Here is a 41,209-nt window from a genome sequence, read left to right as displayed (position 1 = left end):
GACTTCGAGAGTGAATGCAAGACTCGATGTCGAATGACATCTTGGGATGCTTCGTGATCAAAAGGGGACTTTTTGAACAACTTCTATATGTAAGGAGGAAATGCTATGTCCGAACAACCATCCGCTGCACTATCGACCGACGGAATGGCGGAACAACAGGTTGATCCGCGCCGTTGGTATGCGCTTGCGGTTATTCTGCTCCCGACATTACTTATTTCATTGAACACCTATATGATTCAGGTCGCGCTTCCGACTATGCAGAACAGCCTGCACGCCAGCTTCTCCGAAGCGCAGCTTATGGTCACCGGCTTTTCACTCGGTCTGGCCGTGGCGCTGATTGTGAGCGGGAAGCTTGGGGATATATACGGAAGAAAACGGATGCTGCTTATCGGGGTGAGCGGGTTTACGGTCATGGCTGCGTTGGGCGGCTTGACTTCGGATCCGACACTTCTGATTGCCATTCGCATCGCGCAAGGTCTGGCCGCGGCGCTTATCCAACCTCAGGTGCTGTCCACGATGCAGGTCAGCTTTCTGCCGCGGGAGAAGGCGCTCGCTTTCGGCTTTTACGGCGCAATGATCGGGTTTGGATTCGCCTTTGGTCTCATCCTCGGAGGAATTCTCGTCAATTGGAATCCGTTCGATCTCGGTTGGCGGACCGTATTCTTTTTCAATGTGCCGTTCGGCATTCTTGTTCTGCTGTTATTGCCGATTATACCCGAGTCGCGCGGAGGACGGGCGCAAAGTATCGATTGGGCCGGGACTGTCGTACTAATGAGCGGATTGTTTCTGCTTGTTTATCCGCTATCGGAGGGGCAAAAACAAGGATGGCCGATTTGGACCTGGAGCTGTCTGCTATTAGCTCTTCCGGTTCTGTTTGCTTTTATCGCGGTAGAAATTCGGAAACGGAAGCGGGATGCTTCTCCGCTAGTCGACCTGACTATTTTCAAACATCGTTCTTTTGGCGTAGGCATGGCAACAGTTGTGCTGATTTATCTCAGCATGTTCTCCTTCTTCTTCATTTTGAGTTATTATTTGCAATTCGGTTTGCATTATAATGTTCAATACACGAGTCTGATTTTTCTGCCTCTAGGGATAGGTTTTTTCCTGACTTCCTTGGTATCGTCTCGAATCGTCAGGAGATGGGGGATGGCTGTGCTGAAAATAGGCGCTCTGGTAATGGGTGGCTGCAGCCTATTACTCATTGGGTCGCTATATGTTGATGCGATGGATCTGCTGCATATCCGAAATATATTGATATTATTGATATATGGTCTCGGTCTTGGTATGGTCACTACGCCGCTTGTCAACGTCGTTCTCAGCGCAGTGCCTATAAAGGATGCCGGGACGGGTTCGGGCTTGTTCACTACATTTATGTATTTGGCAAATTCGTTAGGGGTGGCCTTGATCGGTATTTTGTTCTCGGCCTCGCTGGGGCAATCTCTTATCGAAGCGGAGCTGCCGGATTATGTAAGGGCGTTTTCCACCTCTTTAATGGCAAGCGGAGGACTGGCTTTGGCAGCATTCGTGTGTCTCTGTTTCTTGACCGACCGCAATAGGCGAATGGTTGAAGAATGATCATGAGAAGGTGGAATTCATGTGGATGCTTGGTTTTATTTAGATAACTCCTTTCCTTTTGAATTTCATTGCGGATTCTCCTGCGGCGAGTGGGGCATGAAGGCGGTCCCGAACCAGTATAAAGCTATGGTTCAACAATGTCTGGAGGAATACAGCGGGACCGCAAGCAGCGTAGAGTTGAATCAGCTTAAATTAATCGACCTTTGCCGACTATATGCAATTAATAGGTAGGCGTTCACCCAAATTGAACGGGCAGAGCAGTAAATCCCCTCATAATGTAAGTGGGCTGCCATTCAAGGCGATCGGGTGCGACAGCAAGCTTCATGTTCGGCAATCGTCCGAGCAGCGTGCCAATGGCAATCCGTCCTTCCATGCGGGCGAGGGGCGCTCCCAAGCAATGATGGATTCCCGTTCCGAACGCAATATGGTGGTTGTTGCCGCGCCTGATATCCAATCGCTCCGGATGCTCGAAACATTCGGGATCGCGATTGGCTGACGCAAGCGCGATCAGCACGACATCGCCTTTGGCGAGTGTCTTGCCGCCCCATTCATAGTCTTCTCCAGCCCAGCGGTTGGTCGCAAATTCGACAGGGCCCATGAAGCGGAGCAATTCTTCGATTGCCGAGTCAATCAGGGCAGGCGTGTCTCGAAGCGCTTCCAGCTGGTCCCGGTGCTGCATCAACGCGTACATGCCGTTGCCAATCAGATTTACGGTCGTTTCATGCCCGGCTACGATCAACAGAAAGATCATCGATACGAGTTCTTGTTCGGACAGTGTGCTGCCTTCGGATTCCGCTTGCGTGAGCAAAGATAACAAATCTTCCTGCGGATCCAAGCGGCATTTCTTGATCAATGCCTTGATATAAGAGGTGAATTGATCGATTTCTGATGTGATTTGTTGATATCTCTCCGGATAATTGAAGGCTGAGACCATGGCGTGAGACCATGTGCGGAACTGATCGCGCTCTTCATTGGGCAGCCCCAACATGTCGCATATGACGATGATAGGGAGAGGATACGCATAATCTCGAATGAGTTCCATGGACCCTTGAGCTTCTACCTTGTCAATGAGCCAATGTGAGATTTCCTGAATACGCGCGCGCATTTTTTCAATCATGCGGGGAGTAAATGCCTTTTGCACCAAGGAACGCAGGCGAGTGTGATCCGGTGGGTCAGAGTTGAGCATGTGACGTAATAGCAGATCCATTCTGCTCGCAGGGACGCCTACTTCTTCGGGCCTTACGAACTGAAACAGATTTTTTTTGAAACGTTCGTTTTTCAGGGCGGCTGCGGCATCTTCGTACCGCGACACGATCCAGGCCGTGTTGCCGTTGGGCATGACCGTTTTGTGAATCGGATCATGGATCCGAAGCTGTTCATACAACGAGTATGCCTTATCTTTAAAATCAGATGAAAAAGGGTTGACGGAGAGAAACGTGGAATTTTTCATCATCTGTGCGCCTCCTATTACTCATAGTAAAAGACGATGTAATTATATACCTGATATGTAATGATTATTATAGCATGAGAAAACATAGAACTTAGCGCTTCGCCTCCTGAGGTGGAAATGCTTCACAACTTCTCGGCATGAGGCGCTCAGTATGATGGACAATGAGGTATTGCTGGAACAGAAGCTGACCCTCTACTTCCAAGCGTTGTTTGCTAGCCTGCATAAACAGCAAGATTTGATCGTCATGTGTTTCGGTGAAGCTCAACGCAACCCAGCCGTTCGCACGCGGATTGAGGAGACGATCCGGGAGAATATTTCCTTAGGATCTGACTTATACTCGCTGCAAAAGCGGATGATAGAGGAGTGATGCTTCAACCGGGTGGACTGCCGGGGTTCCGACAGCAGGACGACAGCTGGCTGGATAAGGCCAAGTTTGTCACTTTCGGACATAAGGTCAAATCGATCACCGTCAAGCCTTATGTTCGGACTGATAGTACGCAGGATAAAGGCAAGCCGGAAGGAGTTCAGGCTGTTATCAAGGAGACTCCGACTCCGGACAAGCCGTTCGTACTCGAACAGAAGGGGATTGGCCGTATCACGATTACGGATATGGAGTTGCAGCAGGACAAGATCATTGTTCATCTCCAGGAAAAAGATAGGGAGCCAAGAGACTTTTATATAACAGATGATCAAGGAACATACTACGAGACGGATACGATAAAGAGCGATAAATTTGAAAGAGAACAGCTATATTAGCGAGTTCGTCAATTATGAGGAGAAATCCCCTATCGGGCGGAAGCTGACTGTGAACATGGATAAGCATCATAGACAGTATATCAAGGAGCTGGAGATGAAGATCCAGGTTCAATAAGCGGATAGAAAAAGTAAAGGAATAGCAAAGAGAAAAAGAGTTATCCCCTCGTCACCGTTGATGGCGGCAGGGATAGCTTTTTTCATATATGTTGAATTCTCCAAGTTCTAGTGGTGCTATAATTAACCTCATTGTTTTTACCTAGTAAATGCGAATGAACGAAAAAAAACGTCAGATTTTGGAGGTTGCATACGTTATATATAGCAAGAAGAGCCGCTTCCTAATAGAGATATTGCGGGCATCTATTAGAATCGGCTCTTTTCGCTCCTTCTTTTACAAAGGTAAACGGCAGCCATGTAACATGGCAACTCCCCATCTTCTTTGTAAAGCAAAGGGAAGCTTACAAAAAAGGAGGTATCAATAGGAGAGAGATTAGGAAGCAAGTAAGCTGCAAATCTGCAATGATATGAATATTCGTTAAGGTGGTGTAAACATAGTGAAGCGAGTTTCTGTGAAGAAAAATGCGTTAATTGCGTCGGTTGCCGCTTTGCCTATCGCTGCAATGGTATTATCTTCTGTCGTCTCGGCCGCTTATTTCAGCGGCGGGAGAGCCGCGGGGTCGTTCTCTGCCTACTATCATTCGTCCGTCTCTTCTTATGGATATGACAATCATTACGAGACGGCGCGCACCAACTGGAATGGAATTTCTTCGAAGGTAAAGGTGTCCAAAACGACAACAACCAGCGGCGACCCCGATCGATATTATGTAGGAACTACGGGCACTAGCACGCTGCTTGGTCAGATCGTCCCTTATAAACTTTCCGGAGGCACTTATGTAGAGGCGTCGCCAAACGACAAATGGGCGTATTCCACGGCTACCATCTATGATAATACGATGAAAAGTTACAAGATGACCCACAGCCAGATCGTGTCCAATGCAACCCATGAAATTGGCCATACGGTAAGCCTCGCCCATAGTCCAAGTTCATCGGGCCCTTCGGTCATGAAACAAGGCATTCAAGACATCGGCCCTCAAACCTATGATAAAAACGAATTAAAAGCAAAGTGGGGCAATTAATACGCTATTCTAATAGTATGAAGGGAGATTGGCGAAATAATGCGACGGAAAATAAACGCAGGTTTGTTTGTTGCCGCAGCCGCACTGCTTCTGGTGATGGCATGGGGTAATATAAGCGGCTCAATGCTTGAAGCGACATCAGATTCAGACCCATCCAAAACGATCTCGATTCATGCCAACTTTGTCAATTTTGAGAACGCTGATCAGTTGGATTCCTTTGCGGACTTGATCGTAATTGGTACGGCGGTGCAGCGTTTCGAAGAGCGGAATCCGGTGTCTACTCATTTTGATGACGGCACATTGCAGGATTTCTACACATTAACGGATATCAGCATCGACAAAGTGCTCAAAGGTCCGGAACAAATATTGCAAGAGGATGCGCCATTAACTATTATCGAACCATTGGCCTATTTGGATATCGAAAATGAGAAGACGAAATTGACGCGCGAGAATTACATTGAATTGTACGAAGGCGACAAGAGCGTTATTTTTCTGAAAAAGAACACGTTCGGTCAGTATGCTATCATCAATCAAAACTTGGGCAAGTTCAGTTTGAACGAAACCCCCGAATTTCAAGTGACGGCCGACAATGAAGAGGCAGCGGAGTATGCTATTTTGCGGAAAGACGTGTTTGAAAAATACGGATTGAATTAAAGAATGATTTATTGGCGGCGTATTCAAAGCTTCGTTATCCGGGTTTGAATACGTCTATTTTTTTATCCAAACGAAGGGATCTCCCTCCTCTGATCATCTTTTCTTGCTTCGTCGGCCGTGCTCACCCCATTTTCTTGAAAAATGTTGAAGCAGCTTCTTGCGTGCTCTCGCCAATCGTTGGGTGATAACTTGTTCGGTTACGTGCAGCTCCCGGCTGATTTCCTTATAAGTCTTTTCTTCCAAATAATACATGGTGAGCAGCGTGCGATATTCCGGCTTCAGTTCGTGGAGGGCTTGATGCAGTAACGCGTCGCGTTCTTTGAGCTCGACTTCTTCCGCGACATTCGTGTAGGCGCAATGTGTCCATTCCATCGGATGAGGGGAGCAAAACGCAAACAAGCGGCGGTCTTTTTTATTTTTTCGCAGCCAATCGAAGGCGGTATTGCGCGCCACTCGCATGATCCAGCTTTTAAGGTTGGTGGAATATTTGGTGGTTGGACCGTATGTAATGATCTTCATGAAAGATTCCTGGATAATGTCTTCGGTCAATGGATGATCGCGGACCAGCAAATAAATATCCTTATATACGAACCGGTGATAGGAACGATAGAGTCTTTGTTGTAATTCACTATCCAGGTCATCAATTCGGCTGCGCAGCAACCAGAACCATTGCTCCATAATACAACCTCTCTTTTCGAAAAAATAAAATCCTAACCTTCATGCATCAAAATATGTATAAAAAGGAAATTACAATAATTATACACTAAATTTAGTTTTTTGTATAAAAAATAGGTGATATAAATTTGAAGCGCGTTTGGAATATTCCGCAAGGATGGAGCTTGGTGGCTCAAATGCCATATGGTGAACCTAACGAGCAACCGGGCGAGAGAACATTTTTGTCTTTTGAGGATGTAGTGAAGTTTTATTCATATCGATATGGAAGCATGGAGTGGAAAAATGAATCAACGAACGAATCGTGAAATTCAAACAATATGTAGAGAGACTATATGCTGAAGAAGCAGAGCATTTCCGTCAGTCAATGGCCGGGAATGCTCTGTTTGTTTTTGGCATTGCGAAGAAGGGGAGAATTAGAGAGGCTTAAAACAACGAGCCGCTCGTTCCCATAAAGGATTAGGCCGGCCTCTATTCATGCAGTCGGAACTTAGTAGTTATCCCTATTGTCGTCATAGTATTCTTCTTCATATTCATCCATTTCATCGTTGGAATAGGACTCGTCATCCTCGTCCTCTTCATCGTAATAGTCTCCATCTTCTTGTTCTTCAAGGCTGATCTGATATTTCTGACCGTTAATCAGTTCCAATTTCAGTTCTTCAACTTCGTCCCAATTTACAGTGGAAATCCATTCATTGTAGGAAGATTCATTTTCGACCTCTTCACCGCTCTCGAGCAAATCCGCGTAGTTGTACTTGGAAGTGGTGCCATTTTCGTATTCGACATCGATCTCGTCAATTTCATCTAATCCGTACTTGGAGAGCTCGGCCTTGAATCTGTCTAATTTTGACAATTTAATCAGTTCCTCTCTGTAAGAAAATAGAAACTATGCAAGTTTCATTCTATAGTATGCTTGCCGTCTTTATATGTTTGGGTGAATGAACGACGTTAATCGTGGATGTTGCAGCAGTTAAGAACGGCAGGGGATGAAGTACAGAAGTATATTTTCCCTATTATCTCATACTCGCCCTTACTAATAGTTAAGAATAATCATATTTTAATGCAACTCGACGAAAGACAAGGAGCGAACCTATATGAAGGGATTGATTCTTTGTGCAGGCAATGGCACCAGGCTCCAACCTTTTTCGAATACAACCTCCAAAGTTCTACTACCAGTAGCTAATAAGCCGCTTTTATTCTATAACATTGAGAAGCTTCTTGACCTGGGTATCAAGGAGATTGGTATCGTTATCCAAGCGGCGCATGATCCTTTGTTCCGTGAAAGTGTAGGGAATGGAGAGCAGTGGGGGGCATCTATAACCTACCTTTATCAGGCAAGGGCGCTTGGAATAGCAGATGCGGTCAAGCAAGCAGAAGCATTTATTGGTTCTGATAGCTTTATTCTACTGCTTGGTGACAACTTGATTGGCCAGACGTTGGAAGGCTTGCGGGATTCGATTCTGCTAGAACGACAAGATGGAGCGTTGTTGTTAGGAGAGGTTGAGAAGCCGCAGGATTACGGAGTTGCAGAAATAAAGGAACATCGCATCATAGGGTTAGAGGAGAAGCCAGCCCAGCCGAAATCCAATCTCGCCATTATGGGAGCATATGCATTTACTTCTAAAATCTTTGAAGCTGTACACGCGATCTCTCCGTCGAAAAGGGGAGAATACGAGATAACGGACGCCATTCAATGGTTAATTGAAGCGAAGTACGCTATATCCTATGATATTACCTATCAACCTCATACGGATGTAGGCACGATAGAACGATGGCTAGAAGCTAATCGATGGATGCTTCAGCAATTAGCCGATGAAGGAACCCTCGCAATGGAGACGACAAGCAGTACCAATAAGTTCAGTTCTTCGGTTATGGTGGGTAACACGAGCCAGTTGGTGACATGCGAGATTGGACCTTATACCACGATAGGCCCCCGCGTGAACTTGGAAGACTGCCGGATTGAAGATAGTATTATTCTTGAAGGCGTATCCCTTAAGAACATGAGCTTGAAAGGCGCGATCGTCAGTCGAGATTATATGGTACAACCCGCTCGGGAGGCGAACCTATGAAAACGTTAGTTGCGGGTGTTGGTTATGTAGGGACGACTACCGCACTATTATTAGCCGAATTAGGATGGAAGGTACTTGGTTTTGATACAGATAACTCCAAGATTTCAGCCCTGTCGAATGGGACCTTGCCATTTTATGAGCCTGGCTTGGACACGCTGCTTCGTACCCATTTAAGTAATGCAAATATTTGTTTTCTAGTCGATCCGGTGCAAGCGATTCGTGAGTCGCAAGTCGTCTTTATCTGTGTAGGCACTCCATCTCTGGAAGATGGAAGCTCGGATATGCGATATATCCGCAGTGTAGCCGAGATGATCGGAAATCATATGCAGGAATATAAGCTGATCGTGATGAAAAGCACCGTTCCGGTCGGGACGCAGAAACAGGTTGTACAGTGGATCTCAGAAGCGCAGATAAGTTCTATTCCGTTTGATGTCGTATCCAACCCGGAATTTCTTAGGGAAGGCAGCGCAGTATATGATGCGTTTCATCCTGATCGGATCGTGATTGGCAGCGACTCTGATGCAGCCGCACAACAAGTGAAGATGATATATCGGGATATCGATAGTCCCTATGTGGTGACGAAGCCTGCGACCGCTGAAATGATCAAGTATGCGGCAAACGCTTTCTTGGCAGCCAAAATATCGTATATGAACGAATTAGCCAGATTATGCGATCAGATCGATGTATCTATTTCCGACATTGCGGTAGGTATTGGGTATGATCCGCGTATTGGCAAGTCGTTCCTGCAAGCAGGCATCGGATACGGAGGCTCCTGTTTCCCTAAGGATGTGAAGTCGCTCTTGCATATCGCGAAGGAGCATGACACGAACTTAAGTCTGCTGCAGCAGGTCGTGTATATTAATGAGACCCAGTATCAATATTTCATCGAACAGATGGTGCGACGTCTTGGAGGGCTTGACGGTAAAATAATTGCGGTGCTTGGATTGTCATTTAAGCCGGGAACGGACGATTTAAGAGAGGCTCCCTCGCTGAAGATGATCTCACACTTGCTGCAGTCAGAGGCGGCAATCCAGGTTCATGATCCGGTGGCGGCATTGCCGGAACAGCTGTTACACAAAAATATCGTGCAGTTCGAGTCAATTAAGGACACTGTGCGACAGGCTGATGCGGTTATCATCTGTACAGAATGGCCGGAGTACGCTTCTGCGAGTTGGTCTGACTTGATTCAATTGATGAGAAATGCGGCGGTGTTCGATGGCAGAAATGTGCTTGACGGTGAGCAGATGAAGGCATGGGGCTATGATTATTATGGAATCGGGAACGGGTGAAGGGAGCCGCCGCAAGGACTTATATCGGTAATGTATGACGCAAGATGCCCGGGTGAAGCCTCGGGCATTTCTTAATTGATTCTTATTGCCTAATTACCTAGGGAAAATAATAAGCCCTTAAGCAGTTCCATATTGGAGCCGGAAGGGCTTAATTACGATCAAAACTTTATAACTTTATAGTTCCCATACTTCACATGATCTGAAGCTTTTATCTTACTGGTCCATGATCCTGCTTTCTTAGATTTACCCCCACACGGACAATATCTCCTGAGCTACCCGCTCCCAGTTGAAGCGTTGTTCTGTTAACCGTCTGCCGCGAAGGCCCATCTGCCGGGCATTATCCATATTCGACAGCAATTGGTTCAGCTTCTCGGCATACTCCAGAGGATTGTCGGGGTCTGTGATTAGCAGACCGTTATCGTTCATGATAACTTCCGGATTGCCTCCTCGGGCAGTTGTAATGAAGGGCAGTCCTGCGGCCATCGCTTCGTAATGTACCCGTGCAAGCGGTTCATCCCATATCGAGGTGCATACGAATACGTCCGCGGCGCAGAACCAACGGTGCACATCATGCGCTTCAACGTATCCGGTGGTGACAACTGGCAAGGATGCCCTTTCAGCCAGAGCCCGCACATAAGCAATATAGTCGCTGACTCGATTATCGCTGTACCATGCGCCTCCGACGACGACAAGCACAGCATCGGAATGCTTCAGTTGAGACATGGCTCGCACTAAGACGTGAGGTCCTTTGTTCCGAGACAGGCGGCCTACGAACAAAATTACTTTCTTGGATTCCAACTGATGCTGTGCGCGTAATGTCTGCCGCTCTTGGTGAGCTGATTGCGATTCCATCCATGGGGCGAAGCGATTGAGATCAACGCCGGAATAGATCGTTCTGAGCTTTGGTTCGGCTTGCGGATAATAGCGGAGAATCTCACGGCCGATGAAATTGCTGATCGTAACAATTCGTTCGACGTTTGCAATGACCGCATGCGCTTCCTCATGATGAATTTTAGCTGGGTGAAACATATCATTGTGCATGCTGAGCACGATTCGGGACTGGGGGGAAGAGTTACGGACGGGAAGAACCATGCGTGGTCGATTAAAGATATGGATCAGGTCGTAATGTTCAGTTCTCTGATTCAAAAATTGAATGACGCCTTCGGCATATTTATCGAACAGTCCATCTGAAGGCACTCTAACGTATCGAATGCCGTTCACAATCTCGTCTCCCAGCAATTCAGGATCTGATCGGCCGAGTATCGTCAAGCGGTGATGGCTGCTGATCTGCTGTGCGACGCCGCCAATATAAGTCTGGATTGCACCGCCTCTTATATTGGGAACCGGGAGCTTTTCAGTGCATATGATGAGTACGTTCATGCTTGCAGTCTCCTCCTCTCGTTAAGCGGTCTTCCTTGAGACCTTTCTTGTCTTCTGCTTTGGAGCCAATTGGGGAGAGGTAGGGCGTTTGGATAGAATACGCTTGCTTGGCCTATTAGCTTTGGTTGTTCTGCTCTTGGCAGAGGTTATTTTCTTGACGGTTCGCTGCTTGTTGTTAACGCCCACAGCTGTCTTTCTCTTAGATACGCCGCTCCTCTTCGATGAATTTATACGGCGGCGTGATGCGGTGATAGTACGACGGGCTGTTCTACGTCGTTTCTTCTTCGCATTTGAACTTGATCTAGAAGGACGGAGAGATATAGGCTGTTGAGGGGCTAATGTGGTTGCATGAACAGGAAGAGCTGCAACTCCCTGGGAAGCTACTGGTTCTGCAGGAGCGGAAGGAGGGGCAGGAGGGGCAGAAAGGGCAGAAGGGGCAGGCTCCAAAGATAGAGACTGAGCTGCTGCTGCTGGCTCGTTATATGGGATCAACTCAGCAGGCAATGGGTCCGATGCGCCAGATTGTTGACTTTGAGAAGTGAATGCAGGAACAGGAACTGTATAATCGAAGAATGCTGCTGGCTTGTTATAAGGAATCAACTCAGCAGGCAATGGGTTCGATGCGCCAGATTGTTGACTTTGAGATGTGATTGCAGGAACAGGAACTGTATAATCGAAGAATGCTGCTGGCTCGTTATAAGGAATCAACTCAGCAGGCAATGGGTCCGATGCGCCAGATTGTTGACTTTGAGATGTGAATGCAGGAACAGGAACTGTATAATCGAAGAATGGAGCTGGGGCGGAGAGAACAAAGCATCTATCCAGTTCTGGAACCGCAAGATTCCATTGCTCGGGAACATATTGCTGCTCGTAAGTGCCGACAGGGTATTTCTCCTTGTCTGCGTACAGTTCTTGGAGAACTTGCCACTTTGTGGCTTCTGTCGCAAGAATACGCTGTAGAATTGGCGCTAATTCAAGGTTAAGGAAGTTGACAGGATCGAATACCATTTCTTTGACGTGCTTATAGAATTCATTCGGAAATGCCATGTCGATCCATAAGATTTCGAACATTTGCTGGTCGATCGGGTTGCCGCGATTATAAGCCTCGATCATGCCGCGAATCCAAGTAATGTCCCAAGCGCCCATGTCATCCATCGTACTCGTCATAATCTTGCGAAGATCGCGGAATGGCAGATCGTAGGATACGCCGTCCAAATCGATAACCCATATCCCTCCGGGTCCCATCTGACCGTTAGACCAGCCATAATCTTGGTGGGCAAGTCCCCAATGAGGCTCTCCCATAGCGACCATGTTCGCATACTCCGATGCGTTTAAGCGGTCTAAGGCTTCCCGTGCTTGACGTTCGAATTCGTCTGCCACCTGCAGCAAGGGCTGGCTGCCGGCTGTTTCCTTGTAAGCTTCTGCAATATCCCGGAACCAGCCGATCTTGGCGATGATCTTTTGATAGTATTTCACCCAACCATGAAGCCGCGAGGATTTGGCCGCACCTTGAGGAGGGCGATACCCTTTGGTCCACAGGTGGAACTCCCCTAGGCCTTGGCAAAGCTGAGAAGCGCCATCAAGATCGATCTTGGATACAGGCGCAAGTGTATCAATCCAGTCGGTTACAATCCAGCTCTTCCCGCCGGCCTCCACGTACAAGTGATTATCTATGGTTGGAATAAGAGCGGGGACTCTGGCTCCCTGCTGCACCAGATATTCTTGAGCACCTATACTGAATAAGCTCCTATGAGGATGACGGTGGAGAACCTTGATGCTTCGTGGTCCCTTGTCTGTGTCTATTCTCCAGATCGCGCCTCCTTTGTCCGGCTTGGATGTGATGAGAACCATATTGGACACCTTCATGTCATACCGTTCCATTACTTGCCGTCCCAATGCTTCAAGCTCTGGGGGAACATACTGCTCTAGCACCGTGCCGGGTGAGACGGTATCGATCAGGTGATCCCAAGGTCCGATTTGATACTGTTCCAAAATTATTCCCTCCTATCCTGCGTTTCTAACCGTAATAAGCTTTCTTTCAGCTTAGCGTTAATAACTTCACGATAGACCGTCACTAGCTTGCTGTATCGAAGATATGATATCGGTCGATCACATGCTTTCTTCCCCAACGCGTGAGAAGCGAGAAGACGCCTGTTTGGTTTTGGCCTTAGCTGGTTGCTTCTGTTGAGGCACGCGTTCACAACCTTTCCACAGGCGTAAATCTTTATTTATATACATATGTCATAAGGAAATGGATGAAATGTACATTCGTGGATATCACTGAAAAGATATATTTCCATGTTTGTCCGATGGAGTGTAGACGGGGCGGTATATACTGCATCACCCAAAATTTTTATCATGGAGTGGTTGACTTCTAATTTAGTTGTAACTATAATGGTTACATCAGGGGCGCGAATTTGAAAATGGAGGAAAGTGAAAATACAATCCAGTGATATTTTAATTCCACGAGCAGCCCAATCCTGATTGTACAATACGAGCAGACATACGCTTCGCAGTATGTGTGTAAGTATTCAGGTGCAATTCTCTATAGTAGAGCATGCATATTTTTTTGCCTACGTTGTAATCGCTGTTGTTACAACTAGAGGGGGGATAAGAGGAAAGGCGAGGTCGTGTATACAAGGAATTAGCAAATATATCATTTATAAATAAAACATATATTGGAGGAACCAAAAATGTCAGTAGCCACAACAAACCTAAAAGATGCAATCATCAATCGCCGTTCAATCCGCAAGGTGAGAAAGAATGAATGGATTACGAAAGAAAGAATCAATGAAGTTCTAAAAACGGCTTTACATGCGCCATCTTCTTTTAATATGCAAAGTGGACGCATGGTTGTATTAATGAACGCCGAGCATGAAAAGTTTTGGGATATCGTAAAAGAAACGCTTCGTGCTCGCGTTCCAGCAGAAAATTTTGAAGCAACGGTGGAAAGATTACAAGGATTTCGGGATGGAGCAGGGACGATTTTATTCTTTGAAAACCAAGAGACCGTCCAACAAATGCAAGAAAAAGCTCCACTCTATAAAGAACAATTTCCTTATTGGTCTCATCAAGGAAGTGCAATGCTGCAGTATGCAGTATGGATGTCTCTAGCAGCAGAAGGCATTGGGGCATCTTTACAGCACTATAATCCAATTGTTGACGAAGAAGTGAAGAACACTTGGAATATTTCGCAACAATGGAGCTTAGTAGCGCAAATGCCATTTGGCGAGCCAAATGAGCAAGCAGGTGAAAGAACATTCTTGCCATTTGAGGATGTTGTTAAATTTTATTAAAACGAACGAATATCGATATAGAAAATGGAGCAACGAAAATAATGAGTCAACTTACCAATTTAGAAATTGTTCACAGCACATATGAAGGTCCGTCCTCTTCAAACGCTCAGCGTTTGCTTGAAGCTCTTTCAGAGCATGTAGAATGGACCGAAGCGGCAGGTTTTCCATATGGCGGAACATACATCGGTCCAGAAGCTGTCATGGAAAATGTATTTAGCCGCCTGGCATCCGAATGGAATGATTATAAAGCAAGTGTGCATACGTATCATGAAGTAGAAGGTAAGGATATTATTATTGCGGAAGGTGCCTATTCGGGAACGTATAAAAAGACGGGAAAAGCATTTCAAGCAGATTTTGTACACGTCTGGGAACTCGAAAACGGAAAAATCGTGAAGTTCAAACAATATGTAGATAGTCATGTTGTTCAGAAGGCAATGACAGTCTAAAAAGATATATACTCTCTTGTTTTACTATATAACTGAAGCAACGATGTAGAAGCAGCAGAGCATTTCCACCAGTCAATGGCCGGGAATGCTCTGCTGTTTGTTTCCTGTTTCTGCGATGCATCGCAGGAAAATTGACGCCCTTGAAGAATATATATCATTTAAAACCACTACACGAGGGGAAAGTTTTCTTCGTTTTGCAAATTGCAGCCTGCGAAGAATTCACGCTCACAAGAAAGGAATATATTTTATGATTATTGAAAAGGCGACAAGTCTTGATCTAGAAGGCATCTGCCAAATCGATAGTAGCGTTATCGGGAATGACAGCAGGAAAGAGTATCTATCGGAATCCATAGAAAAAGAAACGTGCATTATCGCGAGAATGGATGGTAAACCAGTTGGCTTTACCGTGTTTGATACTTCGTTCTATGATAATTGCTTCATTTGGTTATTAATCGTACTTCCTCAATTCAGAAGGAAGGGTGCTGCAAGCGGGCTTATTCAGTATGTCGAAAAAAACTGCCCAACTTCCAAATTATTCACATCAACGAATGAATCCAATGTAACGATGCAAAAGGTCTGTGAATCTCTTGGGTTTGTCAGGAGCGGCGTGATCGAGAACCTTGATGAAGGCGATCCGGAATGGGTGTATTTCAAACCAATAAGTTAAGTGCTGCAACTCAGCTCGGCAGAGTTAATTAAGGAGAAAATGAAATAAACACCTACATAAGTTGAACGAGAGGGAGAATGGATAGAAGTACTTGGCCGCGTATCGAGGAAATGAAGTACGTTTACTTATCTAAAAGCAGAATCTGTTGATACGATTATAGCGGCCCAAGCTTTTCATTGGTTTGATCCGAAGCCTCATTACATCATAAAGCCTGAAACTATCGCCAGATTCTGCTCCACCAGAGTATTGAACCTCCTGTAACAGGAGGTTTTATACTTATTTTTAGTTCCAAGAGACAGGGAACGAGAAGGCATCAAGATAGTGAACAGGGAGGCTTTTTCAGATGAGGACTTTTGAAATGTTATTAATCACCGTCAATGTCCTATTGCTCGGTTGGTTGATATTTGCTCGGAACAAGTCGCAGCGAGGGCTGCTCGTTGGTTTTGGCATCTCCATCTTATTTATGGTTACACATGGGCTCGTCGAAGGCCTGCGTTGGCCTATGATTCCGGTCTATCTGATGACGTTATTCCCAGTGGTCAGCGTTGCACTTTTCAAACCGAAAGGACAGAAACAGAATGCGCCGCGCCGGATACGGACTATTCTGATTACGACAACCGCAGCGCTCTATTCTACTGTAGCAGTGGCCCTGCCGCTCCTGTTTCCCATCTTCTCATTCGAGAAGCCGACAGGTCCATACAAAATAGGAACCGTATCATACCATTGGGTAGATAACACGCGAGAGGAACACTTTACTAAGGCACCCGACGATAAGCGTGAACTGATGGTACAGATTTGGTATCCGGCTAGTTCAACTGCAAAGGGAAAGACGGCGCCATATATTGCTGATGCGGCTCCTTACGCAGAAGGATTCAATAAAGTAATGAAGTTGCCTAAGAAAATATTTACAGACCTTGATCTCGTCGAGACTTATGCGATTGAGAATGCCAAGCTAGCTGATACGGATTCCAAGTATCCGGTGCTCGTGTTTTCACATGGATTCACTGGATACAAAAATCAAAACACCTTTCAAGTCGAACAATTAGCAAGTCACGGTTATATTGTCGTAGGTATCGATCACACTTACAGCAGCGTTGCATCCGTCTTCCCTGATGGGCGTGTTGCAAATTTTGACTCGGGAGGCGTACAGGGATTTGAACAGATGAAGTACTCATTTATGGACAAGAGGAATGAAGTATGGGTAGAAGATGCTAAATTTGTAGTCGATCAAATCGAAAAGCTGTCCAGTAACGACCCAGACGGTCTTTTTACAGGCCGAATGGATCTTGAACACCTTGGCATGTTCGGTCATTCCTTCGGTGGAGCTACAACGGTTCAAATGCTACTGGAAGATTCCAGAATTAAAGCGGGAATCAATATGGACGGCGTACTATATGGCAAACTGCGAATCCCGGCAGACGGACTGAAGAAGCCATTTCTGATGATGAGTGCCGATGATACGGTGAAAGGTGTAGCGAACACGAGCGACGCGGACATTGCTGCCCTGGGTACGAATAGAGAAGAGGTTGCAAAGTATTACGATGAAATGTTTGCACGATATGAGCCAGTAACAGCAGGCGGAAATTACTGGATGACGCTTAAACACAATAAACATATGAGCTTTTCCGATATGTATCTGATTACCCCCTTGTTCGAATGGATGGAAGGGTTGGATGTACGTAGTGCACATCGATTGATTAACGATTATTCGCTCGATTTCTTTGACCATTATTTAAAACAAGAACCAATTAAACGATTAGACCAAAATATTGGAGACCATCCAGATTTCACGCTAAAAAAGGGCTGAGAGCGAAGTGAATTTCTGACACTGTAATCGAACCGTTGAGGCGACTAACCCTCAACGGTTCGTCTTGCTGTAGATTGAGCCATTAGCGCTTGTTTACCCTTCATCCAAATGTTCAAGTTTCCACTGCATTCCTTGCAGCAGCAAAGCGTTACCATTATGTATTAAGCGCCACTTTGGGTTCAAGATAGAACATAATTTATTGAAACGTTCGATACGTTCTGTTACGGAGTTCAGCACATATTGGGCGAATTCGCAGAAAAATTTTGATTTGTCATTAGATTGCTCTGAGTTCGCATACATCATAACAAAATCCTCAACAATAGCTTGTACGATAGGACTATCAACAGACAATTGCTGTTTCAAAGCGGTTTCTACCCGGATGCGGATTCGTGTTCCTTCGCCTGACGGAAATCGATATCATATTCGTAAGTGTGCTAACCTGCGTTTCCAAAGCTTCGATCTGCAAGTCAAGCGCCTTGGCAACCTGTATTTCTCCAGACATCATTTTGCGTATGTCATCAAATCCAAAATCCAGATAACGAAGAGTAGTAATGAGCTCTCAGCGCCAAATATCTTCCGTCGTATAGAGATTCCTCTGTATCAATAACCCATTCTGAGAATGGGTTATTTTATTTCATCATGCTCGATTCTAACAATGGCATGAAAAATAAGTGTTGATTGTCCAGCCGCAGGAGGTTGTATACTTTGGCTAGCGGGCAGCTAGAACAGTAAACGAGGAGGATTTATTCTTATGAGGTCTTTTGAAATGTTGTCTACCATTTTTAATATCCTATTGCTCGGTTGGTTCATATTTGCTCGGAATAAGTCGCAGCGAGGGCTGCTCGTTGGTTTCGGCATTTCCGCCATAGTAGTGCTGATTCACGGGCTCATCGAAGGCATGCGTTGGCAGATGATTCCGGTCTATGTGATGACGTTAATCCCAATCGTTATCTTTGCTTACAGGTACATGTTCAAATCGAAGGAAGTGAAAAAGAAGGCATCCCGAATACGGGTCATTCTTATTACGATATTGGCAGTGCTTTATTCTTTCATAGCCGTGGCTCTGCCTCTCCTGTTTCCGGTATTCACATTTGAGCAGCCGACAGGCCCATACAAAATAGGAACCGTGTCCTATGATTGGAAAGATGATCGACGAGAGGAGACAAATACTTCCGAACCCGGCGATAAGCGTGAATTGATGGTACAGATTTGGTATCCGGCTAGTTCAACCACAAAGGGAAAGACAGCACCCTATGTTTCTCACCCTGATATTTTTGCAAATGGATACAGCAAAGCCTTGAATATGCCTAAACTGTTATTTACAAGCATCGGCTTCGTCAAAACTCATGCTATTGAAGAAGCAGAGCTATCCGATAAGGAATCCACCTATCCGGTGCTCCTATTTTCGCATGGATTAAACGGGGTTAAAAATCAAAACACATTTGAGGTCGAACAATTAGCAAGTCATGGTTATATTGTTGTAGGGATTGATCATACTTACCATAGCACTACATCGGTTTTCCCTGATGGCCGTGTTGTACATTTTGTTCCCCAAGAAAGTAATACGATCGACTATTTAGATAAATTAAACGAAAAATGGGTGGAAGACGCTACGTTTGTGCTCGATCAAGTCGAGAAGCTTGCCAAGAACGATCCAGACCATCGTTTTACAGGTCGAATGGATCTGGAGCACATTGGCATGTTCGGTCATTCCTTCGGTGGAGCAACAACCGCTCAAATGCTGATGACAGATTCCAGAATTAAAGCAGCGATCAATATGGACGGTGGACTATATGGCAAACTCCGGATTCCGGCAGACGGACTGAAGAAGCCATTTCTGCTGATGAGCGCAGATGACACGCTAACGGGTACAGAGAATATGAGCGATGAGAATATCGCTTCCCAGGGTACGACAAGAGAGGAGTTAACCAAGTTTTTTAGTGACACTTTTGCACGGCAAGAGTCTGTAACAGCGGGCGGTAATTATTGGATGAAAATTAAACATATGAAACATATGGGCTTCTCCGACATGTATCTGATTTCACCTGTGTTCGAAAGGATGGAAGGGGTGGATGTACGAAGCGTACATCGGCTTATTAACGATTATTCGCTGGATTTCTTTGACCACTATTTGAAGCAACAGCCGTTTAAACAATTGGAACAGAATATCGGTGACCATCCGGAGTTCACACTGCAGAGAGGTTGAGAATGAATTTCTGAACCTGTAAACGAATAGTTGAGGGCGGCTAGCCCTCGGCTGTTCGGTATTGCTGTTTACATATGTTCGAGCTTCCACTGTATTCCTTGTAGCAGTATAGTGTTTCCTTTAGAAAATAAGCGAAATTTGGGGCTTAAAATGGAACATAGCGTATTGAAACGTTCGATCCGTTTGTTAAAGAAATAAAAAAGTGAACCTCTCCATTCTTCAGAAATGCCATCTAAAAATTTGGATTTTTCCACTTTTTCAGTTATGAATTGATTTCGTTTTTCAGGATTTATAACCCGTGTGTATACCAGATTATAGATATAACGCAACGAATCCCCTTCGTGTTCCTATATCTTCCGTCGTATATAATCGATGCCCTCCTTCCGTATAGTTCGTTGGCTTAAGTAGTCCAATCTCGTCATAGTAGCGGACGGTTTTTACGGTAGATCCGATCATTTTAGCGGCTTCCCCAATCGAATAGATTCCAGCTTGTGTTGGAGAATCAGAAGCATCATGCATATCCTTGATGCTCTTTGTGTGCAAATCGATACACCTCCGATACGTATTTTACTATCTCCTGCTAGGTGAGATTCAACACGATTTTACAGTGCGGGCGCACAACGAATGAATTTAAAAATAAGGCTTGAATGTCCACCTACAGGAGATTGTATCGTTTGAATTAGAAAGCAGCTAGAACAGTAAACGAGGAGGATTTATTCTTATGAGGTCTTTTGAGATGTTGTTTGTTGTCTTCAATATTTTGCTGATTGGTTGGTTAATATTTGCCCGGAACAAGTCGCAGCGCGGTCTGCTTATTGGTTTCGGCATTTCCGCCATAATTATGCTGATGCATGGGGTCATCGAAGGAATGCGCTGGCAGATGATTCCGGCTTATGCGATGACAGTAGTTCCGTTAGCTATTGCAGCTGGCAGATTGATGTCTAAGCCTGAGGAGCGGATAGCGAAAAAAGCATCTCGTGCAAAGCTTGTTACGGTGACAGCGCTGGCGGTAATATATTCATTCGTAGCCGTAGCTCTGCCGCTCATACTTCCGGTATTCACCTTCGAGAAGCCGACAGGCCCGTACAAAATCGGCACCGTCACATTCGATTGGAAGGATGAGCAGCGGGAAGAGACCCTCACACCGGAGCCTGGCGACAAACGAGAGCTAATGGTACAAATCTGGTATCCCGCAGATTCGAAAGCCAAAGGCAAGCCGGTTCCATATCTTTCCGACTCGTATATTTTTGCCAAGGGGTATAGCACGATTCTGGGGATGCCGAAGTTTTTGTTTACAACTTTTGGTTATGTCAAAACGCATGCCATTGAGAACGCGGAGATATCCAATCAGGAACCCGCCTATCCGGTGCTCCTTTTCTCACATGGATTTAGTGGACATAAAAATCAGAACACCTTTCAGATCGAACAATTAGTCAGTCATGGATATATCGTGGTAGGTATAGATCACACTTACAGCAGCACGGCTTCCGTTTTTTCTGATGGCCGTGTGGCCAATTATGTGCCGCAAGAAACGGAGTCAATCGCCTATTTAGATAAAGCAAATGAAGGATGGGTGGAAGACGCTACGTTTGTGCTGAATCAAGTGGAGAAGCTGGCCAAGAATGATCCGGACCAACGTTTTACGGGGCGAATGGATATGCAGAATGTGGGGATGTTTGGCCATTCCTTCGGTGGAGCAACAAGCACCCAGATGCTAATAACGGATTCCAGAATCAAAGCAGCCCTTAATATGGATGGCGTCCTATATGGCAAGCTCCGGATTCCGGCAAGTGGTCTGGAGAAGCCGTTTCTAATGATGAGCGCTGATGACTCTCTAAATAGCGCCCAGCATATGCGAGATAAGGAGCTAATCAAGATGATGGAGGACGCGCTAGCACGGTATGAGCATGTAGCAGTTGGCGGCAATTATTGGATGAAAATGAATGATATGAAGCATATGGGCTTCTCCGATTTATATCTGTTTTCACCGTTATATGAACAGATGGAAGGAGTCGATATACGAAAGGTTCACCGCCTCATTAACGATTACTCGCAGGATTTCTTCGATCATTATTTAAGGCAACAGCCATTTAAGCTATTGGAGCAAAATATTGGCGACCATCCAGAGTTTACGCTGCAAAAAAGTTGATTGTAAAATGAACAGCCCGAGGGCGCTTAGCCCTCAACTGTTCGTTCGTATGATTGACCTTGCATATGTTTCAGCTTCCATTGAATTCCTTGATACAATAAGAGGCCTCCTTTCGAAAGCAGGTGATATTGCGGGCTTATAATGGAACATAACGTATTGCACCGTTCGAGACGTTTGGTTTTGGTTCTCTGAAAATATTCGGCAATGTAGCGGAAGAACTCTTCTTTATTGGCCGATTGCTCTGAATTCGCATACAACATGGCCGAATCCTCGACTATGGCCTGTACATACGGACTGTCGGCAGAACATTTTTTCTTCAATGCCTTATTCAATCGATTTTGATTATCTTCGAGCTTCCTGATCCATGTGGCAGCATTAAATCGAGGCTGATGAACGATATTAAAGAACAGAAATTCGATATTTCTCAGATCCTCTATAAACTGGGGATCGTTTATGAGCTCCTGCAGTTCATTCCAAGCAGCTGTTTGTTTAGCGGATACTTTCACTTGATTGATAATATATTTGTTGAAAAAATATAATAGTGAGTCTCTCCATTCTGCAGGAATCCCATCTAAAAGTTTGGATACTTCCACTTTTTCATTGACAAATTGATATCGCTCTTCACTATTTATGGTCCGTGTGTTTACCAGATCATAGATATGGCGCAATGAATCCCCTTGGTGTTTCTTCGCTTGACGCAAAATCGATATCGTATTCGTGAGCGCGCTAACCTGCGTCTCCAACGATTCGATCTGCCAGTCGAGTGCTTTATCAATTGGTATTTCTCCGGAGATGATCAGGCTTATTTCATCAATTCCAAAATCCAGGTAGCGCAAGGTTGTAGTCAGCTCTAAACGCCATATATCTTCCGTCGTATATAATCGATGCCCCCCCTCTGTATAGCTAGTGGGCTTTACTAATCCGATTTCATCGTAGTAACGGACGGTTTTGATTGTGGATCCAATCATTTTGGCCACTTCCCCAATCGAATAGGTCCCCACTTGAGCTATAGAATCAGAAACATTTTGATTCTGCAAATCCGTGTCGCTTCTTGAATGCAAACCATTCACCCCTTCGGTACGTATTGTAATATCTCCTGTAACTGGAGATTCAAGATGTTAGAGCTTCCTCTGTATCAATAGCCCATTCTAAGATTGGGTTATTTTATTTCATCATGCTCGAGTGCTCGATTCTGATTTCAATACTCCCGAACCCGGCGATAAGCGTGAATTGATGGTACAGATTTGGTATCCGGCTAGCTCAACTGCAAAGGGAAAGACAGCACCCTATGTTTCCAATCCGGATGCTTTTGCAACTGCATACAGCAAAAGCCTTGGTGCACCTAAAATGTTATTTACAAACTTGGAATTCGTCAAAACGAATGCGATTGAAAATGCCGAGCTGTCCGATAAGGAATCCACTTATCCGGTGCTCCTTTTCTCACATGGAATGGGTGGACATAAAAGTCATAACATCTTTCAGATCGAACAATTAGCAAGTCATGGTTATATTGTTGCAGGTATCGATCATACTTACACTAGCATTGCATCGGTGTTCTCTGATGGCCGTGTTGCAAACTTTATCCCCCAGGAAACGACGGTCGAACATTTAGATAAATTAAACGAAGTATGAGTGGAAGACGCTACGTTTGTGCTGGATCAAATCGAGGCGCTTGCGGGCAATGATCCAGACCATCGTTTTACAGGCCGAATGGATATGGAGAACGTTGGCATGTTTGGTCATTCCTTTGGTGGAGCAACAAGCGTTCAAATGCTGATGACAGATTCCAGAATTAAAGCAGCGATCAATTTGGACGGCGGATTATTTGGCCAGCTCCGGATTCCGGCAGATGGTGTGAAAAAGCCATTGCTGATGATGAGTGCCGATGACACGCTAACAGGTACAGAGAATATGACCGATAAGGATATCGCCTCTGTTCGAAAAGGCGGAAGGGGTAAGTCTGCGAAGTGCACATCGGCTTATTAACGAATACTGGCTTGATTTCTTTGACCACTATTTAAAGCAACAGCCGTTTCATTTATTGGAACAGAATATCGGTGACCATCCGGAGTTCACACTGCAGAGAGGTTGAGACCGAATTTCTGAATTTATATACGAATAGTTGAGGGCGGCTAGCCCTCGGCTGTTCGGTAATGTTGTTTACATATGTTCGAGCTTCCACTGTATTCCTTGAAGCAGCAAGGTGTTTCCTTTAGAAAATGAGCGGAATTTAGGGCTTAAGATGGAACATAGCGTATTGAAACGTTCGATCCGTTCTGTTCTGGGATTTTGTGCATATTCGGCAAAGTAGCGAAAAAACTCTTCTTTGTTGATAGACTGATCTGAGTTCGCATACAGCATGGCAGTATCCTCGACAATGGTCTGTACGAAAGGACTATCGGCAGAACATTTCTGCTTCAATGCAGTATCTAGTCGGATATGGATGTCCTCAAGCTTCTTGACCCAGGTGGCAGCATCGAATCGAGGCTGATGCACCATGTTAAAAAAAAGAAACTCATCGTGCCTAAGATCCGATAAAAACTGAGAATCGTTTACGAGCTCCTGCAATTCATTCCAAGCGACGGTTTGTTTAGCCGATACTTTTACTTGATTGATAATATATTTGTTAAAGAAATAAAAAAGTGAACCTCTCCATTCTTCAGAAATGCCATCTAAAAATTTGGATGCTTCCACTTTTTCAGTTATGAATTGATTTCGTTTTTCGGGATTTATTACCCGTGTGTTTACCAGATCATAGATATAACGCAACGAATCCCCTTCGTGTTCCTTCGCTTGACGCAAAATCGATATCATATTCATAAGCGTACTAACCTGTGTCTCTAAGGATTCGATCTGCCAGTCGAGCGCTTTGGCAACCGGTATTTCTCCAGATATCATCTTGCTTATTTCATCAATTCCAAAATCTAGATAACGCAGGGTTGTAATCAGCTCTAAGCGCCATATATCTTCCGTCGTGTATAATCGATGCCCTCCCTCGGTATAGCTTGTGGGCTTTACTAATCCGATTTCATCGTAGTAACGGACGGTTTTTACGGTGGATCCGATCATTTTAGCTGCTTCCCCAATCGAATAGGTTCCGTCTTGTGTTGTGGAATTAGAAACATGCTGTATCTTGTTGTCAATCTTGCTCTTTGAATGCAAAGCATTACACCTCCTGTTCGAATTATACCACCTCCTGTAGCTGGAGAATCAATCATACTGTTTTTATCAAGGCAGCGTATTGTTTTATTTTTTTCTGTTGGGTGGGGATCGGATGTTCGCTATAGGGCAAGCGAGAGTATTCGCTATTGATCAACTCTCGTATGGGTAACAGGACAAGATGAAATGCCTCTTTAAGGTGTGTCAAGCAGCCGTAATTTGTAAGATTAATGAAAGAATAATGAAAGTGAAGAGAAAGAGAAATCCTGTAACATGAACTTTAGTTGGGAAGTTAACTATACATGTCAACAGGAGGATTCGGAAATGGAGACGATCAAAGAGAGAGCCAATCATATCATCCGCAAATTAAAAGTGAATCGTAAACATATAAAACCCTTATCTGCGGGATGGAAGGGAGCATCCTTCGTCTTAGCTGCAGCAACCTTGATTCTTGTCATCATGCAAGCGAACTATTTATTGGGGGCGCGTGGATTTATTGAATTCGCTGTAGGTACGGTTATATCCATCGTCGTTGTCTTGATCATAAGCGGATTGCTTGCGATCATCGTACATGGGATTAAGCAAATTCCAAGCCGTTATCTCTGGTTGTTCTTCAGTTCCTTTATCTTATTATTCATTTGTTTTATGGGGCCGATGGAAGTTTCGAGCATCTTTGTCCTCTTGGTCATCGCTGTTCTCTCCCTATGGGGCGCTATCCTGTATAAGCTTGTGACGGGCAGCTACAAGCATGCGAAACGATCGAAGAAGCTGACAGCTATCGTATTATCCGTTACGACAACTGCGGCTATCGGGATAGGCGGGTACTGGGTTGTCAATGATGGCGATGAGGGAATCCGTGGAGTGACTTTGCAAGAGTTGAAAACATCAGCGCGTTACACAAATCATGTTCTTAACAACCCCGCGGAGGAAGGTCCTTATCCAGTCAAAACGTTAACGTACGGCAGTGAAAACAGCTATCGCAAAGAGTTCAATCGAAGCGATTCTCTCACGACGAAAACGGTGGATGGGTCAGCTTACGTGGAGAAATGGTCCTCCTTGAGAACGAAGACTGTAGGCTTTGGGCCAGATGCGATGCCTGTGAACGGATTGGTCTGGTATCCAGAAGGAGAAGGTCCATTTCCATTGGTGATTATCGCGCATGGGAATCATATGATGACAGATTATTCTGATCCAGGCTACGATTATCTAGGTGAACTTCTTGCTAGTCGCGGCTATATCTTTGTTTCCATCGATGAGAACTTTTTAAATGTATCTCCCTACGATGATATGTTCGTGGTCAGTGCTTTAGAGAAGGAAAATCCGGCAAGAGGGCTATTAATGCTCGAGCATATTAAGGCTTGGAAGGAATGGAATAGCAGCAGTAGCAACCCGTTCTATCATAAAGTAGATATGGGCCAAATTGCGCTTATCGGTCATTCCAGAGGTGCAGAAGCGATTACGATTGCAGCTGCTTTTAATAAACTAAGCACGCACCCGGATAATGGAAATATCAAATTTGATTATAACTTTCATATCCGTTCCCTTATATCGATTGCAGGCACAGACCAACAATATCGCCCTTCCGGAAAACTGATGCCTCTTCAAAATGTGAATTATTTAGCTTTACATGGAGCTCAGGATATGGATGTCAATACCTTCCGCGGTTCGAGCCAATATAATCGGATAAGCTTTACCGATAAGGAAGACTTCATGAAAGCTTCCGTATATATCTATGGGGCCAATCACGGCCAGTTCAATCGCGTGTGGAGCAGAGGCGACGGCTTAGGAACGGCGAATCAACTGTTTAACCTGAAGCAGCTTATGGCCCGAGACGAGCAAGAAACGATAGCAAAGGTATTCATTACTTCCTTTCTGGATGCGACGCTGAAGAATAAGCATGAGTACACAGAAGTGTTCAAAGATATTGGTTACGCCAAGGAATGGCTTCCCGATACGATGTATATCAGCAACTATGATGATTCACAGACCACTTTAATCGCTTCATTCAATGAGGATATTGATTTACAGAGCACGACGATTCCCGGAGGCAGGCTCATTGGAGATAATTTGCAGGAATGGAAGGAAGAAAAGGTTAAAATGAAATTTGGAGAGGATCAGCACAGCGCCGTTCGTTTAGGATGGGATCGCAGCAAACAATCCAAGGCTGCTTCCTATTCTGTCGTCATGCCTGATGAAGGCTTGGATGTCGGAGACAATAGTTCAGTTGTATTCTCGATGGCGGATTATAGTGAGAGAAAAAACATGTCGTATGAAGAAGGTTTGATCGATTTAACTGTAAAAGTCGAAGACAAGAACGGCAACCAAGCAAGTCTTCCGCTAAGTCATATTTCAAAATTAATACCTAGCATAGAAGGGAAATTGCTAAAAAGGCCATTTGCAAATTTCGGGCAAACGAAAGAACCTGTATTTCAAAACTTTAGTTTTCAGTTCAATGACTTTAAACAGGTTAACCCTCGCTTTAATCCACAGCAAGTACGGACGGTAGGGTTTGAATTCGACAAAACAGAGAAAGGCACCGTCTTAATCAACAACATCGGAATCAGAAAATAGCATGTAACATGTACATGCAACAACAAAAAAAGGCTGCTGGCTTATGCAACATGTCAGCAGCCTTTCAGTTTTGAATCACTTAGGCAACGTAATCTGGAACATGGTGTTTCCTTGGCTTGTGTCTAAACGAATCTGACCGCCATGTTTCTCAATGATATTTTTAGAGATGGTCAATCCAAGACCTGTACCCCCGTCGCTTTTTCTTGACTGATCTCCTCTAACAAAAGCATCAAATACTTTTTCTTTGTAGGTATCAGAAATCCCAATTCCATCGTCGATGATATGAATATGGACATGTTTGGGGTCATCGAGCAACTTTAGGAGAACTTCAGTTCCCTGTGAATTATAGGTTAAAGCGTTGGACAGGATGTTGGAAACAGCACGATATAACAGTTTATAGTTAAAAGGAACCGTTATTTCATGTGCGGGAATATCAAACTGAAAGTTGAACTGTTTCTCCTCGAATGGAACATAAAATTCCACCGCAATTTCACGGATAAATTCTGCGATATCTAATAACTCTGTTGAAAATGGGTAATCAGGGCTTTCAAGCTTGGACAGTTCGAATACATCTTCAATTAATGCCGTAACTAGTTTCGCTTTCGTGTAAATGAGATCGAGCGTGCTTTGTTTCTTCGCTTCATCCTGGATAAGTCCCCTCTGCAATGCTTCAACGTAGCCTTGGATCGTGGTGATTGGCGTTTTCAGATCATGGGAGATATCGACCAGCATGCGCTGCTTACTTTCCTCCAATTGCTTCTTCTCTCTTTCCGTTTTTTCAAGCTTTTCAGCCATAGCGTTGAAATGTTTCTGGATTTGTTGTAATTCATAGTTTGCTCTAAAATCAAGCCTTTTGTAATAATGACCGTTGGATACATGTTTGATGCCCTCCGCAATGTAACGCAGCGGGTTGGTTATTTTGGCTGCTGTCCATCGGCTGTAGATATACACATTGATGCCATATAAAATGAGAAAGAGAATGAACGACTGCATCATTAACTTCCAAAAAATTTCATTATGGCCTTCAGAACCGCTTGTTATCGTAAAGTTGCGCGAAACATATTCTTTGGGGATTTTAACAAGACAGTAGAATGTTCGACCGTCTTCCGTCTCAAAGGGTGCTAGGGTAGCATGATATAAGCGCTCTTCTTGATCGTAAAATAAGCGGTTTAATTCCTTTTCCGAATAGGAAGAGGAATGATCTAGTTTTTTTCCTTTGATATAAACAATTTGTAGATGATCATCGAGAATTTCTACCCATCCTTTCAGCAATTCAATCCCTTCGGAAGGCATTTCAACATAATTTTGGCGTACAACCTCACTTGCTTTTAATTTCGAAAATGCAGTACCTCCAAACTCGTGAATCAGACGATAATTAGCTACGACCAGTAGTATGAATACGATGATTCCTACAGTAAAAGAAAAGAAAACATAATTTTTGATGAGGGTGCTCGATAACTTTTTTTTAGTTCTCATCGAGTTCATCCTTTTTCGCGAATCGGTATCCCAGTCCACGAATCGTTTTGATATACATAGGATTTCTCGGTTGATCCTCAATTTTGTCCCGAAGTCTGCTGATTTGAACCATAATGGTGTTGTCATCAGCAAAATATTGATCCGACCATGCCTTCTCAAAAATCTGTTTCTTAGTGTAGATGCGTCCGGGAGCATCCATGAAAAGCTTTAACAGCTTATATTCTATGGAACTAAGCGAGATTGGCTGTCCTCGCTTATACAACATACACGAATGGTGGTCGAGTGCCATGTCGCCTACACATGTCTGTGAATCGAGTGCAACGGGATCTGCCTCATTGAACTCGTAGGTTCTTCGCAGCTGAGCCTGTACGCGGGCGAGCACCTCCATGGAACTAAACGGTTTAGATATAAAATCATCTGCTCCGATACCGAGACCTAGAATTTTATCCGTTTCCTGATTTTTGGCAGATAAAATGATAATGGGCAGCTTATATTCTTTTCGAATTAACTTTATCAATTGATAACCGTCGAGCTCAGGCATCATGATATCTATGACAGCCAGATCGATGCTAATGTTTTGTATATACGCTAAAGCCTCTTTACCATTGCTCGCTTCGACCACTGAATATCCTTCTACTTCTAAAAATAGTCTTAGCAATGCTACAATTTCCGGTTCATCATCAGCGATGAGGATCGTTTTGCCCATGAGTTGTCCCTCCTTATCTGTCATTATGTAATTCAAGCTAGTCCAGCAATCTCCTCTATGTAAGAATGAATGTAAGATTAATGTAAGAAAAGTGAAAGTGAGGGGACAGATTCGCTCTGTACAATAACGTTATCTGACTCAAGAATAACATATGGTAACGGAGGGGAAATGATCATGATTCATTCTCGTATACGAAAAAAGGCAGTGATCATACTTGCCAGTCTGTTAATGGTCTCATCAGCCGTGCCTTCGGTTTATGCCTCTTCGGCAGAAGCGGGTTCATACGCGAACAAGTCGTTGGGTCCTGTAAGCTCTAAGGAGGTCGAGGCGTTTGCCGACGAGTTTTTTGAACGGCAGGACGTTAAAGACATGGGGATTCCAGGAGCCGTCTTTGTGGTGGTCAAAGATGGAAAGGTGCTGTTGCAGAAAGGATACGGTTATGCGGATGTAGACAAGAAAACGCCGGCTGACCCGGAAAAGACGGTGTTCCGCATTGCATCGGTTTCCAAAGTCTTTACTGCAACCGCCGTCATGCAGCTTGTAGAGCAAGGTGAAATTGATGTGAATCATGATGTTCAGGAGTATATGGGGGATATCAAGATCAAAAATAATACGGACTTCCCCGTTACAGTGGAGCATTTATTAACACATACGACGGGATTTGATATCGTTGACCCTCCACAGGGCGACTCCATTTCATATGACTTGTCCAAAGTGTATCCGCTTAAGGAGTATGTGAAAGAATGGATGCCTACCGTTATTCGAAAACCAGGTGATGTGTTCAAATACGATAATATTGCCTCTATGCTGCAGGGATATATCGTTCAGAACATGTCGGGCTTGCCATTTAACCAATACGTAAACGAGAACATATTTAAACCGTTAGGAATGAATAACAGCGGCTTTTTGATGACGCCCGAGCTTCGCGAGAAATTGGCTGCCGGCTATAATGAACATAACAAAACCTCTCCAATCTACCATTTTGCTCCGAACGATATGCCTCATGGAGGCATGCTGACTACGGGCAGTGACATGGCCAAGTTCATGATTGCCTTCTTGAATCAGGGGAAGTTGGATGGCAACCGGATCTTGAAGGAAGAAACGGTCAAAGAAATGAGTAAAGTGCACATGGGAATTCACCCCAAAGTGCCAAATATGGCTTACGGATTCGAATACGCTTATCAGGATTACTATAACGGACAGAATGTCATTGGCAAAAGTGGGGCGGCTCCGGGTGGTTTTTCCTCCTGGATGTGGCTGTTGCCGGAACAAAATGTAGGCGCGTTTATCGTTTACAATAAATCGGGGAAGCTGCAGGAAAAAATATTCAAAGCCTTTATGGACCGTTACTATCCCAAGCCAGAACCAGCGCCAAAAAAATACCTGACTCCAACAAAAGAACAGCTGAGACGCTTTGAAGGCGTGTATCGCGATCTGCGAGTGAGCTACGTGCTTACCCGTATACATGCCGCTGCAGACGGAAGGCTGGAGCTCGAAAATCTTACAGGCAAGCAAGTCGTTCGGCAGGTGGATCCCCTTCTGTTCGAAGACGAGAATGGAAGCCAGGTCGCTTTTAAAGAAAACCCGGATGGCACGATCGGATATATGTTTTCCAAAACGAATCGGGTAAGTTGGGTAGAAAAGCTCCCTCAGCCCGAGCGGTTTCAAGATGTCCCCGACAATCATCCTTACGCGGAATACATTGAAGGCTTGCATCAGCTCGGCATTGTTGGGAGCAAGCCGGATGGAACATTCGGTCCGAACGAACCGCTAACGCGTGCGGAATTTGTGGTGCAGCTGATAAACTGGACAGGCATCCCTGCGTCAAAAGCTCCATTAATATTCGAAGATATTCACGATATGCCAGAAGCCGGAAAAATCCAAACGGCCTTGGAATATAACTTTATCAAGGGAACAAGCGAGCGGTTGTTCGAACCGAATCGGCCAATTGTCCGGCAAGAGGCGGCCGCGATCATGTCGAGAGTGATGTCGGGCTTTGGCGCCAAGCCGTCAGAAGGCGCCATTGCCGGTGATACAGATCCATGGGCAGAAAGCGCGGTGAAGTTCATTGCAGGCAAGCAATATTACGGACCAGAGGTTTCCATTTCTCCTGATGGAGCAGTGGATTATCGCTCAAAGAAGATGATGACACGTCAGGAAGCTGCGGCACTCATTTATTTAGCGAGTAAATGGAGCGTTTCTTCTTAAAGCAGTCTGAGTCGCAACATGATAGGGGGGGAATGAGTGTTGGAGACCCGATGCAGAGAAAAATTATTGATGCTCCAAGCGGAAATGATAAAAACCAACATTAACGATTTTTATATTTATCAATTCGATAGCGGCTGGAAACTTGTCTTAGCGGGAAGTTTCGATTTCAATTTTTGTTATTACCATGATATCGAAATCGAATTCATCGAAGTATCCTTTATTTCATGTCCCGTATCATTGTTTAAAATAGATACGATTCGATTGGCAACAGAGGAAGAGCGTAAATCGATTTCCCAACTCTCGCGTGGATATAATGAAGGCATTGCGTTTTGTCTTGAACATGTTGCATTCAACAATACATTTTATATTGTCGCTAAGGGAATATATTATAAGCTGCAGAGAGTATATTATCTGCCTAAACGAACAAAGCCGCCCTGGAGCTCGGCTGCTCATTCACGAAGTCCAGCGACATCGCTTAGTACCTGCGAAAGTTCTGAATGATTATATTGCATACAAAGAAGCTGCAAATTGAACCATATACGGTCAATTGCAGCTTCTAGCAATAAATATATAGAATGCCAGATGCGGGATAGACGATGGTTTGTACATTTTGGAAAACGTTTATTATCTCGATCGGGATGATCCGACGTACAACTTTGTTAAGCCCTAATTTAGGATTGGCGGTTGCGTCTCCGAATCGTATACACGCATTTTCTATCCCCTTTTGACAAGCACTCCGGACGAGAAATATCCGCGTCCAACAAAGACTCAAATAACTTCAGTTCACATGTGCAGGCATGGTTATACTTGTTGGCAATTTGGGAGATCGGACAATTATGCTCCGTAAAAACGAACTCGTCATCGCTGTTTTTTTTCAACTCCACCATATAGCCATTTTCGTTTTGAATATTAGCAAGTAAAGCTATTTTCTCTTGAAAGCTTTTATCTTCCATTGATTCAGCATGCTTTTTGTATAATGCATCTTTGCGGCGTTCAAACAATCGCTCTACCATATTTTCTCCCGATTCCTGCACCAATTCATGAAGGAGATCGAGGGCTACGGCGTGATACTTATTTGGAAATAGTATACTAGCACGCTCTGTTAGATGGTACATGGCAGACGGTCTCCCCATTGGTTGCCGTACAGTTCTCGAATCAATAAAACCATCGCGTTCTAGAGCGTCGATATGGCGGCGGACCGCCATGGAAGTAATGTTGAGCCGTTCCGTAAGTTCTTTGGCGCTAAGCTCATCATTCGTTTTTAACAGATATAAAATCGTCTCCCGGGTCGACATATCGTCTTGTGGTTGCAAATGCAGTTCACCGCCTTGTTATTAACTTCATTTAGCAGGCTGCCTTTACAGCGGGGCACATTGCTCAGAGCAATAACCATTATAAATGCTATCGCATTCTTCACAACAAATATGCTGCTGATGGCAAGCATCATTTGCACAATTAATGTATCGATCAGTAGGTTTTCTGCAATGATGGCAACGTCCCACGACGATATCTTCATCCGTATGGTTAATCGGTACAGATATCCGTTCATCAAATACGTAGCATTTGCCATCGAAAAGTCTTCCTTTTATGTCAGGATCTTTTCCGTAAGATACGATGCCGCCATCCAATTGGTATACTTCTTGAAATCCTTCCTTCAGCAAAAAGCCGCTCAATTTCTCACAGCGGATTCCTCCTGTACAGTAGGTCAGAATAGGCTTGTCTTTATGTTCGCTCATATACTCCCGAATCCATTCCGGGAATTCCCGAAAGCTCTCCACATCCGGTCGAATGGAATTGCGGAAATGGCCGATATCATATTCGTAACCGGTCCGGCCATCCAGCACGATAACGTCGTCACGCTGAAGATGTTCATAAAATTGTTTGGGATTAAGCTTTTTACCGCTCAGGATATTGGGATCAAGCTCCTCATCATCAACACGAAAGGTAACCAGCTCTTTTTTGTAACGCACAAACATTTTTTTGAAGGTGTGTCCATCTGCTTCGTCTATTTTAAACACGATATCGGCAAAGAGAGGGTTCTGACGCAAATCATGCATGTATTGCTCTGTTTGTTCAACGGTACCGGACAGCGTTCCGTTGATTCCTTCATCGGCAATCAAAATCCGGCCTTTGATGCCAAGATTCTTGCAATAGTCCAAATGCTCCTGCGCAAATTGCTCGGCATCGGGAATGTTTACGTATTTATAAAATAGAAGCACTGAGTATACAGATTCTTGGTTCATTACATTCCACCTGGTTCATTATATTTTATGGAAAACATCAGACAAAGTAAAATTTTATCTATAAAAAGTATTGTAACACAACATGGCAGGTTGACAAGTGGGAGTTCAGTCCTCATTATTAGTATACATAACACTATACTATATATAAATATATTTAAAGTATTTTGTTATAAAAGTTATTGGAAGTTTCATACACGTGATCCGGTTCAAAGAAACGAATCGGAATCGAAATAGGGGAGTGAGCAGCCATGATTCAAATTAGCGATGCTGCAGCGGATAAAATTACTGGAATGCTAAAGGACATTGGCGCTGAACCGTATTTTCTGCGTCTAGGAGTTAGCGATGGGGGTTGCAGCGGTTTATCCTATAGCATCCTCTTTGACGATTCACGGCAAGAAGACGACCGAGTAATAGAATGGAAAGGATTTGAGGTTGTCATTGGCAATGCCAGTGAGGAGTACTTTGAAGGTGTACATATTGATTATATGGAAACCGGAATGACGGGTGGCTTCACGATAGACAACCCCAATGCTAAATTCACATGCGGTTGCGGAGCCAGCTTTCGAACGGCTGCCTATCGGGGGAAAGCCAAAAAATGCGACTGATCGTCGAGGAAAGGAAGGTTTCATATGAGCTTTGTCATTAGCCCGATGTCTCGGCTATCTATTACGCTTATTTTTTAATATGGAGGGATAGACCTTGAACATGATGGTAACGAATGCCGCAGTAGCTTGCTTCCAAAGAGACTGGGAATACCGCAAGGGTGACTTTATCCGTATTTATGTCCGATATAGCGGCGGGGGAGAAGATGCTTTCGCTTTTGGCATCACGAAAGATGAACCGCAGTATCCCGTGAACACGTATGTCGGTGACGGAATTACATTCTTTATGGAAGAAAATGATGCATGGTATTTGGACGGCCGTAATTTAACGATCGATTGTCTCCACGGTGATATTGTGTTTGCCCGTGGCTAAAGTTCAAAAGCAAGACAGCGGCAGAAATGAGACTATTTCTGCCGCTGTCGCATTTCAGGGCGACTATTTTTTGCAGGGCTTCAAGAGCTTCTTTTCAAGAGATTGGGATTGACGTATAGATGTACCGGTCGCGCAGCGGGGACTTGAAATGAAGGAGAATATAGTGGCATGATCAAGAAGACAGACAACAAGACCGCTGACTCAATAGCAAGGGGGAGACATATGTCGGGCTTATATGAAACGGATGAGAGTGATGTTCTCGTGCTGCCGCTCGGAGATCGTGCGATTGTCGTTGATTGGGGCGGCAGTATCCACCCGGACACCCATGGCAAAATACGCGCCTTGTGTTCGCAAATGGAGCGGAACCCTGTTCCGGGCATCGTGGAAGTTGTGCCAGCGTATACGACGGTCACCGTGTTCTACGAGCCGCTGAAATTGCGGGATCCGGTCACGGGTGACCAATGGTCTCGCAGTGGTGGCAAGGGCGACCGATCCCCTTTTGAGATCATCAAGAGGATCGTCAGCAGGATGGTGATGGGTCTGGAATCAGTGGAAGCAGGCAGTTCCAGAATCGTGGAAATACCGGTGTGCTACGGAGGTGAGTTTGGGCCTGATTTACATGATGTTGCGGTGCACACCGGGCTGAGTGCGGAGGAAGTCATTAAGATTCACGCGAGTCAGGACTACTTGGTGTATATGATCGGATTCGCGCCGGGCTTTCCTTATCTCGGCGGCATGCCGGAACGGATTGCTGTCCCTAGACGCAGCTCTCCGAGACCAACCATTGACCCGGGTTCAGTCGGAATAGGAGGCAAGCAGACCGGAGTCTATCCGATTGCCACGCCCGGGGGGTGGCAGTTGATCGGAAGAACCCCATTGAAGCTGTTCCGTCCCGATCATGCTGCGCCGAGCTTGCTGCAAATGGGTGACATCGTCCGCTTCCGGCCGATCGCCCCCGAACAATATGCCGCGTGGAAAGAGGATGACATATGAGTCTGTATATTATAAAATCAGGACTTCTAACTACGATTCAAGATCAAGGAAGGTTCGGGTATCAGCAGCAGGGGGTCATTGTCAGCGGAGCAATGGATTCGTTCGCCCTTCGCGCAGCGAATGTGCTGGTGGGCAATGACCAGGAGGACGCGGCTTTGGAAATTACGCTGCGAGGACCGTCCATCCGCTTTGATGCTGAAGCGCTTATCGCCATATGCGGAGGCAATCTTTCGCCGAGTATCGGCGGGCAGAAGGTTCCGTTATGGAGACCGGTCCTCATCAGAGCGGGAGAGGTGCTCGAATTCGGTCCCTGCATATGGGGGGCTCGCGCTTATCTAGCCGTTGCGGGAGGAATCGATGTGCCGCTGGTGCTGCAAAGCCGCAGCACCTATTTGCGTGCGGGGCTCGGAGGGCTCGAAGGAAGAGCGCTGAAGACCGGGGATGTGCTCCGCTGTGGTGCTGTTTCCGACTGTGCGGCGAAATATACGAGGCATGGTCTGGCAGCGCTAGAGTCAAAGCCTTTTGCGGCTGCGCCTTGGTTTATCGGTTTCCCGTCCCGCCCTGCGTATGCGCAAGAGCCGGTGATCCGCTTTATTCAAGGCCGTGACTTCAGGCATTTTACCGAAGAGAGCAAGGCGGCTTTTGTCAGTTGGCCATTCTATGTCACACCTCAATCGGACCGGATGGGGTATCGCTTAGAGGGACCGTCTATCCGATTGATGCAACCTTTTGAACCGATCTCCGAAGCGGTGTCGTTCGGAACGGTGCAAGTCCCACCGGAAGGGAACCCGATCATATTAATGGCGGACCGCCAGACGATAGGAGGCTATCCGAAAATCGCGCAAGTGGCGAGTGTCGATCTTCCTGTGCTGGCCCAAGTGAAGCCTGGGGAAAGCATACGCTTGGCCGAAATATCGTTGGAACAAGCGGAAGAGCTGTATATGGATGCAGAGCAGTCATTTGCTCTGACGGAAAAAGCGATCGGGCTTTATCTCACGAAAGAAAGGGGCGTTTGAATGTATACCGTCGATCTGAACTGTGATATGGGGGAGAGCTTTGGCGCCTATACGTTGGGAAACGATGAGGCGATTCTTGATAAGGTGACGTCTATTAACATTGCTTGCGGTTTTCATGCGGGTGATCCGCAGACCATGAGAAAAACGGTAAATATGGCTCTGGAGAAGCAAGTGGCTATCGGTGCTCATCCCGGACTGCCGGATCTGGCGGGCTTCGGCCGACGTAACATGAATATTACGCCACAAGAAGCGTATGACATGACCGTGTATCAGATCGGCGCCTTAGAGGGGTTCGTTCGAGCCGAAGGCGGCAGAATGCAGCACGTCAAGCCGCACGGAGCTCTATATAACATGGCGGCTCAGAATGACAAGCTGGCTCAAGCGATTGCCGAAGCCGTCTATAAGGTGAATCCCGAGCTGGTCTTGTATGGTCTCTCGGGCAGCGAAATAATTCGTGCCGGAACCCGAACAGGGCTGAAGACGGCCAGCGAAGTGTTCGCTGATCGGACCTACTGCCGAGATGGAAGCCTCACCCCGAGAAGCGAGCCAGATGCGCTAATCAGCGACCCCTCGCAGGCTGCCGCCCAGATTATCCAGATGGTGAAAGAGGGCACCGTCCGTTCGCGAGAGAATATGGAGATTAAGCTTACGGCAGAGACCATATGCATACACGGAGATGGAACACATGCGCTGCACTTTGCCGCTCGAATCCGGGACATGCTTCTATCTGAGGGAATCCAGCTTCAAGCTGTGCGCGATCGTAAACCTGACGGGAATTTCCAATGATATCATTAGATATACAGATCGGAGAGAATGCCATGGAATGGGAAACAGTCTACGAGAACAATCTGACGATGCTCACTGCGATTGCGTACCGCATGCTCGGTTCCTTGGCCGACGCGGAAGATATCGTGCAGGATCTGTTCATCGAGGTGCAGCAGCTCGACATGGTACATGTCCGCAATATGAAAGCATACTTAACTAAAGCGGTAACCAATCGTTGCATCAGCTTCATGACATCGGCCCGTAAACGGAGGGAAGTGTATGTTGGTCCGTGGCTGCCTGAGCCTCTGATCAATCTGACAGAACAGGATCCGATGGAGCTGGCGGTGAAGGATGAATCCATTTCGTACGCGGTTCTCGTTCTGCTCGAACAATTGAACGCCGTGGAAAGGGCCGTGTTCATTTTAAGGGAAACGCTTGCTTATAGTTACAGTGAAATCGCCCGGATATTGGATAAGTCAGAAGAGAATTGCCGTAAAATTTACAGCCGCGTCAACAAGAAGCTGCGTCAAGAGCTGCCTGCGGCTTCTCCCCATACGGAAAAAGAAGAAGCGCTCGTCCAAGCCTTCATACTTGCATCCAAAACAGGCGATTTCGCTGACGTAATTCGCATGGTCACCGATGACGCCCTGCTCATTATGGATGGCGGCGGCAAAGTTCGCTGCGCATTACGTCCGATCATAGGCAGGCAGCGAATAATGGCGCTATTGAACGGAATTGTGCCGAGAGGGTATTTCGAAGGGGAGCTCCTCCCTGTCGAAGTTAACGGCCAGAGAGGAATGGTGCTTGTCAGAAATGGCAGTCCGGTTCTCGCGATATGCTTTGGCTGGGGCGCGAAGCCGGGAGAGCCGGGAGAGCAGAAGCGTCTCGTACGCATCTTTTTCATATCGAATCCTAACAAGCTCGAACGCATTCAACCTCTTAAAGCTTTGTAAGAATTTCAGGCCCATTGTCGGTAATGGCAACGGTATGTTCATATTGGACACAAATCGAGTGGTCAATCGTTCGTGCCGTCCAGCCATCACTTTCGACATAGGCGCGCCAGTCTCCAAGCGTGAACATCGGTTCGATGGCGAGCACCAAGCCATTTTTTAATCGGGGCCCCATCCCTTGTCTGCCATAGTGGGGAACAGGCGGCTCTTCCCACAGATCCTTGCCGAGCCCATGGCCCGTAAATTCTCTGACATTGCCGTACCCGTGGCGCGTCGCAAACGTGTCGATCGCAAATCCGATATCTCCAATATGGTTTCCGACGACAGCCTGATCAATGCCAAGCAGCAAGCTTTGATGACAGGCATCCATAAGCTGAGCGATTTCCGTGGAGACGGTACCGACCGCATAGGTCCAGCCGGAATCTCCATGGTAACCGTTGAAGAACGCCCCGACATCAAGGGTAACGACGTCCCCATCCTGCAATGGCGCATCATCTGGAAATCCATGACAAATAACATCGTTCTTCGCCACGCAGATGGAGGCTGTGAAGCCGTGATGTCCTTTGAAGCTGGGCACCGCTCCTCTTGCGCGAATATGCTTTTCTACCATTTGATCGATGGCAAGTGTCGTTATGCCGGGCTTAATCGTGTCTGCAATTAACGCATGGCACTCAGCTACGATACGGCCTGCTTCCCTCATGATTCCAATCTCTTGATCGGATTTCAAGATCATCATCGTGTTTCCTCCAGCTTCATCAAATTCTTTTTTGCAGGTAGTTGTAACGATTGCGGCATTTCGCGCTACAAAACTTATTTACTTTAGCCCGCTGATAGGGAATGAACCAGCTATGACACTGGATGCAACGCTGCAGCTCCAGTTGCTCTTTCTCCATAGCCTCAAGCAGACTTAGGATGGCTTCCATATAGATTCGCTTCAACTGATTCGGAGGGTCTACGAACTCGGTATGAAGCAGCAACGAAGGAGCACTGACCTTGTCAGAAAGGCAGCTTGATGCAGGCACAGGAATATTTGCAGGCGTGGCAATGCTTAATTTTAGACGGATAGCATGATAATGTTGAAAAGCGTCATTGATTCGCTGCACGGAATCGGCAGTTAATGCCTGTTTGGCTTGGACGGACTTCGCCAGCAGCAGCAATAGACTTTGCAGCTCTTGTTCCAGACTGCCTGTCTCCATCTGGTTGTCATGCTCTTTCATCTGATTGAGTACGCTGAGAAAAAAATTCGGACGAGATAGGACGGGACTCAATACTAGCATCTCCTCACGATTTCATCTTTTTCAATGGATTGATGTGGTTAATCCATTTATAACAGAACGTGATCATGAAGTCAAACTTCAATAAAGGTATGCCGGTTTCGTCTCTTGCCTCATTCTCCCCTTTATTCAGAATGGCAGATTTTCTTTGTCATACGAACCAATTGTCGGTTTTCCATGCAGTGCAGTGGTCCATATATCCATTCTCCCTTACCGTCAGGAAAGAAAATCGCGAGCATAAGGCGCATGCGGTTACGCAAATCATGGCATGACGCGGCGGATTACAATACAGTTAACCAGCATCGTCTTGGGCACGCCGCTCACTCCTGAAGGAAGGGGAGGATGGAGCAAAGTGGCTAATGAAGCGAATTATCGTCAATCGATCACGCTATTGCACAAAATATGATTTTGTTGATCCGGGTTGATGTCACAAATTCAGCACTCATTTTGTCAAATAGGTGAAAGGTAAGCGATGAGAAGTCATCTCTTGCTTTATTCAATGCCAATATCCAAGGAGGAATTGTACATGGACACGAGATTTAAAATGGAAGAGGTAAATCCTAAAGGCTATGCGGGCATGATCGAACTAGAGAAGGCCCAAATGTCTGCCGGCATCGATAAGCGAATGAAGGAACTAATCAAAATCCGCGCTTCCCAAATCAATGGCTGTGCATTTTGCATCGACATGCATACGAAGGACGCGCGTAAGCTGGGCGAAACGGAGCAGCGCATTTATGCGCTTAACGCATGGCGTGAAACGCCCTTCTTCACTCCGGAAGAGCGGGCCGTGCTGGCTTTGACGGAAGCAGTCACCTTAGTGACCGAAGGTCATGTGCCTGATGAGGTATACAAGGAGGCGCGCCGTTATTTCGATGAAAAGGAAACCGCAGAAATCATTATGGCTATCGCTACCATCAATGCATGGAACCGAATTGCCATCTCGTCAAGAAAAATGCCTGCCTGTGAATAGAATAACGGTGTTCTTGAAGGCAGGTCCCCTCGGGGAACGATATAAAAATTTGCGCGAATGGGAGGAAATAGACTATTGATGAATGTTAAAATGGCAATTATCGGGAGTGGACCCACCGGAATCGAGGCTGCTCTCACGGCTTAAAAAAATATTCAAATGAGGTAACCTTGATAACGAATGGCGACGTAGAAGATTGGAATATGACAACTACTGTGGTATGGTTAAGCGCGATATCGCAATTATCGTGCTTTCATGATTTGGAGCGGGTTTCTCCACGGAACATCAATGAGTATGCACGCGATGTTCAACAAAAGTGTTATAATGACTAAAGATAAAAACTCAACTTTCGCAGCA

42 protein-coding genes are annotated in these 41,209 nt (G+C 45.5%); 27 read left to right on the top strand and 15 right to left on the bottom strand.

Annotation, left to right across the window (positions count from 1 at the left end; all coding sequences use genetic code 11):
* Nucleotides 1–105: 105 nt before the first annotated feature.
* Both A372_RS0105735 and A372_RS0105730 read left to right on the top strand, forming a co-directional pair.
* Nucleotides 106–1,575, top strand: coding sequence for an MFS transporter (locus A372_RS0105735; protein WP_019419872.1), 1,470 nt, complete (start codon nucleotides 106–108; stop codon nucleotides 1,573–1,575).
* Between the two features lie 21 nt (nucleotides 1,576–1,596).
* Nucleotides 1,597–1,806, top strand: a complete 210-nt coding sequence (locus A372_RS0105730; protein WP_019419871.1) for an aminoglycoside adenylyltransferase domain-containing protein — start codon at nucleotides 1,597–1,599, stop codon at nucleotides 1,804–1,806.
* A 4-nt stretch (nucleotides 1,807–1,810) separates the two neighbouring features.
* On the opposite strand, the gene A372_RS0105725 is transcribed toward A372_RS0105730, so the two are convergent.
* On the bottom strand, nucleotides 1,811–3,028 hold the full coding sequence (locus tag A372_RS0105725; RefSeq protein WP_019419870.1) for a cytochrome P450 family protein: 1,218 nt from the start codon (nucleotides 3,026–3,028) through the stop codon (nucleotides 1,811–1,813).
* 148 nt (nucleotides 3,029–3,176) lie between these two features.
* On the opposite strand from A372_RS0105725, the gene A372_RS0105720 reads away from it, so the two are divergent.
* The 5 genes from A372_RS0105720 to A372_RS0105695 all read left to right on the top strand — a co-directional run bounded on the left by A372_RS0105720 (nucleotide 3,177) and on the right by A372_RS0105695 (nucleotide 5,568).
* Entirely contained in the window at nucleotides 3,177–3,392 is a 216-nt protein-coding gene (locus A372_RS0105720; protein WP_019419869.1) for a hypothetical protein, read from the top strand.
* Nucleotides 3,389–3,781, top strand: coding sequence for a hypothetical protein (locus tag A372_RS0105715; protein WP_157259449.1), 393 nt, complete (start codon nucleotides 3,389–3,391; stop codon nucleotides 3,779–3,781). Before A372_RS0105720 ends, A372_RS0105715 begins: the two co-directional genes overlap by 4 nt.
* Entirely contained in the window at nucleotides 3,759–3,896 is a 138-nt protein-coding gene (locus A372_RS37195) for a hypothetical protein (protein ID WP_019419867.1), read from the top strand. The genes A372_RS0105715 and A372_RS37195 overlap by 23 nt, the downstream gene beginning before the upstream one ends.
* A 436-nt stretch (nucleotides 3,897–4,332) precedes the next feature.
* The gene (locus A372_RS0105700) at nucleotides 4,333–4,914 is read left to right on the top strand and encodes a hypothetical protein (protein WP_019419865.1); all 582 of its coding nucleotides are present in this window, start codon (nucleotides 4,333–4,335) and stop codon (nucleotides 4,912–4,914) included.
* A 39-nt stretch (nucleotides 4,915–4,953) separates the two neighbouring features.
* On the top strand, nucleotides 4,954–5,568 hold the full coding sequence (locus tag A372_RS0105695; protein WP_019419864.1) for a hypothetical protein: 615 nt from the start codon (nucleotides 4,954–4,956) through the stop codon (nucleotides 5,566–5,568).
* A 93-nt stretch (nucleotides 5,569–5,661) separates the two neighbouring features.
* On the opposite strand, the gene A372_RS0105690 is transcribed toward A372_RS0105695, so the two are convergent.
* Nucleotides 5,662–6,246 (bottom strand): RNA polymerase sigma factor, encoded by a 585-nt coding sequence (locus A372_RS0105690; protein WP_019419863.1) that lies wholly within the window; start codon nucleotides 6,244–6,246, stop codon nucleotides 5,662–5,664.
* Nucleotides 6,247–6,730: 484 nt separating this feature from the next.
* Nucleotides 6,731–7,093, bottom strand: a complete 363-nt coding sequence (locus A372_RS0105675) for a hypothetical protein (protein WP_019419860.1) — start codon at nucleotides 7,091–7,093, stop codon at nucleotides 6,731–6,733.
* Nucleotides 7,094–7,334: 241 nt separating this feature from the next.
* Between A372_RS0105675 and A372_RS0105670 the strand changes: the two genes are divergently transcribed.
* Together A372_RS0105670 and A372_RS0105665 are read left to right on the top strand one after the other, a co-directional pair.
* On the top strand, nucleotides 7,335–8,309 hold the full coding sequence (locus A372_RS0105670) for a sugar phosphate nucleotidyltransferase (protein WP_019419859.1): 975 nt from the start codon (nucleotides 7,335–7,337) through the stop codon (nucleotides 8,307–8,309).
* Nucleotides 8,306–9,598 (top strand): UDP-glucose dehydrogenase family protein, encoded by a 1,293-nt coding sequence (locus tag A372_RS0105665; protein WP_019419858.1) that lies wholly within the window; start codon nucleotides 8,306–8,308, stop codon nucleotides 9,596–9,598. The genes A372_RS0105670 and A372_RS0105665 overlap by 4 nt, the downstream gene beginning before the upstream one ends.
* Before the next feature lie 243 nt (nucleotides 9,599–9,841).
* Here A372_RS0105665 and A372_RS0105660 read toward each other — a convergent pair whose 3' ends face one another.
* Nucleotides 9,842–10,978 carry a glycosyltransferase family 4 protein gene (locus tag A372_RS0105660; RefSeq protein WP_019419857.1) on the bottom strand — a complete coding sequence of 379 codons (1,137 nt, stop codon included), beginning with the start codon at nucleotides 10,976–10,978 and terminating at the stop codon, nucleotides 9,842–9,844.
* Between the two features lie 21 nt (nucleotides 10,979–10,999).
* Nucleotides 11,000–12,970, bottom strand: a complete 1,971-nt coding sequence (locus A372_RS36180) for a CotS family spore coat protein (protein WP_019419856.1) — start codon at nucleotides 12,968–12,970, stop codon at nucleotides 11,000–11,002.
* 701 nt (nucleotides 12,971–13,671) lie between these two features.
* Here A372_RS36180 and A372_RS0105650 point away from each other — a divergent pair.
* From A372_RS0105650 to A372_RS0105635, 4 genes are all read left to right on the top strand, one after another.
* Nucleotides 13,672–14,274, top strand: coding sequence for a nitroreductase family protein (locus tag A372_RS0105650; protein WP_019419855.1), 603 nt, complete (start codon nucleotides 13,672–13,674; stop codon nucleotides 14,272–14,274).
* A gap of 41 nt (nucleotides 14,275–14,315) precedes the next feature.
* Entirely contained in the window at nucleotides 14,316–14,720 is a 405-nt protein-coding gene (locus tag A372_RS0105645) for a nuclear transport factor 2 family protein (RefSeq protein ID WP_019419854.1), read from the top strand.
* A gap of 247 nt (nucleotides 14,721–14,967) precedes the next feature.
* Nucleotides 14,968–15,387: a GNAT family N-acetyltransferase gene (locus tag A372_RS0105640; protein WP_019419853.1), complete on the top strand. Its 420-nt coding sequence runs from the start codon at nucleotides 14,968–14,970 to the stop codon at nucleotides 15,385–15,387.
* A gap of 343 nt (nucleotides 15,388–15,730) precedes the next feature.
* A complete protein-coding gene (locus tag A372_RS0105635) occupies nucleotides 15,731–17,194 on the top strand; it encodes an alpha/beta hydrolase (protein ID WP_019419852.1) in 1,464 nt (487 codons plus the stop codon).
* A gap of 93 nt (nucleotides 17,195–17,287) precedes the next feature.
* Here A372_RS0105635 and A372_RS0105630 read toward each other — a convergent pair whose 3' ends face one another.
* Nucleotides 17,288–17,557: a hypothetical protein gene (locus tag A372_RS0105630; RefSeq protein WP_157259448.1), complete on the bottom strand. Its 270-nt coding sequence runs from the start codon at nucleotides 17,555–17,557 to the stop codon at nucleotides 17,288–17,290.
* Between the two features lie 388 nt (nucleotides 17,558–17,945).
* Here A372_RS0105630 and A372_RS0105625 point away from each other — a divergent pair, with 388 nt between their 5' ends.
* Nucleotides 17,946–19,400, top strand: a complete 1,455-nt coding sequence (locus A372_RS0105625; protein WP_019419850.1) for an alpha/beta hydrolase family protein — start codon at nucleotides 17,946–17,948, stop codon at nucleotides 19,398–19,400.
* A 312-nt stretch (nucleotides 19,401–19,712) separates the two neighbouring features.
* Here A372_RS0105625 and A372_RS38445 read toward each other — a convergent pair whose 3' ends face one another.
* Entirely contained in the window at nucleotides 19,713–19,943 is a 231-nt protein-coding gene (locus A372_RS38445) for a MerR family DNA-binding transcriptional regulator (protein WP_019419849.1), read from the bottom strand.
* Nucleotides 19,944–20,121: 178 nt separating this feature from the next.
* Here A372_RS38445 and A372_RS0105615 point away from each other — a divergent pair, with 178 nt between their 5' ends.
* Entirely contained in the window at nucleotides 20,122–21,549 is a 1,428-nt protein-coding gene (locus A372_RS0105615) for an alpha/beta hydrolase family protein (RefSeq protein ID WP_019419848.1), read from the top strand.
* A gap of 26 nt (nucleotides 21,550–21,575) precedes the next feature.
* Here A372_RS0105615 and A372_RS0105610 read toward each other — a convergent pair whose 3' ends face one another.
* On the bottom strand, nucleotides 21,576–22,619 hold the full coding sequence (locus A372_RS0105610; protein ID WP_443146829.1) for a MerR family transcriptional regulator: 1,044 nt from the start codon (nucleotides 22,617–22,619) through the stop codon (nucleotides 21,576–21,578).
* 163 nt (nucleotides 22,620–22,782) lie between these two features.
* Here A372_RS0105610 and A372_RS38440 point away from each other — a divergent pair, with 163 nt between their 5' ends.
* Together A372_RS38440 and A372_RS38435 are read left to right on the top strand one after the other, a co-directional pair.
* Nucleotides 22,783–23,181 carry an alpha/beta hydrolase gene (locus A372_RS38440; protein WP_237728492.1) on the top strand — a complete coding sequence of 133 codons (399 nt, stop codon included), beginning with the start codon at nucleotides 22,783–22,785 and terminating at the stop codon, nucleotides 23,179–23,181.
* On the top strand, nucleotides 23,182–23,535 hold the full coding sequence (locus A372_RS38435; RefSeq protein WP_019419845.1) for an alpha/beta hydrolase: 354 nt from the start codon (nucleotides 23,182–23,184) through the stop codon (nucleotides 23,533–23,535).
* Between the two features lie 174 nt (nucleotides 23,536–23,709).
* Here A372_RS38435 and A372_RS0105595 read toward each other — a convergent pair whose 3' ends face one another.
* On the bottom strand, nucleotides 23,710–24,711 hold the full coding sequence (locus tag A372_RS0105595; protein ID WP_019419844.1) for a MerR family transcriptional regulator: 1,002 nt from the start codon (nucleotides 24,709–24,711) through the stop codon (nucleotides 23,710–23,712).
* 321 nt (nucleotides 24,712–25,032) lie between these two features.
* Between A372_RS0105595 and A372_RS0105590 the strand changes: the two genes are divergently transcribed.
* Nucleotides 25,033–27,279 carry a hypothetical protein gene (locus A372_RS0105590; protein WP_019419843.1) on the top strand — a complete coding sequence of 749 codons (2,247 nt, stop codon included), beginning with the start codon at nucleotides 25,033–25,035 and terminating at the stop codon, nucleotides 27,277–27,279.
* Between the two features lie 75 nt (nucleotides 27,280–27,354).
* Here A372_RS0105590 and A372_RS0105585 read toward each other — a convergent pair whose 3' ends face one another.
* Both A372_RS0105585 and A372_RS0105580 read right to left on the bottom strand, forming a co-directional pair.
* On the bottom strand, nucleotides 27,355–28,755 hold the full coding sequence (locus tag A372_RS0105585; protein ID WP_019419842.1) for a HAMP domain-containing sensor histidine kinase: 1,401 nt from the start codon (nucleotides 28,753–28,755) through the stop codon (nucleotides 27,355–27,357).
* Nucleotides 28,745–29,461 (bottom strand): response regulator transcription factor, encoded by a 717-nt coding sequence (locus A372_RS0105580; protein ID WP_019419841.1) that lies wholly within the window; start codon nucleotides 29,459–29,461, stop codon nucleotides 28,745–28,747. Before A372_RS0105580 ends, A372_RS0105585 begins: the two co-directional genes overlap by 11 nt.
* A gap of 174 nt (nucleotides 29,462–29,635) precedes the next feature.
* On the opposite strand from A372_RS0105580, the gene A372_RS0105575 reads away from it, so the two are divergent.
* Nucleotides 29,636–31,669, top strand: a complete 2,034-nt coding sequence (locus A372_RS0105575; RefSeq protein WP_019419840.1) for a serine hydrolase — start codon at nucleotides 29,636–29,638, stop codon at nucleotides 31,667–31,669.
* Between the two features lie 36 nt (nucleotides 31,670–31,705).
* Nucleotides 31,706–32,170, top strand: coding sequence for a hypothetical protein (locus tag A372_RS33330; RefSeq protein WP_019419839.1), 465 nt, complete (start codon nucleotides 31,706–31,708; stop codon nucleotides 32,168–32,170).
* 170 nt (nucleotides 32,171–32,340) lie between these two features.
* On the opposite strand, the gene A372_RS0105565 is transcribed toward A372_RS33330, so the two are convergent.
* Both A372_RS0105565 and trhO read right to left on the bottom strand, forming a co-directional pair.
* Nucleotides 32,341–32,982 carry a helix-turn-helix transcriptional regulator gene (locus tag A372_RS0105565; RefSeq protein WP_019419838.1) on the bottom strand — a complete coding sequence of 214 codons (642 nt, stop codon included), beginning with the start codon at nucleotides 32,980–32,982 and terminating at the stop codon, nucleotides 32,341–32,343.
* 45 nt (nucleotides 32,983–33,027) lie between these two features.
* Nucleotides 33,028–33,912 carry an oxygen-dependent tRNA uridine(34) hydroxylase TrhO gene (gene trhO / locus A372_RS0105560; protein ID WP_019419837.1) on the bottom strand — a complete coding sequence of 295 codons (885 nt, stop codon included), beginning with the start codon at nucleotides 33,910–33,912 and terminating at the stop codon, nucleotides 33,028–33,030.
* Between the two features lie 248 nt (nucleotides 33,913–34,160).
* On the opposite strand from trhO, the gene A372_RS0105555 reads away from it, so the two are divergent.
* The 6 genes from A372_RS0105555 to A372_RS0105530 all read left to right on the top strand — a co-directional run bounded on the left by A372_RS0105555 (nucleotide 34,161) and on the right by A372_RS0105530 (nucleotide 38,614).
* Nucleotides 34,161–34,517, top strand: a complete 357-nt coding sequence (locus tag A372_RS0105555) for a HesB/IscA family protein (protein WP_019419836.1) — start codon at nucleotides 34,161–34,163, stop codon at nucleotides 34,515–34,517.
* A gap of 100 nt (nucleotides 34,518–34,617) precedes the next feature.
* On the top strand, nucleotides 34,618–34,887 hold the full coding sequence (locus A372_RS0105550; RefSeq protein ID WP_311295019.1) for a HesB/YadR/YfhF family protein: 270 nt from the start codon (nucleotides 34,618–34,620) through the stop codon (nucleotides 34,885–34,887).
* Between the two features lie 222 nt (nucleotides 34,888–35,109).
* Entirely contained in the window at nucleotides 35,110–35,880 is a 771-nt protein-coding gene (gene pxpB / locus A372_RS0105545) for a 5-oxoprolinase subunit PxpB (protein WP_019419834.1), read from the top strand.
* Nucleotides 35,877–36,896 carry a biotin-dependent carboxyltransferase family protein gene (locus tag A372_RS0105540; RefSeq protein ID WP_019419833.1) on the top strand — a complete coding sequence of 340 codons (1,020 nt, stop codon included), beginning with the start codon at nucleotides 35,877–35,879 and terminating at the stop codon, nucleotides 36,894–36,896. The genes pxpB and A372_RS0105540 overlap by 4 nt, the downstream gene beginning before the upstream one ends.
* Nucleotides 36,897–37,682 carry a LamB/YcsF family protein gene (locus tag A372_RS0105535; RefSeq protein WP_019419832.1) on the top strand — a complete coding sequence of 262 codons (786 nt, stop codon included), beginning with the start codon at nucleotides 36,897–36,899 and terminating at the stop codon, nucleotides 37,680–37,682. It begins immediately after the preceding gene.
* 32 nt (nucleotides 37,683–37,714) lie between these two features.
* A complete protein-coding gene (locus A372_RS0105530) occupies nucleotides 37,715–38,614 on the top strand; it encodes an RNA polymerase sigma-70 factor (RefSeq protein WP_019419831.1) in 900 nt (299 codons plus the stop codon).
* Here A372_RS0105530 and map read toward each other — a convergent pair.
* Nucleotides 38,601–39,347 (bottom strand): type I methionyl aminopeptidase, encoded by a 747-nt coding sequence (map, locus tag A372_RS0105525; RefSeq protein WP_019419830.1) that lies wholly within the window; start codon nucleotides 39,345–39,347, stop codon nucleotides 38,601–38,603. The genes A372_RS0105530 and map overlap by 14 nt on opposite strands.
* A 19-nt stretch (nucleotides 39,348–39,366) precedes the next feature.
* A complete protein-coding gene (locus A372_RS0105520; RefSeq protein WP_019419829.1) occupies nucleotides 39,367–39,879 on the bottom strand; it encodes a hypothetical protein in 513 nt (170 codons plus the stop codon).
* 532 nt (nucleotides 39,880–40,411) lie between these two features.
* On the opposite strand from A372_RS0105520, the gene A372_RS0105515 reads away from it, so the two are divergent.
* Nucleotides 40,412–40,855, top strand: a complete 444-nt coding sequence (locus A372_RS0105515; RefSeq protein ID WP_019419828.1) for a carboxymuconolactone decarboxylase family protein — start codon at nucleotides 40,412–40,414, stop codon at nucleotides 40,853–40,855.
* Nucleotides 40,856–41,209 lie beyond the last annotated feature (354 nt).

The organism is Paenibacillus sp. OSY-SE, from assembly GCF_000283315.1.
Taxonomy (GTDB): domain Bacteria; phylum Bacillota; class Bacilli; order Paenibacillales; family Paenibacillaceae; genus Paenibacillus_B; species Paenibacillus_B profundus.
This window is presented reverse-complemented; position numbering and strand designations above follow the sequence as displayed.

Bases quoted from the DNA above. Each gene is read 5' to 3' on its own strand.
- A372_RS0105535 (WP_019419832.1), top strand. From the start codon at position 36,897: ATGTATACCGTCGATCTGAACTGTGATATGGGGGAGAGCTTTGGCGCC.
- A372_RS0105660 (WP_019419857.1), bottom strand. From the start codon at position 10,978: ATGAACGTACTCATCATATGCACTGAAAAGCTCCCGGTTCCCAATATA.
- A372_RS0105585 (WP_019419842.1), bottom strand. From the start codon at position 28,755: ATGAGAACTAAAAAAAAGTTATCGAGCACCCTCATCAAAAATTATGTT.
- A372_RS0105695 (WP_019419864.1), top strand. From the start codon at position 4,954: ATGCGACGGAAAATAAACGCAGGTTTGTTTGTTGCCGCAGCCGCACTG.
- pxpB (WP_019419834.1), top strand. From the start codon at position 35,110: ATGTCGGGCTTATATGAAACGGATGAGAGTGATGTTCTCGTGCTGCCG.
- A372_RS0105670 (WP_019419859.1), top strand. From the start codon at position 7,335: ATGAAGGGATTGATTCTTTGTGCAGGCAATGGCACCAGGCTCCAACCT.
- A372_RS0105555 (WP_019419836.1), top strand. From the start codon at position 34,161: ATGATTCAAATTAGCGATGCTGCAGCGGATAAAATTACTGGAATGCTA.
- A372_RS0105550 (WP_311295019.1), top strand. From the start codon at position 34,618: ATGATGGTAACGAATGCCGCAGTAGCTTGCTTCCAAAGAGACTGGGAA.
- A372_RS0105735 (WP_019419872.1), top strand. From the start codon at position 106: ATGTCCGAACAACCATCCGCTGCACTATCGACCGACGGAATGGCGGAA.
- A372_RS0105720 (WP_019419869.1), top strand. From the start codon at position 3,177: ATGATGGACAATGAGGTATTGCTGGAACAGAAGCTGACCCTCTACTTC.
- A372_RS0105645 (WP_019419854.1), top strand. From the start codon at position 14,316: ATGAGTCAACTTACCAATTTAGAAATTGTTCACAGCACATATGAAGGT.
- map (WP_019419830.1), bottom strand. From the start codon at position 39,347: ATGATGATCTTGAAATCCGATCAAGAGATTGGAATCATGAGGGAAGCA.
- A372_RS38440 (WP_237728492.1), top strand. From the start codon at position 22,783: ATGGTACAGATTTGGTATCCGGCTAGCTCAACTGCAAAGGGAAAGACA.
- A372_RS0105615 (WP_019419848.1), top strand. From the start codon at position 20,122: ATGAGGTCTTTTGAGATGTTGTTTGTTGTCTTCAATATTTTGCTGATT.
- A372_RS0105530 (WP_019419831.1), top strand. From the start codon at position 37,715: ATGGAATGGGAAACAGTCTACGAGAACAATCTGACGATGCTCACTGCG.
- A372_RS0105540 (WP_019419833.1), top strand. From the start codon at position 35,877: ATGAGTCTGTATATTATAAAATCAGGACTTCTAACTACGATTCAAGAT.
- A372_RS0105690 (WP_019419863.1), bottom strand. From the start codon at position 6,246: ATGGAGCAATGGTTCTGGTTGCTGCGCAGCCGAATTGATGACCTGGAT.
- A372_RS0105625 (WP_019419850.1), top strand. From the start codon at position 17,946: ATGAGGTCTTTTGAAATGTTGTCTACCATTTTTAATATCCTATTGCTC.
- A372_RS0105650 (WP_019419855.1), top strand. From the start codon at position 13,672: ATGTCAGTAGCCACAACAAACCTAAAAGATGCAATCATCAATCGCCGT.
- A372_RS0105725 (WP_019419870.1), bottom strand. From the start codon at position 3,028: ATGATGAAAAATTCCACGTTTCTCTCCGTCAACCCTTTTTCATCTGAT.
- A372_RS0105575 (WP_019419840.1), top strand. From the start codon at position 29,636: ATGATTCATTCTCGTATACGAAAAAAGGCAGTGATCATACTTGCCAGT.
- A372_RS0105515 (WP_019419828.1), top strand. From the start codon at position 40,412: ATGGACACGAGATTTAAAATGGAAGAGGTAAATCCTAAAGGCTATGCG.
- A372_RS0105590 (WP_019419843.1), top strand. From the start codon at position 25,033: ATGGAGACGATCAAAGAGAGAGCCAATCATATCATCCGCAAATTAAAA.
- A372_RS0105580 (WP_019419841.1), bottom strand. From the start codon at position 29,461: ATGGGCAAAACGATCCTCATCGCTGATGATGAACCGGAAATTGTAGCA.
- A372_RS0105640 (WP_019419853.1), top strand. From the start codon at position 14,968: ATGATTATTGAAAAGGCGACAAGTCTTGATCTAGAAGGCATCTGCCAA.
- A372_RS0105665 (WP_019419858.1), top strand. From the start codon at position 8,306: ATGAAAACGTTAGTTGCGGGTGTTGGTTATGTAGGGACGACTACCGCA.
- trhO (WP_019419837.1), bottom strand. From the start codon at position 33,912: ATGAACCAAGAATCTGTATACTCAGTGCTTCTATTTTATAAATACGTA.
- A372_RS0105635 (WP_019419852.1), top strand. From the start codon at position 15,731: ATGAGGACTTTTGAAATGTTATTAATCACCGTCAATGTCCTATTGCTC.